The following is a 57,671-nucleotide window of genomic DNA, read 5'->3' as shown; positions in this document are numbered from 1 at the left end:
TCGCGCTCACGTCGACGCTGAACGCCGCGCAGCTCGAAAGCTGGGGCTGGCGCGTGCCGTTCATCATCGGCACGCTGTTCGTGCCGCTCGGCTACTGGCTGCGCCGCACCGTCGAGGAAGTGCCGGGCGACGCGCACGCGCACCCTCGCGCGCAGACGGAAAAGGTCGCGTCGCTGCCGCTCGCCGACGTGCTGCGCCACCACGGCAAGGCCGTGTTCGCGGGGCTCGGCGTGACGATCGGCGGCACGTCGATCCACTACATCATCGTGTTCTACATGGCGATCTACGGCGTGCAGGTGCTGCACCTGCCGACCTGGCTGTCGATGACGGCCGGCTGCGTCGCCGGCGCGATCCTGATGCTCGCGACGCCGATCGGCGGCTACCTGTCCGACGTGTACGGGCGCAACCGGATCGTCTGGTGGACGCGCATCGCGCTGATGGTTGCGATCTACCCCGCGTTCGTCGCCCTGAACCGCTGGCCGGGCGCCGCGTCGCTGCTGTCGATCATCGCGGCGCTGTCGATCGTGCATGCGATCAACATCGGCGCGACCGGCGCGATGCTCGGCGAACTGTTCCCGCGCGCCGTGCGCGCGACGGGCGGTGCGCTCGTGTACAGCATCGGCGTCGCGATCTTCGGCGGCTTCGCGCAGTTCTTCGTCACGTGGCTGATCGCGGCGACCGGCAATCCGAATGCGCCTGCGTGGTATGCGATCGGCTGCGGCGTGCTGACGCTGCTCGCGGTACGCTGCATGGACGAGAAAGCCGGGAAGTCGCTCGACTGAACGGCGCGCGCCGCACCAACGCAAAAGGCACGGGTTCCACCACCCGTGCCTTTTTTTGCATCCGGCGCGCCGCCCCGCTCAGAACGTATGCATCATCCCGACATACGCGCCCGTCTGCGACTCGCCCGTCATCGGGCTCGTGTTCGACGTCGCGTCGCGCGGCGTCGCGAGCAGCGAGAAATTCGAGTTGCCGCCGTTGCGCACGTAAGCGACGGTGCCGTACAGGAAGGTGCGCTTCGACAGGTTGTAGGTGGTGCCGAGCACGTACATGATCGCATGGCCCGACGGATCGTGCGACGCATCGCCGCCGCCGTCGCCGACCTTCACGTAATAGCCGCCGCCCGTCACCGCCCATTGCGGCGTCGCGGTGTAGGTCGCGCCGAGCCAGTAGTGATCGGCGCGATCGGCAACGCCGGCCGGGCTGTCGGGCGCCTGGTAGTGCGTGTACGCGCCCTGGATCTTGAACTTCGACACCTTCACGTTCGCACCGACGAAATATTCGCGCGACGCGGTGAAGATGTTGCTGAGCTTGCCGTTGTTGTCGCGCAGTTCGTCGTAGATGCCGCGCACGTCGAGCATCGGCGAATGGTACGAGATCATGATCCCGTCGGAGCGGCCGAAATCGTCCGCCGCACCGTAGTTGAAGCCGCGCGACTGATTGCCGAACGCGTATTGCGCCTGCACGTCGAAGCCGCCGAACACCGGGCTGTGATATTCGATGTTGTTGCTGGTCTGCTGCCAGTTGCGGCCGCGCACCAGCGATGCCGACGAAAACGCCTGCTGGACGAACGGATCGAATTCCCACACGCCGTCGCTGTCGATGAACAGGTTGCGGCCGGCCTGCAGCTGGCCCCACGTGTCGCTCTTCAGCCCGACATACGCGCGCCGCGACCACATGCGCCCGCCGCCCGTCTGGCCGTTCATCACCTGGAACGCGGTTTCGAGGTTGAAGACCGTCGACAGCCCGCCGCCGAGATCCTCGATGCCCTTCAGCCCGAACATGCTGGTGCCCCAGTCGCCGCTTTCGGCACTCCAGCGCGTCGCGCTGCCGTTCGGCGTCGCGATGTGGTTCAGGTATTCGACACCGCCGTCGACGCGGCCGTACAGCGTCACGCTCGTCTGTGCGACGGCGGCCGCCGGCGCGGCGGCCGCGATCAGCCATGCGAAATGTTTGAGTCGCAAAATGATGCCCCCTCGGAGTCTCGACCCTCCGGCGCGCGCCCCATGCGCGCGCCCAGGGTCCTATCAGCCGCGATCGACCGAAAAACGTCCGGGGCCGGCCGCGCAAAGCGCGAGCAGCCCGCCCGAGATCGCGATGTTCTTGTAGAAATGAATCATGTTGTTGACCTGCTCGCCACCGGTCATGTTCCAGTAGTGATGGCCGATGATGCCGGTGCCGATCGTATACAGCGCAAGCAGCAGCGCGAGCGGCCGCGTCTGGAAGCCGACGAGGATCGCGATCCCGACGAACAGCTCCATCACGACGGAAATCGCCGCGGAGACGATCGGCGCGGGCGCGCCCTCGGAGCCCATGAACGCGATCGTGCCGGGGAAGTCGACGATCTTCTTCCAGCCGAACATCACGAACAGGATCACGAGCAGAATGCGGGCAAGCAGCAGCAGCACATCGCGCTGGGACGCGAGAAACGATTGATTCGGTGTCATGGTGTCGATCAACGAAAACGATGCGCGCCCGGATCGAACGCGCAGCGGATTGCCAACGAACCGGGCCGGGCGGCCGCCTGCGCCGCCCGCCCCGCTCTGCAACAACCGGCATCGGGTACCGCCCGATGTGCTGCGTACCTCCCCTGGTCCGAGGTTGACCTGCGCCGCCGCGTCAGCGCAGCTTCGCGACGTCCTGGTCGCTCACCTTCGCGGCCGGATTGCCGAACTGCCCGGTCAGGTAGTTCGCCAGCGCGGCGATCTGCGCATCCGACAGCTCGTTGCGGAACGCCGGCATCCCGACGTCCTCGCTGCCGGCCTTGCGCTGCACGCCGTTCAGGATCACCTGCACGAGATTGGTCGGATTCGACGCGCCGACCGTCGAGTTGTGGAACAGCGACGGATAGTAGCCGTCCGGCGTGCCCTTGCCCTGCATCTGGTGACAGGTCGCGCAGTTGCCGAGATAGAGCCGCGCCGGATCGATGCCCGACGACGCGAGCGCGACGCCGCGCAGCTTCAGCCCGTCCTCGGCCGGCTTGCCCCACGACGCGCGCGACTGCTTCGCATCGCCGTTCGACACGGCCGGCACCGTACGGATGTACGTCGCGATCGCGCCGATGTCGGCATCCGTCATCTTCGAGAAGCTGTGCTCGATCGCCTCGGACATCGGGCCTGCCGCCTGCGCGAGCCCCGGCACGCTGCCGGTGCGCAGATACTGCACGAGCTGCTGCTGCGACCAGCCGCCGATCCCCGCATTCGGGTCGGACGTGATGTTGTAGCCGTCCCAGCCCGCGAGCACCGAACCCGACAGGAAGCTGCCGCCGGTTTCATCGAGCGACTTCTCCTGCATCGCAATGCCGCGCGGCGTGTGGCACGTGCTGCAGTGTGCGAGGCCCTGCACCAGGTACGCGCCGCGGTTCCACTCGGCGCTCTGCGCCGGCTTCGGCTGGTACGCGCCGTCCTTCAGGAACAGCCAGTTCCAGATCTTCAGCGGCCAGCGCATGCTCAGCAGCGCGGGGATCTCGTTCTTCGGCGGCGCCTGCTTGACCGGCTCGACGCCGTGCATGAAGTACGCGTACAGCGCCTGCACGTCGTCGTCGTTGATCTTCGCGTACGACACGTACGGCATCGCCGGATACAGGTTGCTGCCGTCCTTCGACACGCCGTGCCGCACCGCGCGCTCGAAGTCGTCGAACGTCCAGTTGCCGATACCGTTGTCGGGGTCTGGCGTGATGTTGCTCGAATAGATCTTGCCGAGCATCGGGATCGGCATGCCGAGACCGCCCGCGAACGGCTTGCCGCCCTTCGCGGTGTGGCAGGCCATGCAGTCGCCGGCGACCGCCAGGTATTCGCCGCGCTTGACCAGCGCGGGATCGGCCGGATCGGCCGCGCGCGCGAGGCCCGGCAGTGCGAGGCAGCCGGCGAGGAGGAAGGTGAAAGTAGATTTCCGCACGGTCAGACTTCCTTCTTCAGCGTGTCCGACATCCGCAGCGCAAGCGCCGCGATCGTCAGCGTCACGTTTACCGTACCGACGGTCGGCATCGTCGCGCTGCTCGAGATGAACAGGTTCGGATGGTCGAACGTGCGGCAGTCCTTGTCGACGACCGAGTCGCGTGCATCCGCGCCCATGATCGTCGACCCCGTGATGTGGTTGTTCGGCGCGAACTCGTCGTTGAACACGACCTCCGTGCCGCCCAGCACCTTCGCGGCCGTCGCATAGACCTCGCGCGTATGCACCGCGCCGCGCTTCACGTAGTCGTCGATCGCGTAGGTGATCTCGGGTCGCGGAATGCCGATCGCATCGGTCGCCGTCTTGCTCGGCACGATGCGGTTCTCGGGCTGCGGCAGGATCTCGTGGAAGCAGTCGAACTGCACGTAGCGCGCGGAACGATCGCGGATCTGCGCGTCGAGCTCCGCCGGCTTCATCAGTTTGCCGGCCTTGAAGATCTTCTGCGTCTCCTGGTTGATGCGCGACATGTTCGACAGGTGGATCTTCTTCGCGGCTTCGGTCGCGCGGAACGGGCCGTCGCGAAAGCCGATCAGCGAGGTCATCTCCTGCGGGCCGCGGCCCGGCCACAGCTTGTCGTTCGCGTAGAACGACACGCCCGTGCCCGGATGGTCCATCAGGTTGCGGCCGACCATGTCCGAGCTGTTCGCGACGCCGTTCGGGAAATCGCGGTTCGCGGACATCAGCAGGATCTTCGGCGTCTCGATGCCGTTCGCGGCGAGCACGAAGTACTTGCCCTCGACGCGATGGTCGGCGCCGGTCTTGTCCTTGTAGATCGCCGCGACGATGCGCTTGTCCGGCCCCGTCTCGAGCTTGTAGACGACCGCGCTGTCGATCAGCTTCGCGCCGGCCTGCTCGGCCTTCTCGACGTGCACGATGCCGTTGTACATCGCGCCGATCGGGCAGATCGGCATGCAATTGTTGTTCCCGCAACAAGTCGGCCGGCCGTCGTACGGACGGCTGTTGCGCGCAACCGGCTCGGTCACCACGTGGAACTTCGGATCGTAGCCGTTCAGCGCCGTCTTGATCGTCTGCTCGTTGAACGACAACGGCAGCGGCGGCATCGGGTACGGTTCCTTGCGCGGCGAGTACAGGTCTTCCTCGGGGCCCGGGCCCCACACGCCGAGTTCCTCTTCGGCGCGCTGGTAGTAATGCTCGAGATCGTCGTACTGGATCGGCCAGTCGCGACCGACGCCGTACACGCTCTTCATCTTGAAGTCGTTCGGGATGAAGCGCCACGCCGACGCGGCCCAGTGCCACGTCGTGCCGCCCACCGCGCGGATGTACTGCGAGTTGAACTTGTGCTCGCCCTTCAGGATCAGGTAGTCGTTCGGCGGGCCGTATTCCGGATGCGGCGCCCACGGGCTCGACGGATACGGCGCCATGAAATCGGTCTTGTCGGGCTGGTTGCGAAAGCGCTCGACGATTTCCCAGCGCGGCATGCGCGGGCCGGCTTCCAGCAGGATCACCGACTTGCCCGCCATCGCGAGCTGGTGTGCCACGATCGCGCCGGCGACACCCGACCCGACGACCACGACGTCGGCTTTTTGCGTATCGGTATCGGCCATCAGGCTTGCCTCTCGATCGGTTTTTCGGCCCAGAAGCCGGGTTTGTTGGGGCAATACGAAGGGATCACGAGCGTATCCGACACGACGCCGAACATTAACGCTTCTTCGTAGGTAATCACGACGTTGTCGACGATGCCGAGATACCACGCTTCGAGAATCGTCAGCGCGAGCGATTCCTGATCGGGCGTCAGCGAGCCGGACGCCAGTGCGCCGGCAAGTTGCGACAGGCCGTCGGTCGTCTTGAACGAGCCCTTCTGCAAGGCCTGCAGGAAGCGCTGGCCGGTCACGCGGCTCAGCCCTTTCTTGCCGGTCAATGCTTCGGAGAGCGTCATGAACGTATCGAGCGGCGCAGTGCCGGGATCGTCGGCCAGGGCCCGCAACGCCAGCGAACCGGTCAGGCCCGCCGCCGTCAGCGCCAGTGCGCCCTGCAGCCATTGACGCCGCGTGATGCCGCTTGCGGCTGCGTCGCTGTCGCGACGCGAGTGGGGAGTGTTGTCGTTGTGCATGTTTCCTTCTCTCGAACACCGGATTCGGGAAAACCACGCTTGATATTTCTCAAACTTTAGCGCGGACCTGCAATGTACGCGCTCAAACCGGATCGAACAATCTTTTTATAGTCCATTAAATGTTCCGCTATCCGTGACAATCGACATTTCGCTGCATTTTTGTGTCGCCGGCACGACAATTCTGCTTCCCGCCTGCGGATGTCGCAAGCCGGCGACACGCGTCGTGTTGCGATCCGCCTACATGCCGGTCGGTTAGAATCGCGTGCAATCAAACAGAAAGCTTCCCTCCGAGGGCATCGAGCGATGAAGCAGCACGACAAACACAACAAACCGAATCCAGTCCACCACACCACCCGGCTGCTCTGGCGCATCGGCGCCGTCGCCGCGCTCGGGGCCGCCGCGGCGCTATCGCTGCATGCGGGCGCGGCGCGCACCGTCAGCGTGTCGCCGCAGGGCACCGTCACCGAAGTCCGGCAGAGCGTCGTCAAGTTCGACGAACCGATGGTCGCGTTCGGCTCGGCCTCCGCGCCGAACCCCGCGCGCGTGACCTGCACCGACGCCAGCGCGGCGCGCGGCCAGGGTCGCTGGCTCGACGACAAGACCTGGGTTTACGATTTCGAAAACGACCTGCCGCCCGGCGTGCGCTGCTCGGTCGCGCTCAACGACACGCTGCGCTCGGTTGCCGGCAACGCGGCCAGCGGCCCGCGCCGCTTCACGTTCCAGACCGGCGGCCCGTTCCCGGTGACGGTGCGTCCCGGCTCGCGCGAGATCGAGGAACGGCAGGTGTTCGTCATGAAGCTGAACGGCCCGGCCGACGAACGCTCCGCGCTCGCGAACATCTGGTGCGAAGCGACCGGCATCGGCAACCGCATCCCCGTCGCGGCCGCCGACGGCGACACGCGCACCGCGCTGCTCGATCACTTCGGGCTCAAGCAGGACGCCGCGCGCGTACTGACGCTGTCGTGCGCGCAGGCGCTGCCGGCCGGCGCGAAGATGCAGCTCGTCTACGGCAAGGGTGTCACGAGTCCGAGCGGCATCGCGAACGAAACCGAGCGGCGCTTCGACTTCACGGTGCGCGCGCCGTTCGCCGCGAGCTTCTCGTGCGAGCGCGAGAACGCGAAGGCGCCGTGCACGCCGCTGCGCCCGCTCACGCTCTCCTTCAACGCGCCGGTGTCGCGCAAGAGCGCCGAGTCGATCAAGCTGCGCGGCCCCGACGGCACGCTGTCGCCGAACTTCGCGGCCGACGACAAGAGCGACGAAGTGACGACCGTCACCTTCAACCCGCCGCTGCCCGCGCAGGCCGACCTGACGCTCGAACTGCCGTCGGGCCTGCGCGACGTCACCGATCGCCCGCTCGCCAACGCCGACCTGTTCCCGCTCGCGACGCGCACCGCGCCGATGCCGCCGCTCGCGAAATTCTCGTCGGGCACGTTCGGCATCGTCGAGCGCTTCGCCGAACCCGATACGCCGGCGCTTGTGCCCGTCACGCTGCGCAACGTCGAAGCGGACCTCCATGTCGCCGGGCTCAACGCGGGCGGCGCGCAGTTCGCGAACCTGCGGGTCGAGAACGACACCGCGATCCGCCAGTGGATGCGCACCGTCGACCGCTTCGACAACTGGTCGATGACGGCCGGCTCGATCGACGAGCAGATCCCCGGCCTGCTGACGCGCAAGGGACAGCATCCGGTCTACGTGCCGCTCGCATCCGGCGAAAAAATGCCCGCGCCGAAGGATCGCCGCATCGACGTGCGCTCGCTGTCGCTGCTCGCCGGCGAACCCGGCGCGCAGGCGCTGACGCTGCCGAAGGCCGATCCGAAGACGCTGCGCCCGTTCGAGATCGTCGGCGTGCCGATCGAGAAGCCCGGCTTCTACGTGCTCGAGCTTGCGTCGCCGGCGCTCGGCCGCTCGCTGCTCGCGAAGCCGTCGAGCATGTACGTGCGCACCACGGTGCTCGTCACGAACCTCGGCGTGCACCTGAAACAGGGCCGCGACAACAACCTCGTGTGGGTCACGACGCTCGACAAGGGCAAGCCGGTGCCGAACGCGCAGATCCGCGTGTCCGACTGCAACGGCGACGAGATCGCGTCCGGCAGGACCGACGCGCAGGGCCTGCTGAAGATCGACGGGCCGTTCGAGCCGAAGCGTGAATGCAAGTCGTCTGAAATCTTCAGCGACTACTTCGTGTCGGCGCGCGTCGACGATCCGAAGACGGGCCCCGACATGGCGTTCGTCAGCTCGAACTGGAATCGCGGCATCGAGGCGTGGCGCTTCAACGTGCCGACCGATACCGACAGCGCGCCGACCGTGCGCGCGCACACCGTGTTCGACCGCACGCTGCTGCGCGCCGGCGAGACCGTGTCGATGAAGCATTTCATCCGCACCGAAACGCTGCAGAGCCTCGCGTTCCCGTCGCAGTACCCGACGCGCGCGACGATCCGCCATCTCGGCACCGGCCAGACCTACAAGCTGCCGCTCACGTGGACGGCCGACCATAGCGCGGACACGCAGTTCACGCTGCCGGCCGCCGCGAAGCTCGGCGAATACAGCGTCGAGCTCGAAGGCGGCCCGGACGATGCGCCGACCAGCAGCTACTACAGCGGCAGCTTCCGCGTCGAGGCGTTCCGGCTGCCGGTGCTGAAAGGGTCGATCGGCGCGCGCGACGCGCAGAAGAGCCCGCTCGTCGCGGTGAAGGAAGCGCCGCTCGCGGTGCAGATCGACTACGTGTCGGGCGGCGGCGCATCGAACCTGCCCGTGCAGGTGTCGGCGCTGATGAAATGGGCGTCGCCGCCGTTCGCGGATCGCTACGAGGATTTCAGCTTCACGCCGTATCGCCCCGACACGAGCGACGGCAACGCGGACGACGATTCGCAGGACGGCGACAACGCGTCGTCCGCGAGCAGCGATCCCGACGCGACGAAGCTGATCGCCGACAAGCTGCCGCTGACGCTCGACCGCAACGGCGCGGGCTCGGTCACGCTGAAGGGCCTGCCCGACGTCGATGCGCCGAAGCGCCTCGCGCTCGAAGCGACCTTCGCGGACCCGAACGGCGAAGTGCAGACGATCCGCGGCGACACGATCCTGTGGCCGGCCGCGGTGGCGACCGGCATCAAGGCCGGCCACTGGGTCTCGGTCGGCCAGCGCGTGCCGGTGCAGGCGCTGGCAGTCGACCTGCAGGGCCAGCCGCGCGCGTCGGTGCCGATCGAAATCAAGGGCGTCGCGCATGTCACGACGTCGTCGCGCAAGCGGATGGTCGGCGGCTTCTACGCATACGACAACAAGAGCGACACGCGCGACCTCGGCGTGCTGTGCTCGGGCAAGACCGACGACAAGGGCCGCATGGCCTGCGACGCGACGCTCGAACAGGCCGGCAACGTGCAGCTGATCGCGGTCGCGAAGGACGGCGACGGCCGCACGTCGAACGCATCGACGTCGGTATGGGTCACGCGCGAGGACGAACTCTGGTTCGGCGGCGACAACACCGACCGCATCGACGTGATTCCGGAGAAGACCGCGTACGAACCGGGCGAAACCGCCCGCTTCCAGGTGCGCATGCCGTTCCGCTACGCGACCGCGCTGGTCGCGGTCGAACGCGGCGGCGTAATGGAAACGCACGTCGTCGAGCTGAACGGCAAGAATCCGACCGTCGATCTGAAGGTCGGCGACACGTGGGGGCCGAACGTCTACGTGTCGGTGCTCGCGCTGCGCGGCCGGATCCGCGAGGTGCCGTGGTATTCGTTCTTCACGTGGGGCTGGAAGGCGCCGGTCGAATGGGCGCGCGCGTTCTGGCGCGAAGGCCGTCACTATGAAGCGCCGACCGCGTTCGTCGACTTGTCGAAGCCCGCGTTCCGCTACGGCCTCGGCGAGATCAAGGTCGGCACGGGCGTCCACCGCCTCGGCGTGACCGTGACGACCGACGCGACACGCTACACGGTACGCAGCAAGGCGCAGGCGCACGTGAAGGTCACGCTGCCGAACGGGCAGCCCGCACCGGCCGGCACGCAGATCGCGGTCGCGGCCGTCGACGAGGCGCTGCTCGAACTGATGCCGAACAACAGCTGGGACCTGCTCGACGCGATGCTGCGGCGGCGCGCGTACGGCGTCGAGACCGCCACCGCGCAGATGGAAATCGTCGGCCGTCGCCACTTCGGCCGCAAGGCCGTGCCCGCGGGCGGCGGCGGCGGCAGCGCGCCGACGCGCGAGCTGTTCGACACGCTGCTGCTGTGGAATCCGCGCGTGACGCTGGATGCGAACGGCAGCGCGACCGTCGACGTGCCGCTCAACGACGCGCTGACGCGCTTCCGGATCGTTGCGATCGCGGCGGTCGGCCCCGACCGCTTCGGCACCGGCAGCACGTCGATCCGCAGCACGCAGGATCTGCAGCTGATCTCCGGGCTGCCGCCGCTGGTGCGCGAAGGCGATGCGTTCCGCGCGCAGGTCACGCTGCGCAACACCACCGACCGCGCGATGCAGGTCGTCGTGACGCCGCACGCGAGCGGCCTCGACGTCGCGCCGCAAACCGTGTCGCTCGCGGCCAATGCGGCGAGCGAGGTCGCGTGGACGATCACCGTGCCCGAGCAGGCGCTCGACGGCGCCGGCGCGCTGAACTGGCGCATCGACGCGGCCGAGCAAGGCGGCAAGCGCGCGTCCGATGCGCTGGCCGTCGCGCAGAAGGTCGTGCCGGCGCTGCCGGTCACGGTCCAGCAAGCGACGCTCGCGCAGGTCGACGGCACGCTGACGGTACCCGTGTCGGCGCCGGCCGGCGCCGCGAACAACGCGCACGGCGCGCCGCGCGGCGGCATCGCCGTGTCGCTGCAATCGAAGCTCGCCGACGGGCTGCCCGGCGTGAAGCGCTGGTTCGAGCGCTATCCGTACCGCTGCCTCGAACAGCAGACGTCGCGCGCGATCGGCCTGCGCGACCCCGCGCAATGGCAGGCGCTGGTTGCCCGCATGCCCGTCTATCTCGACGGCGACGGGCTCGCGAGCTACTTCCCGCCGTCGTCCGACGATTCGCACTACGGCAGCCCGACGCTGTCGTCGTACCTGCTCGTCGTGTCCGACGAGGCGAGCCGCCTCGACCCGCGCTTCGCGCTGCCGGAAGACCTGCGCACGCAGCTCGAAGCCGGGCTCGCGCGCTTCGTCGAGGGCCGCGTCGAGCGCAACGCGTGGGCGCCGCGCCAGGACCGCGACCTGCGCAAGCTCGCCGCGATCGAGGCGCTGTCGCGCTACGGCGCCGCGCAGGGCCGCATGCTCGGCTCGCTCGAGATCGCGCCGAACCAGTGGCCGACCTCGGCGGTGATCGACTATCACGCGATCCTCACGCGCGTGAAGGACATTCCGCAGCGCGACGAGAAACGTGCGCAGGTCGAGCAGATCCTGCGCGCGCGGCTCACCTACCAGGGCACGCAGCTCGTGTTCTCGACCGCGCGCGACGACGACCTGTGGTGGCTGATGACGAGCAACGAGACCAACGCCGCACGGCTCGCGCTCGAATTCGCCGGCGACCCGGCGTGGAAGGACGAGATGCCGCGCATCACGGCCGGCCTGCTTGCGCTGCAGCGCCAGGGCGCGTGGCAGACGACCACGTCGAATGCGCTCGGCCTGCTCGCGGTCGAGCGCTTCTCGCGCACCTACGAGAGCACGCCCGTCGCCGGCACGACGAAAGTCGCGCTCGGCGGCGACGAGCGCACGGTCTCGTGGTCGCAGGCGAGCGCGCCGGCCGCCGCCGACACGGCCGCCTCGGCGACGCCGGCCACCCGCGCGGCCGCCGCCCGCAGCGTGATGCTGCCGTGGCCGCGCGCCGCGCAGGCGCCGGCAACGCTTGCCGTCACGCAGGACGGCACGGGCCATCCGTGGGCGACCGTCGAGAGCCTCGCGGCCGTGCCGCTGCGCGCGCCGTTCGCGGCCGGCTACCGGATCACGAAGACCGTCACGCCTGTGTCGCCAGCCGTCAGCGGCGTGCTGACGCGCGGCGACGTGATCCGCGTGCATCTCGACATCGACGCGCAGAGCGACATGACGTGGGTCGTGGTCAACGATCCGATCCCGGCCGGCGCAACGATCCTCGGCTCGGGCCTCGGCCGCGATTCCGAGGCCGCGACGCAGGACGAGAAGCGGCCCGACGGCGCGTGGCCGGCGTTCGTCGAGCGCGATTTCGACGGCTATCGCGCGTATTACGACTATCTGCCGAAGGGCAAATTCTCGGTCGAGTACACGGTCCGGCTGAACAACGTCGGCACCTTCGGGCTGCCGCCGACGCGCGTCGAGGCGCTGTATGCACCGTCCGTGTACGGCCTGTGGCCGAATCCGCCGATGACGGTGAAGCCGGCCGCCGCGGGCGGGAAGTCGTGAGCATGCGATGAAAGACCGTGCTTTGCCGCGGCCGGCGCGGTGCGTCGGCCGCCTGGTGGCAGCCGTCGTGTTCGCCATGCCGCTCGTCGCGCATGCGCTGCCCGGCTACGACGACGTGCGCCGCAACTGGCGCAGCTCCGACTGGGTGCTGCTCGCGCGCGACGGCACGCCGCTGCAGCGCACGCGCGTCGACCTCACCGAGCGGCGTGGCGACTGGATCGCGCTGGCCGACGTGTCGCCCGCGTTTCGCGAGGCGATCGTCATGTCCGAGGACAGGCGTTTCTACGAACACAGCGGCGTCGACTGGCGCGGCATCGCAGGCGCCGCGTGGGGCAATCTGTGGAACGAGCGCACGCGCGGCGCGTCGACCGTAACGATGCAGCTCGCGGGGCTGCTCAGCGATTCGCCGCGCCGTTCCGGCCAGCGCTCGCTGCCGCAGAAGGCCGCGCAGGCGATGAATGCACTGCTGCTCGAACGCGGCTGGCGCAAGGACCAGATCCTCGAGGCCTATCTGAATCTCGTGCCGTTCCGCGGCGAGACGGTCGGGCTCGCGGCGCTGTCGCAGGTGCTGTTCGGCAAGGCGCCGTCGGGACTCGACGCGCGCGAGGCCGCGATCGCCGCCGCGCTGGTGCGCGCGCCCAACGCGGCGCCCTCGAAAATCGCCGAGCGCGCCTGCCGGATCCTGCGCGACATGCATGCGGAAACGGCCTGCGCATCGCTTGACGGCTACGTGCAGCTCGTTACCGCGCGCCCCGCGAACGCAGTGCGCGACGACGGCGCCGCGCTCGCGCCGCACTTCGCGCGGCGCATTGCCGCCGAGGTGCGGCCGACGGCCGGCATGCAAGTCCGCACCACGCTCGACGCGCCGCTGCAGCGCTTCGCGCGCGATACGCTGACGCGCGCGCTGACCGAACTGAACGCGCCCGCGCATCGGCGCAACGTGCAGGACGGCGCGGTCGTCGTGATCGACAATGCGACCGGCGAGATTCGCGCGTGGGTCGGCTCGTCGGGCGCGCTGTCGAGCGCGCGCGATGTCGACGCGGTGCTCGCGCCGCGCCAGGCCGGCTCGACACTCAAGCCGTTCCTGTATGCGCAGGCGATCGACGAGAAACGGCTGACCGCCGCGTCGCTGCTCGACGATGCGCCGATCAACCTCGCCGCCGGCTGCGGCCTGTACATTCCGCAGAACTACGACAAGGACTTCAAGGGCTGGGTGAGCGTGCGCAGCGCGCTCGGCGGCTCGCTGAACGTGCCGGCCGTGCGCACGCTGGTGCTCGTCACGCCGCACCGCTTCGCGCGCACGCTGACCGCGCTCGGCTTGCCGCTCGCGCAGGAAGGCGACTACTACGGCTTCAGCCTCGCGCTCGGCAGCGCCGACGTCACGCTGCTGTCGCTGACCAATGCGTATCGCGCGCTCGCGAACGGCGGCGTCGCGCGCAAGGTCGTCGACCTGCCCGCGCCGGCGCCGGCGCGCGCGGACGGCGGCACGCGCCTGTTCAGCGAAGCGGCCAGCTTCATCGTCACCGACATCCTGTCCGACAACAATGCGCGCGTGCGCACCTTCGGCTTCGACAATCCGCTCGCGACGCGCTTCTTCTCGGCCGTCAAGACCGGCACGAGCAAGGACATGCGCGACAACTGGACCGTCGGCTTCACGTCGCGCTATACGGTCGGCGTGTGGGTCGGCAACGCGGACGGCTCGCCGATGTGGGACGTGTCGGGCGTCACCGGCGCGTCGCCGGTATGGTCGGCCGTCGTCGGCTACCTGCACCGCGACCTGCCGAGCCGCGCGCCGCGCGCGCCGGCCGGCGTCGAAGCGCGCCGCATCGCGTTCGAGCGCGACGTCGAGCCGTCGCGCAACGAGTGGTTCCTCGCCGGCACGGCCGTCGACACGGTGCGCCTCGCCGCCCCCGTCACGCCCGACAAGAACGGCACGCGCGCGCCGCTGACGATCGGCGCGCCGACCGACGGCACGATCTTCGCGATCGATCCGGACATCCCGCCGAACAACCAGCGGATCTGGTTCGAGCGCAGCGCCGGACGCGCCGCGCGCTTCGCGTGGCGGCTCGACGACAAGGTGATCGGGCACGCCGACCGCATCGCGTGGATGCCGTGGCCGGGCCGGCACCGGCTCGAACTCGTCGATGCGCGCGGCAACGTCGCCGATGCGATCGGCTTCGAGGTGCGCGGCGCGTTCGCGAAGATGCCCGCGCGCAAGCCGTGAGCGGGTTGTTTACTGGCCGGCCGCGTTCGCGTTGGGCGGCTGGGCGGAAAAGTCGAGCGTCGGCGCGGTCGAGATCGCGGCCTCGTTCGCGACGCTGAAGTTCGGGCGCGGCTGGTAGCCGAAGATCCGCGCGATCACGACGCCGGGGAACTGGCGGATCTGCACGTTGTAGTGCTGCACGGTCTTGATGTAACGGCCGCGCGCGACGGCGATGCGATTCTCGGTGCCTTCGAGCTGCGTCCGCAGGTCGCGGAATCCTTCGTTCGCCTTCAGTTCCGGATAGCGCTCGGATACCACCATCAGCCGGCTCAGCGCGCTCGACAACTCGCCCTGCCGCCGATCGAACGCCGCGAGCGCGGCCGGATCCTTTGCCGTCTCCGGCGTCACCTGGACGCTGCCGACGCGCGCGCGGGCCGACGCAACCTCGGTCAGCACGCGTTCCTCGTGCGCCGCATAGCCCTTCACGGTCGCGGCGAGGTTCGGCACGAGATCGGCGCGACGCTGGTACTGGTTCAGCACCTCGGACCACGCCGCGTTGACGTCCTCGTCGGACGACTGGATCGCGTTATACCCGCAGCCGGCAAGCGGCGCCAGCATGCAGCACATGAACAGGACTCGAAACCATTTCATCGTGGATTGCTTCCGGTTGAATGCTCCGGACGGAGCGAAGGGTAAAAAGAAGCGGTCGCGCGCGTGCGCTGTGGCGCTCTACCAGCGGCCCGATGCACCGCCGCCGCCGCTGGAGCCGCCGCCGCCGCGAAAATTCGAGTCCGAGCTCGACGACGATCGCGAGCGGGACGACGAGGACGAGGAACCGCCGCCGGTCAGTTTCGCCCAGATCGCCGCGAGCACGAACAGCACGCTGAAGATCCCGGACAGGATCTCCTTGATCGAATATTCCATCTGACGCCCGATCGCGATCACCATGAACAGCACACCGCCGACGATCGCCGTGTATTTGCGCACGCGCGCGGACCGGACCAGTTCCATGCCCAGCAGGCTGGTGGCCGCGCCCGCCGCCGTCGGGACGAACAGCGCGGCGCCCAGGATCGCCTCGAAATTGCCGTTGAAAATCTCGCCGATCGGCAGCATCAGGCCCGGCACGATCGCTGCAACGAGGTAGCCGGCCGGGAGCACCATCCGTCGACGCAACCCGCGCCACGCACCGACGACGCCGAGCGCGACGTTCGCGAGTCCGAGCAGGAACCAGAACCGCACGCTGCCGGTATCGGGGGATTTCCGTTCGGGCAGGCCGTTGTCGCGCCGCGGCGCGACATTCGCCTGCGGGACAAGTTGCGCCGTGTCCTGTTCCGCGATGTCATCGCGCCCGCGCGACAGCGCGTCCGGCGTCGTGCTGTCCGCTGCGGCCGTCTGCGGCGGCATCAGTTCGCGAGCGAGCGCATCGACCGCGTCGCTCACGCCGGCTTCGATGCGCTGCGCCCGAAACGCCGGCACGATGCGCTCGCGGATGATGCGCCCCGCGACGATGTCCGGTATCGCGCCTTCTAGCCCGTAGCCGACCTCGATCCGCACGGTGCGGTCGTTGAGCGCGGCGACGAGCAGCAGGCCGTTGTCGACCTTCTTCCGGCCGAGCTGCCATGTGTCGAACACGTCGGTCGCGAATTGCTCGATCGTCGAATGGCCGGTCGAGCCGACCAGCAGGATCGCCATCTGCACGCCGAGCCGGCTTTCGAGATCGGCCAGACGCGCGGTCAGTTCGGACGCGCACGCGGCGCCCAGCACGCCGGTCGCATCCGTCACGCGCCCTTTCAGCGGCGGCGGCGCTTCCGGTTTGGCGGCAACGGGATAGGCGGTCGCGGCGGCCACGTGCGTACACGCCGACGATGTCGTGTCGAACGCGGTGCTGGCTGCCGGTGCAGTGGCGGCATCGTCTTCGGCGGGCGGCGCCGCGCATGCCGCGCCGTAGCACAACGTCACGCCCGCGAGCACGGAGGCGGTCAATTTCGTCAGGCCGATCGCGCGCGTCGCGCGCATGGGCCGCATGTCGTTGCGGATCGTGCGTGCCGTCGATGCCGGCTCGCCGCCGTCACTCATCACGCTGGGTTGGCCCGTCAGTCGTTTCTGGTTCATGTCGGAAACGGCGCGCCGCCCTCGTCGGGCACGGCGCGTTCTCTCGTCGTTTTTTAATCGTTCCGCAGCATAACCAATCGCGAAGGAAATCGAAAGGTTCGCCGTCGCGAGTCCGGCGTATCGCGGCCGGCAAAAGCGATCCCGTTGTGAGCGCGATCGATTCGATCGACAATACGGGCGAGTTTGTCCCGATCGCAGGCGACCATGAACATTCCCTCCGCGCGCTTCATTCGTCCCGCGCTGCTCACGGCCTGCGTCGCCGCGCTTGCCGCGCTGCAGGCCTGCAACGGCGACGCGTGCTTCGGCGTCGACGTCTGCTTCAACGACAACACGCAAACCGTCGCGCTGTCGGGCACGGCCGCCACGGGCGCCGCGCTGGCGAGCGCGCCGGTGACGGTCAGTTGCGCGCAGGGCTCCGCCACCACGCTGACGGACGGCGGCGGCAACTATCGTGTGACGGTCAATGCGGCGCTGCCGTGCGTGCTGACCGTGACGTCGGGCGGCACGAGCCTGCATTCGCTGGCCTACGCGGGCGGCACCTTCAACACGACACCCGAGACCGAGTTGATGCTCGTCTATCTCGCGGCGCGGCTCGGCACGAATACCGCCGGACTGATCGGCAACTTCCAGGGTAGCGCGCGCTTCCAGCGCGCGATGAACGATCCAGGTATCGTGCAGGCCGCGCAATCGGCCGTCGTGACGAATCTGCAACAACGCTATGCGGTCGCGTTCGCGACGCCGGCGTTCCTGACGACGCCGTTTACGGTCGGGCAACCGGGCGTCGACGGCGATCTCGACGCACTCGCGAAAGCCGGCGCGATCGATGCGAACGGGATGCCTGATGCGGCGGCCGTTTCGCTATTGACGCAGGCGGGGGCGGCGCAGCCGTTGTGAGGCGGCCGGTTGGCCGCCCGCGCCTACGCCGCCTCCCCACTCCCGCACGCAACCCTCGCCGCCTGCTGCGCCGTCAGATAACGCAGCAGCTTGGTCACCATCCACACGACGACCAACGACAGCGCGACGAAGAACACCGCGAGCGGCGTCAGCACCTGCACCGATACGAACCCCGCGAGCCCCATCATCGCCGACGACACGAGCAGCAGCGCACACCCGAGGATCGCGCTGGTCAGGCCCGCGATATGCGGAAACAGCGAATTGCCCTTCGCCATCAGCGTCGGATACATCGCGCCGGCGCAGAAGCCCATCACGAGCACCGGCGTCGCGAGCGTCCACACGCGCAGGCCGACCGTCAGTCCGAGCACCAGCATCGCGACCGACGCGCCCGCCATCACGCGCGCGCCGATGCGCAGCCGCTGTTCGGCGCTCGGCAGCCGCGGCCCGTGGATCCGGTTCGACAGACCGCCGAGGAAATACATCAGCCCGATCCCGAGCGCGAGATAGCCGAAGAAAGTCGGCGGCCGATGCAGTGTGTTCTGCACCATGAACGGCCCGACGATGTTGAACACCAGCAGGATGCTGTAGCACAGCCCCTGCGCGAGGAAGCAGCTCTGGAACACCGGGCTCGACAGCACCTTGCCCGCGTTCGCCATCAGCGTGCGCGGTTCGAGATGCACGGGCTGGCGCAGCGTCTCCTTGTAGTGCCACAGCAGCGCCCACATCGCCAGCGAATACACGAGCAGAAACACGAGACAGGACCGCCAGCCGAACCAGGTCTGCAGGTGCGCGCCGATCACCGGCGCGACGATCGGCGCGAGGCCCCACGCGATCGACATGTACGTGAACGCATGCATCAGCGCCTGCCCGGAGAACGAGTCGGTGATGATCGCCTTCGCCAGCAGGTTGGTGGTCGCGATGCCGAAGCCCTGCAGCGCGCGCGCAAGCACGAAGGTCTCGAGGTTCGGCGCGCCGAGCGACAACAGGCAGCCGATCGTGTAGATCACGAGGCCGAACGCGAGCACGCGCTTGCGTCCGTACGCGTCGGCGATCGGGCCGAAGATCAGCTGGCCGAGCGCGTAGGCCGCCATGTAGCCCGACACGCTCGACTGGATCGCCTGCGGCGTCGTCGCGAACGAGCGCGCCATGTCGGGCAGCGCGGGCACGTAGATGTCGATCGCGAGCTGGCCGGCGGACGAGAACAGGCAGATCAGGAACAGCAGGAAGCGCGGCGAGTTCGACCCGCGCGCGGAAGCGGATGTGGGATTCATGACGACCGGGAAAAAGGCAGGCGGCGTCGCGACCGCGCGCTGTTCGAATGGCGAACGCGCGTGCGCAACGCGTCGAATGGCGTATTGTGCCTGCTGTTGCGCGGTTCGACGCGATTTACCCTGGCGTGGACGAGGTTGAGTGCCGATTCCATCCAGTGGCGCAGCGCGCCTGAGAAGCGGCGCGGCCGGCCGCCGTTTTTTTAATCCTGCTTTAAGCCTGCGGTTGCATAGTCGGCAGTGGCTCATTCCGTGAGCCGCACGATGGCTTCAATGTCGATTCGATCAGTATCGTTTGATGGAGATACCAAGATGCGATTCCGTTCGTCCATGGCGGCGGGCGCACTGGCGCTGATGCCGGTGTTCGCGATAGCCGGGCAGGCCGACGCCGCCCCCGCCGCACAGCCGATGTTCGTCAATGTCAACGGGCAGGCCGTGCCCGTGAAAGCCGAGACCCGCACGGTGCAGACCGCCGTCGGTCCGATGAAGGTCAGCACGTGGAGCTGGCGCAGCCCGCACGGTGGCGCGAGCTTCGAGATGCAGACCGCCACGTCGTCGGGCGGCATGCCGCCGGAGGCCGCGATGCGGCAGATGCAGGCCGCCCGGTATCAGATGCAGGCCGCCCAGGCGCAGATGATCGCGATGCAGCAGCAGATGATCGCGCTCCAGCACATCGCGCTCGCCAACGCATTCGCGATGCCGATGTCGCAGCCGGTCGGGTTCGCGGTGCCGGCGTGGGCGATGCCCGAACCGGTCGTCGTGATCGTGCCGGCCCGGCCGGCAGCACGATCGGCCGCACCCACCGTACCGAACGCACCGGCCGTTCCGGCCACACGCGGGCCGGAAATCAAGGCCTGACGCGTTTCGCGTCGCCCGGGCCGCGAGGCTCGCATCGCAACCGCCGGCACATGCCGGCGGTTTTTTATTGCGCGTCACGCGCCGCGCACCCGCCCTCCGTACTTTCCACCGATTGACACGGCTCCCCGCCTTCGCCCTATACTCCCCGCAGCGCCACAAATTGTTGAACAATCCAACATCGAAATTGACGCCTGACCGGCCACCACAAAGGAATTCGGCCGGATATCCGCATCTGCCAACCCCGTCCGAGAGCACCGTGCCATGTCGAACTATCCCGCCGCCTACCAGGTCACCAAAGGCTCCGTCCTGAACGTCGACAAATCCTTTTATTCCGCGATCGCGCAGCGCCAGGACGCGCGCCGGCGCATCGAGTCGCATGTCGTGCCGATCCGCAGCGGATTCGCGTGGACGGTGCCGGCCGGCCACGTGTTTCGCATCGTCACGCTGGAAGGCCCGCAGGTCGCCGACTTCAACATGTGGAACCTCCACAATCCGCGCGAACGCATGTGGGCGTCGCGCACGCGCCAGCTGCAGGCCGCGCACGTGACGACCTTCGACCGCCTGTGGTCGACGCTGCCGTATCTGCGGCCGATGGCGACGATCACCGACGATACGCTCGCCGACTACGGCGTCGACAGCGACGGCGGCCGCGTGCACGACCTGCTCGGCACGCGCTGCGACCCGTACGTGAACAAGCTGCTGACCGGCGAGGATTTCCACTTCCACTGCCATTCGAACCTCGTGCGCGCGGTCGCGCCGTACGGGCTGACCGAATTCGACGTGCACGACGTGCTCAACGTGTTCCAGTGCACGGGCCTGAACGACGACGACAAGTACTTCATGAAAGCCTGCCCCGCGAAACCGGGCGACTATCTCGAGTTCTTCGCGGAAATCGACCTGCTGTGCGCGATGTCGACGTGCCCGGGCGGCGACCTGTCGGTGCCGATGTGGGGCCCCGACGCGCGCGATCCGATCGACGTGTGCCGGCCGCTCGGCGTCGAGATCTACCAGCTCGACGCGACGCTGCTCGAAGGCTGGTCGTCGCCGCCCGTCGCGCCGTATCGCGGCCAGCACGGGATGCAGCCGCCGCGCGCCGACTGGCAGCACGACGGAAACGCATGACAAAGCCCGTAGAATGACGCAACGCCGCCGGCCGGCCACGCCGGCGGCGCACGATCAGGACAGGAGCGAACGAACAGCATGGCAAGCGAAAAAGCGAGAGGACAATCGGTCGCCGACCGGATCAGCCATCAACTGCGCGAGCACATCATCAGCGGCAAGCTGCCGCCCGGCACCGCGCTGATCGAAATGGACCTCGCGGCCGAATACGACACGTCACGCAACTCGCTTCGCGAAGTCCTGCATCAGCTCGGCCGCGAAGGGCTCGTCACGTTCGTGCGGCACAAGGGCGTCGTCGTGCGCACGCTTAATCGCCAGGACGTGCGCGATCTTTATGTCGCGCGCCGCACGCTCGAACTGCATGCGCTGAACACGGCCGAACTCGCGCAGCCGCCGCTGCTCGAGAAAATGCAGTCGGCGATCCGCGCGGCCGAGCGCGAACTCGCGAAGGAGAACTGGCAGGCGGTCGGCACGCACAGCCTGCGCTTTCACCAGCATATCGTCGCGCTGCAGAAGTCCGCGCTGCTCGACGAATTCTTCCGCACGATCTCCGCGCAGCTGCGTCTCGTGTTCGCGTCCGATCCCGACGAGAAACGCGTGCAGACGCCCGACTGGATCCAGCGCGAATACCAGATCTACGATCTGCTCACGCAAAATCGCCGCAGCGAGGCCGTCACCACGCTCGCACGCTATCTCGACGATTCCGAGCGGATGCTCGTCGAAGCGATCAAGCGCAGCCACCGCGACGCGGCCTGAACGCCGCGTTGGCTGCCGCCCGCATGCCGCCCGCCGCATGGGCACGGCGCGCGGGCCGAGGGTCGCCGTTCGTCAGGCATCCTCGCCGGCCGGCAGCGCATAGCTGCCGTCTTCGCGGTGCGTCTCGCGCCCGGTCAGCGGCGGGTTGAACACGCAGACGAGGTGCAGGTCGCCGCGCGTCGCGCGCAGGATGTGCGGATCGTTCAGGTTCAGCGCGTAGATCGTGCCGGGCGCGATGCGATGCACGGTGCCGGTCGCCGTGTCGACGACTTCCCCTTCGCCCGCCACGCAGTAGTTGGTCTCGAAATGGTTCTTGTAGTGCAGATGCAGTTCCGCACCTTCATGCACGCGCGTCTCGTGAACCGAGTAGCCGACGCCGTCCTGCTTGACGATCATCCGCTTGCTGTCCCAGCCGGGGCCGTGCGCGTGGCGTTCGGTATGGGCGATATCGGCCGATCTTACGACAATCATGAGTACCTCTGAGTAATCAAGATGAAAAATGGCAAGGCCGTCCTTGCCGCCGGAAAACGGATCATTCGGCATCGGCGAGCGCGCGTTCGACGAGCGCCGCCGCGTCGAGCAACCGCGTGTCGCCGCCGCGACGCCCCGTCATCAGCAGCCCGATCGGCCGCTTGCGCCGCCGGTCGCCCGGCACGCTGATGCTCGGCAGGTCGAGCCGGTTCGCGAATTCGGTCAGCCGGAACGCACGCGCATTCTGCGCGAGATACACGGCTTCGTCGGCGAGATCGGCGATGCGCGGCGGCAACATCGGCACCGTCGGCGTCAGCACCGCGTCCGCGTCGCCAAGCGCCGCGTCGTATGCGCGGGCCAGCTCGTTCAGCCGCAGCAAGGCCGCCGCATAGTCGTGCGCGCGCACCTGCTCGCCCGCCGCGATGCGCGGGCCGACGAGCGGATCGTAGCGATCCGCGTCCGTGGCGAGCCGCGCGCGATGCAGCATGAACGCCTCGGCCGCGATGATGCCGCCCGCGCGCGCCACCGCGCCGGCCTCGGCCGCGCAGTCGAGCCGCTTGCGCTCGATTCGTGCGCCGTGCGCGGACAGCCGCGACAGCCACGCGTCGAACGCCTGCGCGACCTCCGGATCGACGTCGTCGGTCGCGAATCGCTCGGGAACGATGAAATGCAGGTCCTTCACGACAGCCGGCGCCGGCCGACGCTCCGTTCGACCGTGCAGCGCCGCGTCGACCTGCCGGCACAGATCGGCGGTCGCGGCCAGCAGGCCGGGCACGTCGAAGCTGGTCGACAGGAAACGCATGCCTGCGTCCGCATAGCGTCCGCGCGACGGCTTGAAACCAGCCACGCCGCAGAACGCCGCCGGAATGCGCGCCGACCCGCTCGTATCCGAGCCGAGCGACAGGTCGGCCGCGCCGAGCGCCACCGACACCGCCGCGCCCGAACTCGAACCGCCTGCCACGCGCTCGCGCCGCGCATCGAGCGGCGTCGCGGGCGTGCCGTATGCGCGGTTCACGCCGAGCGCGCCGTACGCGAACTCGGTCATCGCGGTCTGCGCGACCAGCACCGCGCCCGCGCGGCGCAGCGCCGCCACCAGCGCTGAATCGGCCGACGCGGGCGGCGCATCGGCCAGCACGCGCGAGCCGGCGTGCGTGACCCAGCCTTCGCAGTCGAAGCAGGCCTTGACGGTCAGCGCGAGGCCGGCCAGCGGTGCCGGGCGGCCCGTCGCGGCATCCGATGCGCGCGCGTCGGCCAGTGCCGCCGCGTCGCGGCGTGCGAGCCACGCGAGGCCGATGTCGTCGGGATGCGCATCGGCGCGCGCGAGACAGGCACGCATATGGTCGACGCACGTCTGTTCGTCCGCCTCGTGCGGCGAGAAATCGGTCGCGTTCATTCGTCTTCCCCGTCGCGCGTCATGCGAAGTGAACATGGCGCAGGAAATCCTTCACGCGTGCATCGGCACTACCGCGAATCCGCTCGGGCGGCACGTCGTAGAGGATTCGGCCGTTTTCCATGAAGACGATCCGGTCCGACACCTTGAACGCGAAGTTCATCTCGTGCGTGACGATGATCATCGTCATGCCCTCCTTCGCCAGCGTCTCGACCACCTTCAGCACTTCGCCGACGAGTTCCGGATCGAGCGCCGACGTCGGTTCGTCGAACAGCATGATCGACGGCCGCGTCGCGAGCGCACGCGCAATCGCGACGCGCTGCTGCTGGCCGCCCGACAACTGGTGCGGATACTTGTTCGCATGCTCGAGCATCCCGACCTTCGACAGCAGCGACAGCGCCTGCAGCCGGATCGCATCGGTATCGGCCTGCCGGTGATAGCACGGCGCCATCATCACGTTCTGCAGCGCGGTGCGATGCGGGAACAGGTTGAAGCTCTGGAACACCATGCCGATGTCGAGGATGCGGTCGTGCGGCACGCGCGGCGGATGCGAGCCCGCCGCCCGAATGAACGGCGCGCCGTACAGGTCGATCTCGCCCGCGTTCACCGGCGCGAGGCCGTTGATGGTGCGGATCAGCGAGGTCTTGCCGGACCCCGACGGGCCGATGATCGACACGACCTGGCCGGGCGCGACGTCGAGATGGATGTCCTTCAGCACTTCGTGACGGCCGTAGCGCTGCTGCACGCCCTTGATCCGCAGCGCGAATTCGGCGTTCGTGCGCGGGCGCGGCGCAACGGCCGGCGCCGACAACGGCAGCGTCAAGTTCGCGGGGCTGGCCTGCGCTGGCGTGCGGCGGCTGACGTCGAGATGTCGTTCGAGATAGGCGAGCAGGCGGCTGAACACCGTGACGATCAGCACGTAATAGAACGCGACGGCCAGCATCGTTTCGAACACGAGGAAATTCTGCGTGTACAGCCGCTGCCCGACGAGCAGGATCTCGGCGAGCGAGATCACCGACACCAGCGAGGTCAGCTTCACGATCGTGATGAACTCGTTCGCGAGCGCCGGCAGCGCGATGCGGATCGCCTGCGGCATCACGATCATCCGCTGGATCCCGGTGAAGCGGATGCCGAGCGCGCGGCCGGCTTCGAGCTGTCCGCGCGGCACCGACAGGATTCCGCCGCGATGGATTTCCGCGAAATACGCGGTCTCGCTCAGCACCATCGCGATCAGGCCGGCCGTGAACGGGTCGGACAGCACCGCACTGGTCGCCGGAAACACCTGCGGCAGGTTGTAGATGAACACGAGCAGCACGAGCAGCGGCAGGCTGCGAAAGAACCAGATGTAGACGGCCGCGACCCGTTTCAGCGCTGCGTGATGCGACTGCCTCGCCAGCGCAACCGGAAAGCCGAGCAACACGCCGAGCAGCCACGCAGACACGCTGAGCTTGACCACGACGACGCAGGCGCGCCAGAAATCCTTGTCCCACAACAGCTGCAACGCGTAGTGCCAATCGAACTGCATCGAAGACTCCTCAACCGGAATGATGAAGCGGCCGCGCGGCGCGCATTGGGGCGGACCCTTGCGCCGGCGCGGCGCAGTCGTCACGTCGCTGCGATTACTTCGCGGTACCGAGCGCAGTCGCAACGTCGGCCGGCGTCGGCTCCTGCAACCCGTATTTCTTCACGAGGCTGCCGTACTCGCCGCTGCGCTTCGCATCGTCGAGCGCGCCTTCCAGCGCGTGCTGCAAGCCGCCGTCGCCCTTCGTCACGCCCAGGCCGATCACGATCGGATACAGCAGCGCGGTCGAGCTGAGCTCGATGCGTCCGTTCGTCTGCTTCGGAATGCCCTGCGCGACGGCCGCGTCCTCGATCTGCACGTCGACCGCCTTCGACATCAGCGCGGACGTCGCTTCCGGCGAGGTCGGAAACTCGAGGATCGCGATCTCGCCGCGCCCGGCCGCCTTGCACGCGTCGTCCGACACCGCGCGCAGCTTCGGCGTCCACGATGCGCCCTTGATCGTGCCGACCCGCTTGCCGCACAGGTCCTGCGGCGTTTTCGGCCGATACGCGCTGCCCTTCGCGACCAGCAGCGACGCGCCCGTCTTCAGGTACGGCACGAAGTCGACCTGCTTCACGCGGTCGGGCGTCACGTACAGCGCCGACGCGACGACGTCGAAGCGGCGCGCCTTCATCCCGAGGATCAGGTCGGGAAAGCGCGTGTCGAGAAACACCGGCTCGAGCTTCAGATGACTCGCCAGCATGCGCGAGAACTCGGCGTCGAAGCCGGCCGGCTTGCCGCCGTCGAGATACGCGTACGGCGGATACGTGAGATCGGAGCCGATCAGCAGCGTGCCCGGCTTCACCGTCTGCAGCGGCGCCGCCGCCGCGAGCGAGCATGCACAAGCCAGCGGCACGAGCGCGCCGCGGAGGAAACGTCGAAACGAAGACTGACCGGACATGGCGTGGCTCCTGAGGTTTTTCGGCACTCGCGCGGAAAAACCGCACCGCCTCCCGCGCACCGCCACATGCGGCTTCACGGGATTTTCGACCGAAAATTGTTGAACAATTTCGGCCGATTCTGACCAGTTCAAATTGAAATCTGAATCCGGGTTTACGCGGGAATTCGCGCGAACGGCTGGGCGCGGTCGCGCGCAGGACGCGGTTTTCGGGAGACAAAAAAAACGGCGATCCGGGCGGATCGCCGATGCGATGCGGTGCGGGTGCGCCGTCTACCGGCGCGATGCGGCCAACACGAAGGGACAGCCGGTGAATGGCGTTCTTCGTCAGTACTGCGCCTGGTCGGTCGGATTCCTGAACAGCTGCTTCATCTCCGGCGACAGCGGATAGTTGAGGCTCACGCCCTTCGGCGGGATCGGCTGCATGAACCAGCGGTCGTACAGCTTCTCGGAGTCGCCCGACGTCTGCAGCTTCGCGATCACGCCGTCGACGACGCGCTTGAACGCCGGGTCGTCCCTGCGCATCATGCAGGCATAGTTTTCGTGGACGAGCGGCGTGCCCGTCACCGTGTAGGCGCCCGGATTGCGGTCCTTCGCGATCTCGCCGTACAGCAGCGGCTCGTCCATCACGAACGCGACCGCGCGTCCCGTCGTGACGTTCATGAACGCTTCGGCATGGTCCTTCGCGCTGATGATCGTCATGTTCATCCCCTTCTCCTCGTTGAGCTTGCGCAGCAGGCGCTCGTCCGACGTGCCGGCCGTCGTCGCGACGGTCTTGCCCGCGAGATCCGCGAAATCCTTCACGCCCGAATCCTTGCGCGTGCTGAAACGAATGCCGTACAGGAAGATGCTGTTCGAGAACGCGGCCTGCTTCTGCCGTTCGAGCGTGTTCGTCGTCGATCCGCATTCGAAGTCGATCGTGCCGTTCTGCAGCAGCGGAATGCGGTTCTGCGACGTGATCGGAATCTCCTTCACCGCGAGCCCCGGCTGGTTCAGCTCGGTCTTCAGCTGCTCGATGATGCGCGCCGCGATGTCGCGCGAGTAGCCGATGTTCTTCTGCTGATTGTCCGAATACGAGAACGGCACCGACGATTCGCGGATGCCCAGCGACACGACGCCCGTGTCCTTGATCTTCTTCAGCGTGCCGGTGAGCGCCTGCGCGTGCGCGGCGCCCGCCAGCGCGCAGGACAGTGCGACTGCCAGCCAGCGAAAGCGGCGATCCATGCTTTTCTCCTGAAGAAACGTTGATCGAATCGCGATCCTACGCCCGACAAAATTCGCGTCGCATCAGGGAAAGCGTAAGGAACCTTCCAGCGCCGCTGCCCGCGCGCCGCGCTTTTCCGTGCCGCGAAACGCGTTCGCGCCACGCGTTTTGCCCGGCCGGTCGCGTGCGTCCATGGCCGCGCGTCTCTGCCATTCGTTCCAAACATGCGTTCGTGCTGCGGCGCGGCAACGTAATCGTTTGCGCGGCCCGGTCTATTTCTCCGCCAATCCCCTCAAGAAGGCGTCGCGGCGGCCGTTACCCACAGCATGGCGCGTCGCAGCAACCTCGCCGCTACCGTCAGACAAAACGACAGGTCCGGTTTCGGCCGGACCCACGCCCATCGCCGGCACGACGACTATCCACGAGGATCGAACTCCACCATGAGCGCCAAACGTTTCAACTTCGCCTCGGCCCGCGCCCGCCATGCGCACATGCTCGCCGGCGTGCTGTCCGCCGCCGTCCTGCTGCCGCTCTCCGGTTGCGGCGGCGGAGGCGGCGACGGCAGCAGCCCGTCTTCGTCCAACGCCTCGCCCGCGCCGACGCCGGCGCCGACGACCCCGACGACACCGCCCGCCTCGTCCGGCAGCAATGCGTGCGCGACACAGCAGGCGGCCGTGCAGATGGCGGCGCAGACCGTCGCGCCGACCGAGCCGCCGATCGATCATCTGATCGTCAGGCTGAAGACGTCGACCGCCACGCACGCGATGGCGGCCGTCGACACCGCATCGCGATTCGACGCGGTGATCCAGCGCTCGATGACGCGCTGGAGCGCGCCGACCGCGACCGCGCGCGCATACGCGAGCGGCGTCGCGCCCGCGGCGCTGAACGTGCAGGTCGAGCGCACCGTGTCGAACGGCGCGGCCGTGCTGTCGCTCGGCCAGCGCATTGCGGCCACCGACGCGACCGCGCTCGCGCAGGCGTTCGCGGCCGACGCCGACGTCGACTACGCGGAACCGGATCATCCGATGAAGGTGCGCGACACGCCGAGCGATCCGGACTACAGCCAGCAGTGGTACCTGTCCGACCCGACCGCCGGCATCGACATGCCGCCCGCGTGGAACGTCACCAAGGGTTCGCCGGCCGTCGTCACGGCCGTGCTCGACACCGGTTATCGCCCGCACGCCGACCTCAAGGACAATCTGCTGCCCGGCTACAGCTTCATCTCCAGCGCGAGCACCAGCAACAACGGCCTGACGCGCGGCCCCGACGCGAGCGACCCGGGCGACTGGGTCACGCAGCAGGAAATCGACAATGCGAGCGGACCGTTCTATCACTGCGCGGCCGAGCCGAACGCGAGCACCTGGCACGGCACGCGCGTGATGGGCGTGGTCGGCGCCAACGCCAACAACGGCATCGGCATCGCCGGCGTATCGTGGCTCGGCCGGATCCTGCCGGTGCGCGTGCTCGGCAAGTGCGGCGGCACCACCAGCGACATCGCCGACGCGATGCGCTGGGCGGCCGGCATTCCCGTCAACGGTGTGCCGAACAATCCGACGCCCGCGAAGGTCATCAACCTGAGTCTCGGCGGCGTCGGCGCATGCAGCACGACGTTCCAGCAGGCGATCGACGACGTGACCGCGAAAGGCGTGACCGTGGTCGTCGCAGCCGGCAACGACGGCCTGTCGACCGGACAGGACCAGCCCGCGAACTGCCGCGGCGTGATCAGCGTCGGCGCCACCGACGCGACCGGCCGTCGCGCATCGTTCAGCAACTTCGGCACCGACGTGTCGCTCAGCGCGCCGGGCGTCAATATTCTGTCGACGTCGAACGCGGGCACGACGACGCCCGGCGCCGACACCTACGACACCGACAACGGCACGAGCTTCGCGACGCCGCAGGTGGCCGGTGTCGCCGCGCTGATGCTCACGGTGAACGGCAACCTCACGCCCGCGCAAATCCAGCAGAAGCTGCAAGGCGGCACGCGTGCGGCGAAACTGGCAGCCGGCACCGCATGCACCGCGCTGCCGGCAGGCTCGGGCATTCTCGACGCAGGCTCGGCGGTCGCATCGGCGTCGCAGTAACGCGAAGCGCAATACTGCCGCGCGCACGTCGACCGGCGTGCGTGCGGCGGCTCGCACCACGCCGAGCGCATGAAGCGCATCTGCACCGACAAAAGGCTTGACGCTTCGCACGACGACCCCTTACCATCGCCCCCGTCTGATTATCTGGAGTGTTCTGTGAACACCGATGCGAGTTGTAGTTGGTGCTCGACCAACTTGACTGCTGCCTGAGGAAAACGCGCAGAGCCTCGTCTTCTGCCGCATCCCGGGAAGCAGGATGCGGCGTCCTTTCGGCCTGAACAGGCCGGATTCCCGCCGAATTTTCGATATTGCCGAACGACACGCGATGGCCTTCGCACGCGTGCGTTCGTGCTGCGCGCAGCGCCAGCTGCGTGCATGTTCCGTTCGCGTGCCGTCCGGCCGCGCGCCGCGTTGCGCGCGCGCCGTCTGCCCGCGCCGTCGATCCGCAACCGACAGGAGTACCGATGAACCCAGACGACAGTAGTCGATTACCGCTCGCCGGTGCGACGCTGCGCATCGATCGTCCGACCGCACGGCGCGCGCCGGCGAGCCCGCCCAACTTCACCGATCCACAGCCGACCGCGCGCGACGCGACGCGGCGGGGAGCGTGCGTGCGTCGATAACGTCGCGGCCGCTCCCGCTCGCCGACTCGCGTGCCAGGAGCGACCCATGACACAACGCAATACTTCGCACAAGAAACAACGCGGCTTCATCAAGACCGGCGCCGGGCAGCAGCACGAACCGCGCCTGATGCGCGCCGCGCAGGAAGCGGCCCGCCCGCTCGACGACACGCTGAAATCGCTGCACACCAGCACGCGCGGCCTCACCTGCGAGCAGGCCGCCGACCGCCTGCTGCGCGACGGCCCGAACGAGATCGCACACGACAAGCCGCCGCACTGGTCGCGCCAGTTGCTGATGTCGTTCCACAACCCGTTCGTCTACGTGCTGCTGGTGCTTGCCGCGATCAGCTTCTGCACCGACGTCTACTTTGCGGCGCCCGACGATCGCGACTATGTCGGCATCACGATCCTGCTGACGATGGTCACGATCAGCGCACTGCTGCGCTTCGTGCAGGAATTCCGTTCGCTGCGCGCGGCCGAGAAGCTGAAGGCGATGGTCCGCACCACGGCCACCGTGCAGCGCGCGGCGACCGACACGGCCGAGCCGGCGCGCCGCGAAGTGCCGATGCGCGAGGTCGTGGCCGGCGACATCGTGCATCTGTCGGCCGGCGACATGATCCCCGCCGACGTGCGCCTGCTGTCGTCGCGCGACCTGTTCATCAGCCAGGCCGTGCTGACCGGCGAAGCGCTGCCCGTCGAGAAGTACGACACGCTCGGTGCGGTCGCCGGCAAATCCGCGAACACGCGCGCGGCCGGCGCGGCGAACGACGCATCGGCTTCGCTGCTCGATCTCGAGAACGTGTGCTTCATGGGCACCAACGTCGTCAGCGGCACTGCGACGGCCGTCGTCGTCGCGACGGGCGAGGACACCTACTTCGGCTCGCTCGCGCGCAACGTCGTGAGCCACAAGCGCGTCGAGACGAGTTTCGACCGCGGCGTGTCGAGCGTGAGCTGGCTGCTGATCCGGTTCATGTTCGTGATGGTGCCGGTCGTGTTCCTGATCAACGGCCTGACCAAGGGCGACTGGCTGAGCGCGCTCACGTTCGCGCTCGCGGTGGCCGTCGGCCTCACGCCGGAGATGCTGCCGATGATCGTCAGCGCGAACCTCGCGCGCGGCGCGGTCGCGATGGCGCGCCGCAAGGTCGTCGTCAAGCGCCTGAACTCGGTGCAGAACTTCGGCGCGATGGACGTGCTCTGCACCGACAAGACCGGCACGCTGACGCAGGACCGGATCATCCTCGAACACCATCTCGACCTGTCCGGTCACCGCAACGAGGAGATACTGCGCCTCGGCTGGCTGAACAGCTTCCACCAGAGCGGCCAGAAGAACCTGATCGACATCGCGATCGTCGCGCGCGCCGACGAAATCGGCGAGCGTGCGAAGCCGCACGGCTACCGAAAGATCGACGAACTGCCGTTCGACTTCGTACGGCGCCGCCTGTCGGTCGTCGTCGAGGATGCGCGCGGCGCGCACCTGCTGATCTGCAAGGGCGCGGTCGAGGAAATGCTCGCGGTGTCCACGCACGTGCAGGACCAGGACGGCGTGCACCCGCTCGACTTCGTCGCGCGCAAGCGGCTGCTCGAACAGGCGAACGCGTACAACGAGGACGGTTTCCGCGTGCTCGTGCTCGCGACGCGCACGATCGCGCGCGGCGACGAACGCGAGCAGTACCGCACCGCCGACGAGCGCGACCTCGTCGTGCGCGGCTTCCTGACCTTCCTCGATCCGCCGAAGGAGTCGGCCGCGCCGGCGCTCGCCGCGCTGCGCGAGAACGGTGTCGCCGTGAAGGTGCTGACCGGCGACAACCCGACCGTCACGCTCAAGGTCTGCCGCCAGGTCGGCCTCGAACCGGGCAAGCCGATGCTCGGCACGGACATCGAAGCGCTCGACGACGCGACGCTCGCGCGGGTCGTCGAGCGCACGACCGTGTTCGCGAAACTCACGCCGCTGCAGAAGGCGCGCATCGTCAAGGCGCTGCAGGCGAACGGCCACACGGTCGGCTTCCTCGGCGACGGCATCAACGACGCGCCCGCGCTGCGCGACGCCGACGTCGGCATCTCGGTCGACAGCGGCGCCGACATCGCGAAGGAAACCGCCGACATCATCCTGCTCGAAAAGAGCCTGATGGTGCTCGAGGAAGGCGTGATCAAGGGCCGCGAGACGTTCGGCAACATCCTCAAGTACCTGAACATGACCGCCAGCTCGAACTTCGGCAACGTGTTCTCGGTGCTGGTCGCCAGCGCGTTCCTGCCGTGGGAGCCGATGCTCGCGACGCAGCTGCTGGTGCTGAACCTGATCTACGACACGTCGCAGATGCTGCTGCCGTGGGACCGGATGGACCCCGAGTTCCTGAAGCAGCCGCGCAAGTGGGAAGCCGGCAACATCGGTCGCTTCATGCTGTGGGTCGGGCCGACGTCGTCGGTGTTCGACATCACGACCTACCTGCTGATGTGGTCGGTGTTCGGCGCGGGCGCGCTGTATCACCTGCACGGCGGCTCGGGCGGCCAGGTCGTGATGAATTCGGGCTGGTTCATCGAGAGCCTCGTGTCGCAGACGCTCGTCGTGCATCTGCTGCGCACGCAGAAAATCCCGTTCCTGCAGAGCACGGCATCGCTGCCGGTGCTGCTGTCGACGTTCACGGCGATCGCGATCGGCTGCTGGCTGCCGTTCTCGCCGTTCGCGGACGCGCTCGGCTTCATGCACCTGCCGGGCAGCTATTGGCTGTGGCTCGCTGCGACGATGGTCGGCTACATCCTGCTCGCGCAGATCGTCAAGACGATCTACGTGCGACGCTACCGGCAGTGGTTCTGAGCGCCTGCGCCGAACCCGCGCTCGTTCGGCGATGGCCGGCGTGACCGCGCGGCAGTGACGCGCCGGCATCGCGGATCGGAACATCGCAGCGTCGACACGACGACGGGCCGCCTCGGCGGCCCGTTTTCTTCAGCGTGCGTCGTTCGCGCCGAACAGCTGCGCGCACACCGCGCGCCCTTCGTCGGTCAGCGCGGCGCTGCCGGTGCCGTCCTCGTTCAGCGTCGTCGCGGTAAGGCCGGCCGCATCGAGCTGCGTCAGCACGCGGCGCAGCGTGCTCATCGGCAACTGCGTGCGCTTCGCGATCTTCGGCAGCGACCACGGCTTGCCGGCCGGATCGGCCGCGGCGTCGTTCAGGGTCGCGAGCGTCGCAACGAGTGCGGGGTCGAGCGGGGATTCGTCGGATTCGGGAGTCGTCATGGCTTCGGGTTTCGGCAGGACCGGGACATCGTCCGGCGGGCGGCTGCGCACCGTGCGCCGGTCGCGGACACTATACCGTGTCGTTCACGCGCGAGCGCCCTGCGTTTTCAGTGCGGCGCGCATGAAGGTCACGAAACGCGCCGTGACCGGATCGTCGCGGCCGGACAGCCACGCAAGCCCGACGCGCCACTTCGCATCCTTGCCGCCGAGCGGCAGCACCGTCGCATCGCGCAGCAGGTATTGCGCGCGCGACGGAATGAACGCGACGCCAACGCCGGCCGCGACCGACGTCAGCACCGACTGCACGTCCTCCGCCTGCTGCGTCACGTGCGGCACGAACCGGCGTTCGACGCACCAGCGGTCGATCTGCGCGGCGAGGCCCGGGCCGCGTGCGCGCTGCAGCGCGATGAAGCCGAGCGCGTTGAGCGCGTCGAGATCGGCCGGCACGCGCGTGAGGCCGAGATGCGGCGGCACCGCCAGCGCCAGCCCTTCGTCGATCACCTTGAACGACGACAGTCCTTGGTCGGACGGCAGGCGCAGGAAGCCGGCGTCGAGCTTGCCTGCGCGCAGCCGGCGCGTCTGCTCGGCAGACGACAGGTCGCTCAGCGTGACCGCGATGCCCGGATTCAGCCGGCGAAACTCCGCGACGAGCCGCGGCACCAGTGTCAGCACCGACAGGCAGATGCCGAGCCGCAGATGCCCGCGCTGGCCGCTGGTCGCTTCGCGTGCGCGCGCGAGGATCTCGTCCGCGTCGCGCACCAGCGCCTGCGCGTCGGGCAGGAAGCGCTCGCCGAACGGCGTCAGCTCCGCGCCATGCCGCCCGCGCTCGAACAGCTTGCCGCCGAGGCTGGCCTCGAGCGCGCCGATCTGCTTGCTCAGCGCCGGCTGGCTCATGTGCAGCGCATCGGCCGCCCGGCTGAAATGGCACAGCTCGGTGACGGTCAGAAACGTTCTCAGCAGCTTCAGTTCCATTCTCGAAGGGAATCGAAACGATCAAAATATTCATTTTACTGATTGAATTGCGTGACGTTCAATACGGGCATGCCCTTTCCGGAACTACCCGCCATGTCGCTGGATCCCGTATGTGAATGCCCGGCCGAGACGTCGTGCGCCGCCGTCGCGGCGACCGATACGCCTGCGCCAAAACGCCGCACCGCACGCGCAGGGCGTGCCGACGGCCGCCCCCGCTTCCGCTTCGGCGACGCGATCGACGCGATGAACGACGCGCCGCCACGCCCCGTCACCGGTTCGATCGCGATCAGCTTCGCGGTCGTGTCGCGGCGAAACTGGCCACGCTGAAGCGGGCCGCGCGATCGCCCCACGATCGCGTCGCACTCCTCCGCATCGCGCGGGCGTTGGCCCGCATTGAGCCGCCCTCCTGATCCGCACGACAGTAAAAACGCCCGAAATCCGCGAAATATCGCATCTTTTCCCGCTTTTCATCGTCATCGCCGCGCGATCGACCGTATAATTTTCCGCACCCCTGACCGCTCAACCATGCCACGCTGCCTCGTCGCGCGTGAAAAGGAGACTTTCGCTTGACCGGCCTCATCGCGCGCCTGCCTCTCGCCCGGACCACCCTGCTCGTCGCGCTGTCGATCGTGATGCTTGCGTTCGCAACGAACGCATCGTCCGCGCAGCGCCACCCGCCCCAGCGCGCCGCGCATGCCGAGCCGCACGCGAAGGCTGCCAAGAAAACCGTCAAGAAGAAACCTGCCCAGCGCAGGAAAAAAGCCGTCAAGCATCGCCGCCCGCGCGTGAAGCACCATGCGGTCAAGCGCCACGCGGCACCGGCGCCGCAGCAGCGTCGCGCGAAGCGCACCACGGCGGCCCGCCCGCATCCCGCCGCGAAACCGCGCCTGCTCGCGAGCTGCGGCTACAACCCGCGTGCGGTCAGGTCGCTCCATTCGCGCGCCGCTTACGTACTCGACGTCGATTCCGGCACGCCGCTGCTGGCCCGGAACTCGCGCACGGTGCGGCCGATCGCGTCGATCTCGAAACTGATGACGGCGGTCGTCGCGCGCGATGCCGATCGGCCGCTGAACGGCGTGCTGCGCGTCACCGCGCACGATCGCGACACGATCAAGTTCACCGGTTCGCGCTTGCAGGTCGGCTCGGAACTGTCGCGCCGCGACATGTTCCATATCGCGCTGATGTCGTCGGAGAACCGCGCGGCCGCCGCGCTGAGCCGCGACTATCCGGGCGGCCGTACCGCGTTCGTCAAGGCGATGAATCGCGAGGCACGCCGGCTTGGCATGCGCCACACGCATTTCAGGGAGCCGACCGGGCTGTCGCCGCACAACGTGTCGACGGCCGAGGATCTCGCGCGGCTCGTCGGCGCGGCCGCCCAGGATCCGCTGATCCGCTACTTCTCGACCGACACGTCCACCACCGTGCGCCCCGGCGACGGCGAGCTGCTGTATGTGAATTCCGATCCGCTGGTCCGCTATCGCCGCCTGCCGATCCGCCTGCAGAAAACCGGCTTCATCAACGAATCGGGGCACGGCGTCGTGATGCGCATGCGCGTGAAGGGTCGCCGCACGACCGTCGTGCTGCTCGGTGCGCCGACGCGCGCCGGCGTATCGAGCGATGCGATCAAGATCCATCGCTGGCTGGCCTGCTCGATCCAGTAGACGCGCAGGCGGCCGGCGCATTTGCCGTAGGGAGCAATGCGATGCCGGACGAATACCGCTTCAACGCATTCGGACGCCGTCTCGCCGTCGTCCGCCGAAACGACGGCTGGGCCGTGTTCGATCTCGGCGTCGAAGGCAAGCGACGGCCGGCCGACCTGCATATTCCGCCTGCGCTCGCCGCCGACGAACTCGCGCAGTATCTCGGCGATCTGCTGCACGAAGCCGCAACACCGAGAAACAGCGAGGTCGTGCCGCTCGCGCCACCCGGTCGCGGCGGCGAATCCTGCTGAACGCGTCGCGCGGCTTACACCCTGCCGCTGCAATCGTCAGCAGATCGGCGTCTGCCCGCCGCCCGACCGCTCCGATCCCTGAACCCACCCGTCCACCACACGCTTTCGTCGCGACGCGCATCCGTCTCCACTACCCAAATCGACAGCTAAACTTGCAAGTTTAACTGTCTTGCCCTAAGATCCGCCCCATGAATGCCGCCCGCAAACCGAACCTCGCCGCCGACGCCAACGCCGTCGCCACCGACCTGACCCTCGCCGTCGGCCAACTGATCCGCCGGCTGCGCTCCGAAGTCGCATCCGACGGGCTCGGCATGTCGCAGACGAGTGCGCTGGCGCGGCTCGAATCGAACGGCCCGATGACAACCGCCGATCTCGCCCGCGCCGAGTCGATGAAGCCGCAATCGATGAAGGCGATCCTTGCGAGCCTCGAAGAGGAAGGCCTCGTCGAACGCGAGCCGCACCCGACCGACGGTCGCCAGATCCTGTTCCTGCCGACCGCGGCCGGCCTCGACGCGCGCCGCAAGCGCAGCGCCGCGAAGCACCGCTGGCTCGGCGCCGCGATCGAGCAACTCGATCCCGAAGAAATCCGCACGCTCGCCGCCGCAATCCCGCTGATCCGGCGGATCGGCGACAAGTGAGCCCCGCGCGCAGCAACGCCGCCTCGTCCGTCCGCGCGCCCGTCCCGTCCACCGTCCGTTCCATGGAGTCCCCATCATGAGCGCAACCCGTCTCGACACAAACACGGCGCTGGTCGTCATCGACCTGCAGAAAGGCATCGTCGCACTGCCCACCGCGCATCCGGTCGGCGGCGTGATCGAGCGCACCCGCGAACTGCTCGACGCATTCCGCAGCCGCGGCCTGCCGGTCGTGCTCGTCAACGTCGCGGGCGGCGCACCGGGCCGCACGCAGCAGCAGGTTCGCCTCGACGCGCTGCCGGCCGACTGGACCGAACTCGTCGCCGAGCTGGACCGGCAGCCCGGCGACCATCTGGTCACGAAAAAGACCTGGGGCGCGTTCACCGGCACCGATCTCGACGCGCACCTGAAAACGGCCGGCGTCACGCAGATCGTGCTGGCCGGCGTCGCGACCAGCATCGGCGTCGAATCGACCGCGCGGCAGGCATACGAACTCGGCTACAACGTGACGCTCGCCGTCGATGCGATGACCGACCTGAACGCGGACGCCCACGCGAACAGCGTCGAGCGCCTGTTCCCGCGCCTCGGCGAGACCGGTTCGGCGCAGGACATCGTCGCGCTGCTCGACCGGCGCGGCGCGTGAGCGACGAACGGCCGCAACCGGTGCCGGCCCGCGCGGCCGGCGGGCTCGATCCGTCGATCTGGAAGGTCAGCGCGGTCGCGATGCTCGGCTCGCTGCTGTCGCAGCTCGACGCGACGATCGTCAACGTGTCGCTGTCGAGCCTCGCGACGGACTTGCACACCAGCCTGTCGACGATCCAGTGGGTGACGAGCGGCTACCTGCTCGCGCTGACGCTGGTGCTGCCGCTGAACGGCTGGCTCGTCGACCGGATCGGCGCGAAGGCGCTGTACCTGTGGTGCTTCTCAGCATTCACGCTGAGTTCCGCGCTGTGCGGGCTCGCGTGGTCCGCGCCGTCGCTGATCGCGTTTCGCGTGCTGCAAGGCATGAGCGGCGGACTGCTCGCGCCCATGGCGCAGATGATGATCGCGCGCGTCGCGGGCCAGCAGATGGCGCGCGTGATCGGCTATGCAGCCGTGCCCGTGCTGCTCGCGCCGATCCTCGGCCCGGTCGTCGCCGGCGCGATCCTGCAGCACACGTCGTGGCGCTGGCTGTTTCTGGTGAACCTGCCGGTCGGCGTGCTGGCGCTCGCGCTGGCCGCCTGGTTCCTGCCCGGCGATCGCGAAGAGACGCAGCGGCGGGAACTCGACTGGGTCGGGCTTTCGCTGTTGTCGCCGGGGCTCGTGCTGTTCCTGTACGGCGTCGAGCGCATCGGCGAAGTGCTCGGCATCGCGGCGCTCGCCGGCGCGGCGCTGCTGCTGGCTGCCTTCCTGCGGGTCGAAACGCGCAAGGGCGATCGGGCGCTGCTCGATCTCGCGCTGTTTCGCGGCAAGGTGTTCGGCGCGGCGGCCTCGACGCAGTTCCTGTCGAACGGCGCGCTGTTCGCCGGCCAGATGCTGATCCCGGTGTTCCTGATCCAGGCGTGCGGCCGCTCGCCCGGCGAGATGGGCTGGCTGCTCGCGCCGATGGGCCTCGGCATGCTCGTCACCTATCCGTCGATGGGTGCGCTGACCGGCCGGTTCGGCGTACGGCGGCTGGCCGCGGCCGGTGCGATGCTCGCGCTGCTCGCGACGCTGCCGTTCGTGTATCTCGCGCTGCACGGCTACGATCCCGTCGTGCTGGTGCCCGCGCTGTTCCTGCGCGGGATGGGCCAGAGCGCGATCGGCGCGCCGTCGATTACGGCCGCTTATGCATCGGTCGAACGCCGCGACCTGCCGATGGCGACCACCTCGCTCAATATCGTGCAACGCCTCGGCGGCCCGACGTTTACGACGCTCTGCACGCTGTTTCTCGCGTGGCGGCTGCAGGCCGATCACGCAGCGGGCGGCAGCGCGCACGGGACCGCTTATGCCTGGGCGTTCGGCCTGCTGTGCATGCTGCACGCGTCGAGTTTCGTTACCGCGCTTCGCTTGCCGTTGTGGTCGGCCGGCGCGGGCGGGCGTCGCGCGGCACCGGCGTCAAGCGGCTCGCGCTGAACGCGCCGGCCGCGCCGCAACCGAACTGGCCCGTCACCTGCGCAACGGCTTCGCGCGCCTGCGCGCGGCCGCCTAGCGCCGCTACGCGCTACACGACGCCCGGCTCCTGCGGCGCGGACTTCACGCCGGCAGCCTCCAGCGCCTGGTGCAGCGTCGGGAAGATGCATGATTCGCCGACCACGTCGGTGATGCGGTGACGATCCATGTCCGCATGCAGGTAGCGGTTGACGCGCCCGAACAGCACGCCGATGCGCCGCGCATGCAGGCCGCGGACGAGATCGGTCAGCGTCCGCGCGGCCGAATAGTCGAGATCGGTGATTGCGCCCGCGTCGACGACGAACCAGCGCAGCGGCACCGGCGCCGCGTCGACGAGTTCGCTCACCTCGGCCGCAAACCGGTGGTCGTTCGCGAAGAACAGGTCGGAGCCGAACCGGTAGACGATCAGCCCGGGCGCGGTCATCGCGCCGGGCCGCGCGGGCACCGGCAGCCAGCGTCCGTTGCCGGCGACGGGCTCGAGCACCATCGTATGCGGCTGATAGCTGTGGCGCACATGCCGCATCAGCGACAGCGCGACCGCAAGCAGGATGCCGTGTTCGACGCCGACCGTCACGACGGCCGCGGCCGTCACCAGTGCGAGCGTGAATTCGCCGGGGCTTTCGCTGCGGATCGCGGCGAGGCTGCGCACGTTGATCAGCCCCAGCGCGATCGTCAACACGATGCCGGCCAGCACCGCGTGCGGCAGATACTGCAGCATCGGGCTCAGGAACAGCAGCACGATCGCCACGACGGCCGCGAACGCGAGATGTCCGACCTGGCTGCGCACGCCCGCGCCGTCGGCCATCGCGGTCTGTGTCGGGCTGCCGTTGACGACGAACGCGCCGCCGACCGCAGCCGCCGCATTCGCGGCCGCGAGCCCGAGGATGTCGGCGTTGGTGTCGACCTCCTCGCCGTACTGCTGCGCGAACACGCGCGCCGCCGCCGCGCTCTGCGCGATGATCATCACGAAGCACGACGCGGCGACCGGCACGAGATCGAGAAACTGCTGCCATGTGACGGACGGCCAGCGCAGCGGCGGCAGCCCGCCGGCGACGGGGCCGAGCACCGCGATGCCGCGCGCGGAAAAGCCGAACGCATGGCTCGCCGCGATGCTGCCCGCGACCGCGATCATCGGCATCGGGAAGCGCGGCGCGAAGCGCTTGCAGACCAGGATCGCGACGACCACCAGCGCGGCGAGCGCGAACGTCGGCCGATGCAGCTGCGCGAGATGCGTGACGACATAGTCGAACTGCGCGACGCTGCGCGAAGCCGGATACGGCACGGCCAGCCCGAGCATGTCGCCGAGCATCGCGATCGACACCTGCACGCCGACGCCCGCGAGAAACCCCACCAGCACCGTACGCGACAGGAAATCGGCGAGAAAGCCGAGCTTGAAGATGCGCGCGAGCAGCAGCATCGCGGCAGTCAGCAGCGCGACCATGCCGGCCAGCGCCGCATAGTCGGCGCTGCCGGCCGGCGCCATCGACGACAGGCGACTCGCGAAAATGGTCGCGGTCGCCGAATCGGCGGCGACCACCAGGTGACGCGACGCGCCGAAGATCGCGAACGCGACGAGCGGCAGGAACACCGTGTAAAGGCCCGTGACGGCCGGCATCCCGGCGATGCGCGCGTAGCCGAGCACTTGCGGAATATCCATCGAGGCGAGCGAGCAGCCTGCGAAGATGTCGCGAATCGCCGCCGTGCGGCGGACCGGAAGAACCCCTTTCAGCAGGCGTACGCCCGGCGACGGGTTTGCATTGGTATCTGGCATGCGTGGTGAAGATGGGCGAAGTCGTTCGCGCATCGTGCCCCGTGCAGGCATCGGATGGCAAGTGCGGCGGTGCATCGCGCGCTGACTCGCCGTCACTGCATGTGCGCGGAACCCGATGGCACAATCGCTGTCCCTTTCAGGTGCCCTTCATCGGGCACGCGCCGCATCGCGGCGCCGATTCAACGCACAAGAAGGATCCCGCCTGCCCTTATGACCCTGCACGAAACCTGGTTTGCGCCGCTCGTCGGCACCCTCGTCCTGCTCGCCGCCGCCGGCGCCATCACCGCGGCCGTCCACTTCCTGCTGTTTCGCGTCGTTGCGCGGCTCGCGCGGCTGTCGGCCACGCGCGTCGACGACGCGCTGTTCGAGTTCGGCGCGTTCAAATGGCTGAACCGCATCGTCCCGTTCGTCGTGATCAAGCTCGGGCTCGGCGCGGTGCCCGGCATTCCGGACGCCGCCGCGCTGGCTGCCGACAAGGTGCTGTTCGCGCTGATCGTGTTCCTCGTCACGATGACGATCAGCGCGACGCTGTCCGCGCTGGAGCACACCTACCGCTCGAGCCGGCGCGACCAGCCGCGCCTGTCGCTGAAAGGCGCGATGCAGCTCGTCAAGCTCGTGATGTTCATCACCGCCGCGCTGGTCGTGATCGGCGATGCGACCGGCAAGCAGATCGGCCTGCTGCTGTCGGGCATCGGCGCGATGTCGGCGGTGCTGATGCTGATCTTCAAGGACACGCTGCTCGGCCTCGTCGCGGGCGTGCAGCTGTCGTCGAACGACATGCTGCGGATCGGCGACTGGATTACGATGCCGTCGGCCGGCGCGGACGGTACCGTGATCGACATCACGCTGAACACCGTCAAGGTCGCGAACTTCGATCACACGATCATCACCGTGCCGACCTGGAAGCTGATCACCGAGAGCTACCAGAACTGGCGCGGGATGACCGAAGCGGGCGGCCGCCGCATCAAGCGCGCGCTGTTCATCGACGCGACCAGCGTGCGCTTTCTCGGCAACGACGAAATCGAACGGCTCGAACGCCTGACGTTGCTGAAGGATTACCTCGAGGACAAGGTCGACGCGATCGCGCAGTGGAACGGCGCGCTCGGCAGCGCCGGCGATTGCCCGGCCAATCGCCGCCAGCTGACGAACCTCGGCACGTTCCGCGCATACGTCGCGAACTATCTGCAGTGGCATCCGCGGATCCGCCGCGACATGACCTGCATGGCCCGGCAACTGCCGCTCACCGCCGAGGGCATTCCGCTCGAACTGTACTGCTTCACCGACACGACGACGTGGGTCGACTACGAGACCATCCAGGCCGACCTGTTCGACCATCTGATTGCGGTGCTGCCGGAGTTCGGGCTGCGCGTGTACCAGCATCCGTCGGGATTCGACATGCGGCAGATGACGGCGGCGGTGCCGCGTGCGGATGCAGCGCCGCTCGGGGCGGAAGGCATGCACGCGAAGTGATTCGTGGCGGGGGTGCGGAAGGCGTTGCATCGACGCTCCGCATCGAGCGCGTGTACGCAGCCGATCGCGTTGACGCGGGGAGGCATGACTCATCGGCAACGGCCGGCCGCACCGCTCACCCGGCCGCGCACTCCGCCGCGAGCCGCCCCACCACTTTCAGCGCGTCCTCGATCTGCCGCGACCACGGATAGCTGTAGTTGAGCCGGATGAAGTGCCGGTAATCGCCGCTCGCCGAGAACATGTGCCCGGGCCCGACCGTGATCCGCTGCGCGAGCGCGAGCCCGTACAGCTTCATCGCATCGACCTGCCGCGGCAGCTCGACCCACAGCACGTAGCCGCCCTGCGGCTGCGACAGCCGCGTGCCCTCCGGAAAGAACCGCCGCACCATCGCGCTCATCAGGCTCGCCTGCTGCGCATACTGCTTGCGCATCCGCCGCAGATGGAAATCGTAGCCGTCGTGTTTCAGGTATTCGGCGATCGCCAGTTGCTCGATCGCGGGCGTCGCGAGCGTGTTCAGGAATTTCAGCTTCTCGACCTGGTCGCGATAGCGGCCCGGCATCGCCCAGCCGATCCGGTAGCGCGGCGACAGGCTCTTCGTGAACGACGCGCAGTGCAGCACGAGCCCGTCGCGGTCGAACGACTTCAGCGCGCTCGGTGTCGCGTCGCCGTAGTGCAGCTCGTGATAGACGTCGCTCTCGATCGCCGGCACGCGGTGCTTCGCGAGCAGTTCGACGAGCGCATGCTTGCGCGCATCGGACATCTGGAAGCCGAGCGGATTCTGGAAGTTCGGCATCACCATGCACGCGGCGATGCGCTCGCGTTCGAGGATCCGTTCGAGCGCGTCGAGATCGATGCCGTCGACCGGATGCGTCGCGACTTCGAGCGCGCGCATGCCCAGCCGCTCGATCGCGTGCAGCATCGCGTAGAACGTCGGCGATTCGACCGCGATCGTGTCGCCCGGCTTCGCGACCGCCTGCAGGCACAGGTTGATCGCCTCGGTCGCGCCGATCGTCATCACGATCTCGCCGGGCTCGACCGCGATCCCGCGCTCGGCATAGCGGCGCGCGATCTGGCGAATCAGTTCGAGGTTGCCGGGCGGCAGGTCGTCGATCACGCCCCAGCGCGTGCGGCGGCGCCCGATCGTCTGCGCGTAGCGCGCGAGCTTCTGCACCGGAAACTGCGACGCGTCGGGATACGGCGAGCCGAGCGGCACCGCGTCGTCGCGCGCGATCGAGCGCAGCGTCGACAGCACGAGCCGGCTCACATCCACCGCCGACGGCTCGGCGGCCGGCGCCGACACGTGCAGTTCGGCGCCGGCCGGCGCCGCCGTCCGCGCGCGCACGAAATAGCCGGACTGCGGCCGGCTTTCGATCAGGCCGCGACTTTCCAGCACGAGATACGCGCGCAGCACGGTCGTCACGCTGAGCTGCTGCTGCCGGCTCGCCTGACGCACCGACGGAATCCGCTCGCCGGGCCGGTACACGCCGCGCTCGATCTGCGCGTGAAGCTCGTCGGCCAGTTGTTCGTAACGCTTCACGCGCCTCCCCTTCAAATTCCTTTCAGCAACACAGTTGCGATCCGCACTGTGCGAGTTCGCGAAACTGTACTCTTTTTTGAAGTGAACAGGTGTACACACAGCCACCGGGGCGCCCCGCGTACTCTGCACCCATCGACCCCGACTCACGCAGCATCATGAAAAAGAAATCCGCCACCGCGCGCATCGAGCCCTATACCCATCCCGCCGCCGGCTGGGGCGCGCTGAAAGCCGTCACGATCAACCTGATCAAGGAAAAGGTCGCGGGCGGCAACTACCGCACGCTGCTGCGCCAGAACCAGCCGGACGGCTTCGACTGCCCCGGCTGCGCGTGGCCCGATCGCCAGCACGCGTCGACCTTCGAATTCTGCGAGAACGGCGTGAAGGCCGTCGCGGCCGAAGCGACCAGCAAGCGCGTGACGCCCGCGTTCTTCGCCGCGCACACGGTGACCGAACTGCTCGAACAGTCCGACTTCGAACTCGAGCAGCACGGCCGGCTCACCGATCCGATGGTGTACGACGCGCAGACCGACCGCTACGTGCCGATCGCGTGGGACGACGCGTTCGCACTGATCGCGCGCCATCTGCGCGCGCTGCCGGATCCGAACCAGGCCGCGTTCTACACGTCGGGCCGCGCGAGCAACGAAGCGGCGTTCCTGTATCAGCTGCTGGTGCGGCGGTACGGCACGAACAATTTCCCCGACTGTTCGAACATGTGCCACGAGGCGACCAGCCGCGGGCTGCCGGCGTCGGTCGGGGTCGGCAAGGGCACCGTCACGCTCGACGATTTCGAGCACGCGGACACGCTGCTGATCTTCGGCCAGAACCCGGCCACCAACCATCCGCGGATGCTCGGCGAGCTGCGCGAATGCGCGAAGCGCGGCGCGACGATCGTGTCGATCAACCCGCTGAAGGAACGCGGGCTCGAGCGCTTCGCGGATCCGCAAAGCCCGCTCGAAATGCTGACGATGTCGGGCACGCGGATCGCATCGACGTTCATCCAGCCGACGATCGGCGGCGATTTCGCGCTGATCAAGGGCATCGCGAAACGCGTGCTCGAACTCGACGACGCCGCGCGCGCCGCCGGCGCATCGCGCGTGCTCGACACCGCGTTCATCGACGAACACACGGCCGGCTTCGACGCATTCGCCGACGACCTGCGCCGCGAGAGCTGGGCCGCGCTGACCGCCGAAAGCGGCGTGCCGTACGAGCAGATCGACGGCCTCGCGCAGCTCTATGCCCGCAGCGAACGCGTAATCGCGACCTGGGGGATGGGCATCACGCAGCACAAGCATTCGGTCGCAACCGTGCAGATGCTGACCAACCTGATGCTGATGCGCGGCAACATCGGCCGCCCGGGCGCGGGCCTGTGCCCGGTGCGCGGCCACTCGAACGTGCAGGGCAACCGCACGGTCGGTATCGAGGAAAAGCCGACGCAGGCCTTCCTCGACCGGCTCGGCCGCGTGTTCGATTTCGAACCGCCGCGCCATCACGGCTACGACGTCGTCGAGACGATCGAGGCGATGCTCGAAGGCCGCGTGAAGGTGCTGATCGGCCTGGGCGGCAACTTCGCGATGGCGACGCCCGACACGCCGCGCACGTGGGAGGGCATGCGCCGCTGCGACCTCACCGTGCACATCACGACCAAGCTGAACCGCAGCCACCTCGTGCACGGCCGCGACGCGCTGATCCTGCCGACGCTCGGCCGCACCGAGATCGACCTGCAGGACAACGTGCCGCAGGGCGTGACGGTCGAGGACTCGATGAGCATGGTCCACGTGTCGTACGGGATGAACAAGCCGGCCTCGCCGAACCTGATGTCGGAGCCGGCGATCGTCGCGCATCTCGGCCACGCGCTGTTCGGCAGCGACAGGATCGACTGGCTCGCGTACAAGGACGACTACGCGAAGATCCGCGACGCGATCGAGGCGACCCTCGACGGCTTCTACGACTACAACGCGCGCATCGCGCGGCCGGGCGGCTTCCACCTGCGGGTCGCGTCGCGCGACCGCGAATGGCTGACGCCGACCGGCAAGGCGAACTTCATCGCGCATGCGCTGCCGACCGACACACCGATCCAGCGCGCCCGCGCGCTGCACGGCGAGCGCCTGATGACGCTGATGACGACGCGCTCGCACGACCAGTACAACACGACCGTCTACGGGCTCGACGACCGCTATCGCGGCGTGTTCGGCCAGCGCCGCGTGGTGTTCGCGAACCGCGACGATCTCGCGATGCTGGGCCTGAAGGCCGGCGAATGGGTCGACATGGAAACCGTGTGGCACGACGGCATCGAGCGGCGCGCGGACGGCTTCCTGCTGGTCGAATACGACATCCCGCGCGGCTGCATCGGCGCGTACTACCCGGAAACGAACCCGCTGGTGCCGCTCGACAGCGTCGGCGACGTGTGCAACACGCCGACCTCGAAGTCGATCCCGGTGCTGCTGCATCGCGCGGCCGCGCCGGCCTCGATCGCCGCCTGACGGAGCGCCGCGATGATCGTTCGCCCGCGCGAGCACTGGCTGCGCATGCTGCTGGTGTGGAACGGGTCGGTACTGCCGACGATCCTGCCGCAGCTCGTGCTGACGCTCGTCATCAGCCTGGTCGCGGTCTGGGGCGGCGGCCGCGTGCTCGGCGAGAAGGTGCCGCTGAACCCGACGCCGTTCACGCTGATCGGCCTGACGCTCGCGATCTTCGCGGGATTCCGCAACAACGCGAGCTACGACCGCTACCGCGAGGCGCGGCAGCTGTGGGGCGGCGTGCTGACCGCCGCGCGCACGCTGACGTCGCAGGCGCTCTGCTACGGCGCGGTTTCGTCCGATGCGCGCGAGCGGCGCGCGTTCGTGCGCACGGTCATCGCGTTCGTCCATGCGCTCAAGCACCAGTTGCGCGGCACCGATCCGGCCGACGACCTGCGCCCGCTGCTCGACGACGCGACCCACGCGCGCATCGCCGCTGCGCAGTTTCGTCCGATCGCGATCGTGCACGAACTGCGCGCCGCCTTCGCGGCGCGCGCCGACGCGTGCCGGCTCGCCGACACGCGGCTGTGGATGCTCGATGCGCGCCTCGACGATCTCGTGTCGATGGTCAGCGGCTGCGAGCGCATCGCGTCGACGCCGATCCCGTTCTCGTACGACGTGCTGCTGCACCGGACCATCTATGCGTACTGCGTGCTGCTGCCGTTCGGCCTCGTCGATTCGATCGGCGCGGCGACGCCGTTCGTCACCGTGTTCGTCGCTTACACGCTGATCGCGCTCGACGCGATCGCACATGCGATCGCCGAGCCGTTCGGCGACGGGCCGAACCATCTCGCGCTCGATGCGATCACGCGGCAGATCGAGCGCACGCTGCTCGAACTGAACCGCGAGCCGCTGCCGGCGGAAGTGATGCCCGGCAGAACGTATCGGCTCAGCTAACGCGCCTGGATCGCCTCGATCGCGTCAATCGCGTCGATCGCACAGGAAGTCGCCGTGCGCGGCGGCCGCGTCTGCGATCGTCCGCAGCAGCACGACGCCGGACAGCAGCGCGCGCCCGTCGTCGCCGTCGAGATCGGCCACACGCCGGCGCAGCGCGCGGGCCGCTGCGTCGCAGGCCCGTTCGATCCGGGCGAACTCCTCCCGCCCGATGCGCCCCCGCACCACCGCCACAGCCCGGCGCGCCGCCGGTTCGCGCGCCGCCAGTGCGGCCAGCGCCAGCAGGCTGTCGCCGATCGTCCAGGTCGCGAGCAGGTCGCGCAGATCGCGCTCGATCACGGCCTGCGGCAAGCTGCCCGCGAAGCCGAGCTCGCGCGCGAGACGGTCGGCCGTGCGGCTCAGCCATGCGCTCTCGAGCCACTTGCGCGGATCGCGAGCGAGGCTCGCGAGATCGCAGCGCACCGCGCGATGCATGCGACGCCGGCTCCCGCCGGGGTCGCCGGGAAACACCAGCGCGAACACCAGCGCGCCGAACGCGATGCCGAGCAGCGTCGCGAGCGCCGAGTTCAGGAATGCGGCATCGCCGATGTGCGCGGTATTGTCCGGCGACGTGAAATTCCAGAAGAAGATCGAGAAGCCGCTGCCGATACCGGCCGTGCGCGGATTGCGCATCGCGATCCCGGTGCCGATCATGAACACGCCGAGGATGTACGCGAGCATCTCGAAACCGGACACCGCCGGCAGCAGCACGAAATTGCAGAGCGCGCCCGCGACCGCCGCGCAGGCTGCCCCTTTCAGGAAGCCGACGGTGGCGCGCACCGAATTCGGGCGCGTCGAGAACAGCGCGCAGACCACGCCCGTGATCGCGACGAAACCGCCGCCCGACGGCCACGCGCTGACGATCCACAGCGCCGCCGCGGCCAGCACCGCGATGAATGCACGAATGCCGTTGTGCCACGCGAGTACCGCGTCCCGATGGTACGCATAGCGGACGCGCGACGTCGGCCGCTGTTCCCGGTCGATCAGCCGCTTGCCCGCAAACGCGCGCTCGAACCCGGCAAGCACCGCCGCGAGCCGGTCGAGCGTGAGCAGGCGCGACGGGTCCGAACCGACCGGCTCGGCGGCTTCGGCACGCAACGCGTCGTTCACGCGCGTGCGCAGCGCCGCCATCTCCGGCCCCGCTTCAGCCGACGCAGCCGCGCCGTCGAGCACGCGCGCGGCATCGGCGACCAGCGGCTCCGGCACGCCGCCGCTGCGCGCCGCATGCTCGTGCAGCGCCTGCCCCGCGGCCTGCGCGGACAGCACGCCCAGCACCGCGGTGCGCAGATGGCCGATCGCGTTGCGCACCGGCGGCGCGCCCGCGGCCGCATACTCGGCCGCCGTGTCGAGCTCGAGTGCGTCGGCGAACAGCCGGTGCACGGCCGCGCCGTTTGGCTCGCGGCGCAGCGCGCCCGCGCCGACGGCGGCCGCGTGCCGCAGATAGTTCGCGAACCGCTTGCGCACGTCGTGCAGCGGCGAACCCGGAGCGAACACCGTCTCGAACGCCGCGCCGCACAGGATGCCGACCACCACGTACAGGAACCGCGCGGTGGCGATGTCGAACGCGTGCAGCGGCGCGGACACCGCGTCCATCGCGACGATTGCCGCCGTGTAGCCCGCCAGCACCGCTGCGTACGCGCGAAAATTCCGCAGAAAGGTCGCGACGCCCGCGCACAGACCGATCCATCCCGCGAGCGCCGGCACGAACAATTCGGGCGTCTGCGCGAACGCGCCGGTCAGCACGAGCGCGACCGCCGCACCGACCGCGGTGCCGAGAATCCGATACTGACTCTTCGACAGCCCCATCCCGCGGCTGCCCTGCGCAACGATCCAGACGGTCGACGCGGCCCATTTCGGGTCGTCGAGATTCATCCGGAACGCGATATAGAGGGCGAGCAGCGATGCGGCCGTATTGCGCAGCGCGAAGCCGAGCGCGCCGGGCGGCAGCGTCGGGCATGCGTCGCGCAGCGCGGTACGGAAGGCCGCGAACAGCGGCAGGTCGGGGAGCGCGAATTTCATGCGGCGAGCATACGACTGCGCGGCTCGGCCACTAAGACGCCCGGGCGGGATGCGTTATTGCACCTGGCAGGATAATCGGAGCGACCGACAGGAATCGCCGCGGCAACGCTAAGATGCGCGAAGGCCGACCCTTCAGGCATTTTTCATGGACTTCGACAGTATCCGGATCTTCCTGCGCGTGGTGGAACGCGGCAGCTTCACCGCCGCCGCCACGCTCCTCGACATGCCGCTCAGCCGCGTGAGCCGCAAGGTCAAGCAGCTCGAAGACGAACTCGGCGTGCAGCTGCTGTACCGCACCACGCGCCGCGTGTCCGTCACCGAGGCCGGGCGCGACTACTACGAGCGCTGCCTGCGCGCCGAGGAGATCCTGCTCGACGCCGATCGCCAGGCCCGCGCGCTGCGCACCGCGCCGGAAGGCACGCTGCGCGTGCTGGTGCCCTACTCGATCGGCCTGTTCGAACTGGAGCCGGCGCTCGCCGAGTTTCGCCGGCGCTACCCGCTGGTCCAGCTCGTGCTGATCTACGACAACAACCCGCTCGACCTCGTCGAACACGGCTTCGACGTCGCGCTGCGTGCGGGCGTGCTGACCGATTCCAGCTACGTCGCGCGCTCGCTCGGCTGGTCGCAGGCGAAGCTCGCGGCGAACCCCGCCTATCTCGATCGCGTCGGCCGGCCGCGCACGCCGCACGACCTCGCGCAGCACGACCTGCTGCTGGTCGGCCGCGATGCGCCGGGCCTGACGCTGCGGCTCACCAACGTGGCCGGGGAAGTGGCCGACGTGCCGGTGCGGCCGGTACTGATCACGAACGAATCGGTGACGGTGTTACGCCAGGCCGCGAGCGGCGGCGGTATCGCGTTGATCTCGACTCACTACACGGGCCGCCGGCTCGAACGGAACGAACTCGAAATCGTGCTGCCCGACTGGCACCGCAGCGACGACGTCGAGCTGCACGTGCTCTACCCGCGGCGCGCGACGCTCGACAGCAAGGTGCGCGCATTCGTCGATTTCCTTGCGGAGGTGTTTACCGGATGGCGGGCCGCGCCGTGAGCGTCCGGTCCGCGGGTCGATTATTGCGTCCGACGCAATCGATTAATGAGCCGGTGCCGGTTGATGGCCGCGCGCCGCATCATTAGCCTGTGTCGATGCAAAACGACCACGACCGCGGCCGCCTGACCGCTGCCCGCCGACGCGTCACGCGCGTCCCGCCTTCCTGACCTGCGCCCTCCCGCCGTTCCGAGGCCGGTCACGGCTTCGTGCATCCGATCCAGCCGCCTGCTGCACGCGATGTCCCCACCGACGGGGCGCACATCGCGCGCGGCGTGTTTCCGTCCGTTTCGCGGCACGTCCGCGCCGGCGTCGCGCGCACGCGCCTATGCGCCCCTTCTTCACGCAGGAACCTCATGTCCTCTCCGTCCTCCCCAGGCCCGTTGTCGGGCGGCCGGCTCGCGATCGGCACGATTGCGGTGTCGCTCGCGATGTTCATGAACGTGCTCGACTCGTCGATCGCGAACGTCGCAATCCCGACGATCTCGGGCGATCTCGGCGTGTCGGTCGACGAAGGCACGTGGGTGATCACGATCTTCGCAGCGGCGAACGCGGTGTCGATTCCGCTGACGGGCTGGCTCACGCAGCGCTTCGGCCAGGTCCGGCTGTTCGTCACGTCGATCCTGCTGTTCGTGTTCGCATCGTGGCTGTGCGGGATCGCGCCGAACCTGCCGATGCTGCTCGCCGCCCGGATCCTGCAGGGCGCGGTTGCGGGCCCGCTCGCGCCGCTGTCGCAAGCGCTGCTGCTCGGCGCCTGGCCGCGGCAGAAATCGTCGACCGCGCTCGCGCTATGGTCGATGACGGCGCTGGTCGGCCCGATCGCAGGCCCGTCGCTGGGTGGCTGGATCACGTACGACTACAACTGGTCGTGGATCTTCTACATCAACATTCCGGTCGGCTTCTTCGCGGCGGCGGTCACGTGGCTCGTGTTCCGCGATCGCGAATCGGCCTCGCGCCGGCTGCCGATCGACACCGTCGGACTCGTGCTACTGATCATCTGGGTCGCATCGCTGCAGATCATGCTCGACAAGGGCAAGGACCTCGACTGGTTCAACTCGCCCGTCGTCGTCGCGCTCGGCATCGTCGCGCTGATCGGCTTCGCATTCTTCCTCGTATGGGAGCTGACGGAGAAGAATCCGATCGTCGACCTGCGCCTCTTCACGCAGCGCAATTTCGCGGGCGGCACGATCGCGATCTCGGTCGCGTACGGGATGTTCTTCGGCACGCTCGTGCTGCTGCCGCAATGGATGCAGGGCTACCTCGGCTACCGCGCGATCGACTCGGGGCTCGCGACCGCCCCGCTCGGGATCTTCGCGATCGTGCTCACGCCGGTCATGGGGCGCATCCTGCCGCGCACCGATCCGCGCTATATCGCGACGCTCGCCTTCGTCGGCTTCGCCGCCGTGTTCATGATGCGCACCACGTTCTATGCCGACGTGTCGCACTGGGACCTGGTGCTGCCCACGCTGCTGCAGGGCATCCCGATGGCGATGTTCTTCGTGCCGCTGACGTCGATCATCCTGTCGGGGCTGCCGCCGGAAAAAATCCCGGCCGCGGCGGGCCTGTCGAATTTCGGTCGCACGTTCTGCGGCGCGGTCGGCACGTCGCTGATCGGCAATGCGTGGAACGACCGCACGATCCTGCACCACACGCGGCTCACCGAACAGGCGAGCGTCGACAACCCGGTGTTCTCGCAACAGGTCGACGCGCTGCGCACGCTGCTGCACCTGAGCCCCGATTCCGCGTTCGCGTTCTTCAATGCGTCGGTCGATTCGCAAGCAGCCGTGATGGGGCTGAACGACATCTTCTACGTGTCGGCGATCATCTTCATCGCGATCATTCCGCTGATCTGGATCACGAAGCCGGCGCGCTCGGGCGGCGGCGACGCGAATGCCGCGGCGGCGGGCGCGCACTGATCCGGCGCGTAACGGCGCCGCTCCCGCCGGCGCCCGCCCGGCAATCGCCGGACGTGCCGGACGTAATAAACGCTTGCAATCGATACAGAGCGAGCGTCAACAAGCGGCTTCCGCAGCGCGTTTTTTCGTCAAGCGCCCACGATCCGGACGCGCAACGACAGGAGAAACATCATGCGAGCCCTTACCCGCCATCTCGCGATCGCCGCCACCCTGATGTCGGTGCTGACCGGCACCGCCTTCGCCGACACGCCGTGGCAGCAAGCGCATCCGCGCCGCGAAGAGGTCAACCAGCGCCTCGCGAACCAGAATCGCCGCATCCATCACGAAGTGACGGAGGGCGAGATGTCGCACGCGCAGGCCGCGCGCCTGCACCGTGACGACCGCAGGATCCGCCAGGAAGAGCGGGACATGGCCGCGCAGGATCGCGGCCACATCACCAAGAGCGAACAGCACGTGCTGAACCGGCAGGAAAACGCGGTCGGCAACCGGATCGGTCAATAAGCGTTCACGACAAACCCGCCGATACCCGCGCCCAGTCGCCATCGCCTGAACACCCGCTGCCCGGTGCGGCAGCGGGTGCTTGTTGTATCGAATCGTTTCAGCCCGCAATCCGTGTCGGATGCTGCGGGTATACTTCGTCGTCAACCGCCCGCGTCGCCCGTCAAAAACGGCGCGATTCGCCGCGGTTTCGTCGCGAAGCTTCGCGTTTCGCCTACCCCGCGCCCCAGCCTCGACACGAGAGACACGACGATCCGATCATGAAACGATTCCTGCTGCTCCTTCCCGCCGCCCTGCTCGCCGCCTGCGGTTCGGCCCCTTCGTCCGACTCCGCCGCATCCGGCGCGGCGCCGATGATCTACGTGTCGTCCCAGCGTCCGGCCCATGCGATCGCCAACTGCCTCGACAGCCGGCTGTCGGGCACCGAGCAGTCGCAGCACAACGGCGTGACTGACATCACCGTCGGCTCGCGCTCGTATTTCGTCACGCTCACGCCGTCCGGCAACGGCTCGGTCGTCAAGGTCGTGCGCGGCTCGGGCAGCGAGCCGGCCGAGGAAGCAATGCGCTTCGCGATCGCGCGCTGCGTGATCTGACGCCCGCCCGAGGGCGCCTGCCCTGCGCCGACCGGTGCGCCGCAGCCCGCGCGCGCCGGTTATTTTCATCCGGACGGCAGTCGATGAGAGAATCGCACCCACGATTCCCTTTCGATGGAGCTCCCGCATGAAGCAACTGCTGTCCCGGCTGTTCGTCAGCGCCGCGCTCGTCACGCTCGTTCCGGCGCTGCCGGCACAGGCCGCGACGCCGCCCGGCATCTTCGTCGTCGCCACCCAGCTCGGCGAATTCACGACGCTCGACCCGAGCGGCATCTACGAACTGGTGCCGTCCGAGTATGTCGCGAACACCTACGAACGGCTCGTGCGCGTCGACCTGAAGGATCCGACGCGCTTCAACGGACAGATCGCGCAGTCGTGGACGGTCGACGCGGACGGCGTCACCTACACGTTCAAGCTGCGCCCCGGCCTCGCGTTCCACTCCGGCAACCCGGTGACCGCCGACGACGTCGCGTGGTCGTTGCAGCGCACCATCCTGCTCGACAAGGGTCCGGCCGGCGTGCTCGCCGATCTCGGGCTCACGAAGGCCAACGTGATGCAGAAGGTCCGCGCGCTCGATCCGCAGACCGTCGTGCTCGAAACCGACCGCAAGTACGCACCGAGCTTCGTGCTCAACGTGCTGAGCGCATGCCCGGCGTCGGTGTTCGACAAGAAGCTGCTGCTGTCGCACCAGCAGGGCAACGATTTCGGCAGCGGCTGGCTGAAGACCAACGACGCGGGCTCGGGTCCGTACCAGCTCGTCAAGTGGACGCCGAACGAGAGCATCGTGCTGCAGCGTTTCGACAAATACCGCACGCCGTACCCGATGAAGCGCGTCGTGCTGCGCCACGTGCCCGAAGCGTCCGCGCAGCGGCTGCTGCTGGAGAACGGCGACGTCGACGCCGCGCGCAACCTGAGCCCGGACAGCCTCGCCGCGCTGACCAAGGCCGGCAAGGTCAAGGTCGCCGCATGGCCGGTGTCCGCGCTGCTGTACCTGAGCCTGAACACGAAGAACCCGAATCTCGCGAAGCCCGAGGTGCAGCAGGCGATGAAGTGGCTCGTCGACTACGACGGCATCCAGCGCAACATCGTCAGTACCACGTACAAGGTGCACCAGACCTTCCTGCCCGAGGGTTTCCTCGGCACGCTGAACGCGCGGCCCTACAAACAGGACGTCGCAAAGGCGAAAGCGCTGCTCGCGAAGGCCGGCCTGCCGAACGGCTTCGACGTGACGATGGACATGCCGAACGACTATCCGTACATCGAGATCGCGCAAGCGCTGCAGGCGAATTTCGCGCAGGGCGGCATCCGCGTGAAGCTGATCCCCGGCGACGCGAAGCAGGCGATCGGCAAGTACCGCGCGCGCCAGCACGACATCTTCATCGGCGAATGGTCGCCCGACTACATGGACCCGAACAGCAATGCGCGCGGCTTCGCATGGAATCCGGACAACTCGGACCAGTCGACGACGAAGATGCTCGCGTGGCGCAACAGCTGGGACATCCCGCAGCTGACGAAGGACACCGAGGCCGCGCTGGTCGAACCGTCGCCGGCGAAGCGCGCGCAGCGCTACGAGGCGCTGCAGAAGGCCGTGCTCGCGAACTCGCCGTTCATCATCATGTTCGAGAAAGTCGTGCAGGTCGCGACGCGGCCGGGCACGACGGGGCCGGAGATCGGGCCGATCAACGATCTGGTTTCGTATCGGACCTTGAGCAAGTAACGCGCAACCGGCTCAATTGAACGCGGCCCACACCAGGTACGCGTTCAATCCGACGATCAGGATCGTTGCCGCACCGGCGACGATCCGCAGCGGCATCCGCATCGCATAGGCGCCCATCACGTCGCGGCGCGCCGACAGCATCAGCAGCGCGATCATCGGCATCGGCAGCACGAAGCTCAGCACGACCTGGCTCGCGACCATCGCGCGCGTGACGTCGCAGCCGAGCGCGACCACCGCGAACGCGGGCACGATGGTCACCGCGCGCCGCACCCACACCGACAGGCGGCGCCGGATGAAGCCCTGCATCACGACCTGCCCGGCCATCGTGCCGACCACCGAGCTCGACACGCCCGACGTCAGCAGCGCGACGAGAAACAGCACGCCGGCCGCCGGCCCGAACACCGGGATCAGCGTGTGATACGCGTCGCCGATGTCGGTCATGCCCGGCGCGCTCAGGTGGAACGCCGACGACGCCATCATCACCATCGCGATGTTCACGAACCCGGCCAGCCCGAGCGCGACGACGACCTCGCGGTTCGAGAAGCGCACGAGCCGCCGCCGCTCCAGGTCGTCGCGCGGCGCGGTGCGGTCCTGCGTGAGACCCGAATGCAGGTACAGCGTGTGCGGCATGATCGTCGCGCCGATGATGCCGACCGCGATCGCGAGCGCCGCGTGATCCGGGATCTGCGGGACCACCAGGTGGAACGCGGCCGCCTGCCAGTCCTGCGGCGCGATCAGCAGCTCGCCGAGGTAGCACGCGCCGATCACGCCGACCAGCGCCGCGATCGCGGCTTCGAGCGGCCGGAAGCCGCGCTTCTCGAGCGCGAGGATCGCGCAGGTCGCGAGCGCCGTCGCAATCATGCCCGCGAACAGCGACAGGTGGCACAGCAGCCCGAACGCGAGCGCGCCGCCGAGGAATTCGGCGAGATCGGTCGCCATCGCGGCGATCTCGGACGCGATCCACATGCCCCATACCACCGGCGCGGGGAAATGGTCGCGGCACAGCTCGGCCAGGTTGCGGCCGGTGACGATGCCGAGCTTGGCCGACATCGCCTGGAACAGCATCGCGATCGCGTTCGCGGCGAACACGACCCACAGCAACCGGTAGCCGTATGCGGCGCCGGCCTGGATGTTGGTCGCGAAATTGCCGGGATCCATATAGCCGATCGACGCGATCACGGCCGGGCCGACGAACGGCAGCAGCGCGGCAAGGCCGCTGTGCCGCCCTTCCAGCGCGGCGCGCGCCGCGCCGCTGACGTGCTCGGTGGACAGGCCCGGCAGCGTGAAGCCGCCGGCGGTTTTGCTCGTGACGGGAAGCATGGTCGGGTTCCTTTCAGATGGGAACGGCTTGCGCGGAAACGGGCGCCGCGGCCGGCATGCCGCCAGCCGGCCGCGGCGGTGGCGGCGTTACAGCGGCACGACGTCGGGACGGTTGCGCGGAAACTGCGCGATCACCTCCGGCGCGACCTTCAGGTGCGCTTCGACGAGCTTCGGCGGCGTATGCGCGAGCCAGTCGGACAGCGACACTTCCGCATAGCGGTCGGTCTTGAAGATCTCGAGGAACACCAGGTCGGTCTTGCCGGTGTTCTGCACGTAGTGTCCGAGGCTCTTCTTCACGTAGCCGACATCGCCCGCGCGGAAGTCGGCGGTCTGCGCCTTCGGCCCGGTGTCGAACACGGTCATCCGCGCTTCGCCCTGCAGGTAGTACTGCCATTCGTCCGCGTTCGGATGCCAGTGCAGCTCGCGCATGCCGCCCGGATGCACGGTGACGAGCGCCGCCGCGACGGTCTTCGACACGTTGAAGTTGGTGCTGTCTGCGATCCGCACTTCGCCGCCGCGTGTCTTGCGGACCGGCTTCATGTCGCCGAGCGAGAAGGTGAACGGATGCGGCGGCGTCCCGGCCGACGCAGCCGACGCCCGCTGCGCCTCCGCAAGCGGCCCCGGTTCGTCGCCCTGGAAGATCCACAGGTTGTCGAGCGGGATGTTCCTGAACGCGTCGGCCGGCACGCCGAAGTTGAGCGCGAGCACGTCGGGCGGCGTATGCGCGACCCAGTCGGTCAGCAGCAGCGTGTTGAATTCCGACGCGCGGCCGTTATCGAAGGCGAGCAGGAATTCGGCGCCGTCGGCGCCGAGGCCCTGCAGCGAATGCGGCAGGCCGGGCGGGAAATACCAGAGATCGCCCGTCTTCACGTCCTGCACCGACGGCCGCCCTAGTTCGTCGAGCACCGTGACCCGGCAGCGGCCGTCGAGCATGATGGCCCACTCGGCCTGCTGGTGCCAGTGCAATTCGCGAATCCCGCCGCGCGTCAGGCGCATGTTCACGCCTGAAATCGTTTCGGAAATCGCAAAATCGTCCTGCGTGACTTCGCGCGCCCATCCGCCATTTTGAATTCGTTTATGGGCATTATTGAATGACGCCCAGAATAACGGCATTCCGTTGATATCGGTGGCCGGCGGATCCTGAAAGGACGGAAATTGATTCGCCAATGCCGGGTTTTTCGGCCCCGGCTCGGTCAGGCTCTGGCGGTTGAGCGCATTGACCGCGCCTTCCGGCGGGCTGTCGGGGTTGCCGAACGACGCGGCCTTGGCCGATACCGCAATACCGGCCGCCGCGATCGCGCCGGCCGTATTCGCGAGCATCTTGCGACGAGACAGATTGGTCATGGTTTTTCTCCATTCTTGCAATTGATCGAATTCCCGTGACGGAACACATGTCTTTTTTCGAATAATCGAAAATCGAACATCCCGTTACGCAAGTAAAAGTCAAATTGCCGGAAAAATTAAATGAATTATTAACCTGACTTAATGATTTAATCTGATCGCCTTTAAATTTGTAATTGTTGCGGTGCCGCGCGACGGCGCCGCGGCGGCGATGCCGGAGGATCGATGCGGAAGCGCGACGACACGCAGTCGCGATGTCGCGAACTTGGC

43 protein-coding genes (1 of these 43 only partly in view) are annotated in these 57,671 nt (G+C 68.2%); 23 read left to right on the top strand and 20 right to left on the bottom strand.

Translation table 11 applies throughout. The features are described 5' to 3' along the window. Positions 1–782 carry the 3' portion of an MFS transporter gene (locus tag BST28156_RS09410; protein WP_174902043.1) on the top strand. It extends 544 nt beyond the left edge of the window, so 782 of the gene's 1,326 nt are visible here — the last part of the coding sequence; the start codon falls outside the window, past its left edge; the stop codon is at positions 780–782. Between the two features lie 78 nt (positions 783–860). Here the strand turns inward: BST28156_RS09410 and BST28156_RS09405 are convergent, their stop codons facing one another. The 5 genes from BST28156_RS09405 to BST28156_RS09385 all read right to left on the bottom strand — a co-directional run bounded on the left by BST28156_RS09405 (position 861) and on the right by BST28156_RS09385 (position 6,025). Then, positions 861–1,964: a porin gene (locus BST28156_RS09405; protein WP_009690559.1), complete on the bottom strand. Its 1,104-nt coding sequence runs from the start codon at positions 1,962–1,964 to the stop codon at positions 861–863. Between the two features lie 63 nt (positions 1,965–2,027). Further along, complete coding sequence (locus tag BST28156_RS09400; protein ID WP_174902042.1) at positions 2,028–2,447, bottom strand: DoxX family protein; 420 nt, start codon at positions 2,445–2,447, stop codon at positions 2,028–2,030. Positions 2,448–2,619: 172 nt separating this feature from the next. Beyond that, complete coding sequence (locus tag BST28156_RS09395; protein ID WP_174902041.1) at positions 2,620–3,897, bottom strand: c-type cytochrome; 1,278 nt, start codon at positions 3,895–3,897, stop codon at positions 2,620–2,622. A 2-nt stretch (positions 3,898–3,899) separates the two neighbouring features. Further along, positions 3,900–5,519, bottom strand: coding sequence for a GMC family oxidoreductase (locus BST28156_RS09390; RefSeq protein WP_060237335.1), 1,620 nt, complete (start codon positions 5,517–5,519; stop codon positions 3,900–3,902). Beyond that, positions 5,519–6,025 carry a sugar dehydrogenase complex small subunit gene (locus BST28156_RS09385; protein ID WP_009690563.1) on the bottom strand — a complete coding sequence of 169 codons (507 nt, stop codon included), beginning with the start codon at positions 6,023–6,025 and terminating at the stop codon, positions 5,519–5,521. The genes BST28156_RS09390 and BST28156_RS09385 overlap by 1 nt, the downstream gene beginning before the upstream one ends. A 303-nt stretch (positions 6,026–6,328) precedes the next feature. On the opposite strand from BST28156_RS09385, the gene BST28156_RS09380 reads away from it, so the two are divergent. Both BST28156_RS09380 and pbpC read left to right on the top strand, forming a co-directional pair. Beyond that, entirely contained in the window at positions 6,329–12,373 is a 6,045-nt protein-coding gene (locus BST28156_RS09380) for an alpha-2-macroglobulin family protein (protein WP_174902040.1), read from the top strand. Positions 12,374–12,380: 7 nt separating this feature from the next. Then, positions 12,381–14,597 (top strand): penicillin-binding protein 1C, encoded by a 2,217-nt coding sequence (pbpC, locus tag BST28156_RS09375; RefSeq protein WP_174902039.1) that lies wholly within the window; start codon positions 12,381–12,383, stop codon positions 14,595–14,597. A gap of 9 nt (positions 14,598–14,606) precedes the next feature. Here the strand turns inward: pbpC and BST28156_RS09370 are convergent, their stop codons facing one another. Beyond that, positions 14,607–15,227, bottom strand: a complete 621-nt coding sequence (locus tag BST28156_RS09370) for a LemA family protein (protein ID WP_174902038.1) — start codon at positions 15,225–15,227, stop codon at positions 14,607–14,609. A 78-nt stretch (positions 15,228–15,305) separates the two neighbouring features. Then, positions 15,306–16,688 carry a TPM domain-containing protein gene (locus tag BST28156_RS09365; RefSeq protein WP_254596363.1) on the bottom strand — a complete coding sequence of 461 codons (1,383 nt, stop codon included), beginning with the start codon at positions 16,686–16,688 and terminating at the stop codon, positions 15,306–15,308. 204 nt (positions 16,689–16,892) lie between these two features. On the opposite strand from BST28156_RS09365, the gene BST28156_RS09360 reads away from it, so the two are divergent. After that, positions 16,893–17,582: a hypothetical protein gene (locus tag BST28156_RS09360; RefSeq protein WP_174902037.1), complete on the top strand. Its 690-nt coding sequence runs from the start codon at positions 16,893–16,895 to the stop codon at positions 17,580–17,582. Between the two features lie 23 nt (positions 17,583–17,605). Here the strand turns inward: BST28156_RS09360 and BST28156_RS09355 are convergent, their stop codons facing one another. After that, positions 17,606–18,853 carry a multidrug effflux MFS transporter gene (locus tag BST28156_RS09355; protein ID WP_174902036.1) on the bottom strand — a complete coding sequence of 416 codons (1,248 nt, stop codon included), beginning with the start codon at positions 18,851–18,853 and terminating at the stop codon, positions 17,606–17,608. Between the two features lie 309 nt (positions 18,854–19,162). Here BST28156_RS09355 and BST28156_RS09350 point away from each other — a divergent pair, with 309 nt between their 5' ends. From BST28156_RS09350 to BST28156_RS09340, 3 genes are all read left to right on the top strand, one after another. Then, on the top strand, positions 19,163–19,708 hold the full coding sequence (locus tag BST28156_RS09350; RefSeq protein ID WP_060237308.1) for a hypothetical protein: 546 nt from the start codon (positions 19,163–19,165) through the stop codon (positions 19,706–19,708). A gap of 261 nt (positions 19,709–19,969) precedes the next feature. Further along, a complete protein-coding gene (locus BST28156_RS09345) occupies positions 19,970–20,830 on the top strand; it encodes an urea carboxylase-associated family protein (RefSeq protein WP_060237305.1) in 861 nt (286 codons plus the stop codon). Between the two features lie 78 nt (positions 20,831–20,908). Continuing rightward, on the top strand, positions 20,909–21,583 hold the full coding sequence (locus BST28156_RS09340) for a GntR family transcriptional regulator (RefSeq protein WP_060237301.1): 675 nt from the start codon (positions 20,909–20,911) through the stop codon (positions 21,581–21,583). Between the two features lie 72 nt (positions 21,584–21,655). Here BST28156_RS09340 and BST28156_RS09335 read toward each other — a convergent pair whose 3' ends face one another. The 5 genes from BST28156_RS09335 to BST28156_RS09315 form a co-directional block, all read right to left on the bottom strand. After that, the gene (locus BST28156_RS09335; RefSeq protein WP_060237298.1) at positions 21,656–22,054 is read right to left on the bottom strand and encodes an ectoine synthase; all 399 of its coding nucleotides are present in this window, start codon (positions 22,052–22,054) and stop codon (positions 21,656–21,658) included. A 61-nt stretch (positions 22,055–22,115) separates the two neighbouring features. Further along, entirely contained in the window at positions 22,116–23,447 is a 1,332-nt protein-coding gene (locus BST28156_RS09330; protein WP_174902035.1) for an amidase family protein, read from the bottom strand. Positions 23,448–23,466: 19 nt separating this feature from the next. After that, positions 23,467–24,969 carry an amino acid ABC transporter permease/ATP-binding protein gene (locus tag BST28156_RS09325; RefSeq protein WP_174902034.1) on the bottom strand — a complete coding sequence of 501 codons (1,503 nt, stop codon included), beginning with the start codon at positions 24,967–24,969 and terminating at the stop codon, positions 23,467–23,469. A gap of 94 nt (positions 24,970–25,063) precedes the next feature. Beyond that, positions 25,064–25,906, bottom strand: a complete 843-nt coding sequence (locus BST28156_RS09320) for an ABC transporter substrate-binding protein (protein ID WP_060237291.1) — start codon at positions 25,904–25,906, stop codon at positions 25,064–25,066. A 324-nt stretch (positions 25,907–26,230) separates the two neighbouring features. Beyond that, positions 26,231–27,127: a glutamate/aspartate ABC transporter substrate-binding protein gene (locus BST28156_RS09315; protein ID WP_174902033.1), complete on the bottom strand. Its 897-nt coding sequence runs from the start codon at positions 27,125–27,127 to the stop codon at positions 26,231–26,233. Between the two features lie 420 nt (positions 27,128–27,547). On the opposite strand from BST28156_RS09315, the gene BST28156_RS09310 reads away from it, so the two are divergent. Next, positions 27,548–29,188 carry a S8 family peptidase gene (locus BST28156_RS09310; protein ID WP_174902032.1) on the top strand — a complete coding sequence of 547 codons (1,641 nt, stop codon included), beginning with the start codon at positions 27,548–27,550 and terminating at the stop codon, positions 29,186–29,188. A 669-nt stretch (positions 29,189–29,857) separates the two neighbouring features. Next, positions 29,858–32,620 (top strand): magnesium-translocating P-type ATPase, encoded by a 2,763-nt coding sequence (gene mgtA, locus BST28156_RS09305; RefSeq protein WP_174902031.1) that lies wholly within the window; start codon positions 29,858–29,860, stop codon positions 32,618–32,620. A 129-nt stretch (positions 32,621–32,749) separates the two neighbouring features. On the opposite strand, the gene BST28156_RS09300 is transcribed toward mgtA, so the two are convergent. Both BST28156_RS09300 and BST28156_RS09295 read right to left on the bottom strand, forming a co-directional pair. Beyond that, on the bottom strand, positions 32,750–33,037 hold the full coding sequence (locus BST28156_RS09300; RefSeq protein WP_174902030.1) for an Rrf2 family transcriptional regulator: 288 nt from the start codon (positions 33,035–33,037) through the stop codon (positions 32,750–32,752). Positions 33,038–33,121: 84 nt separating this feature from the next. Continuing rightward, positions 33,122–34,009, bottom strand: coding sequence for a LysR family transcriptional regulator (locus tag BST28156_RS09295; RefSeq protein ID WP_174902029.1), 888 nt, complete (start codon positions 34,007–34,009; stop codon positions 33,122–33,124). Between the two features lie 51 nt (positions 34,010–34,060). Here BST28156_RS09295 and BST28156_RS09290 point away from each other — a divergent pair, with 51 nt between their 5' ends. From BST28156_RS09290 to BST28156_RS09265, 6 genes are all read left to right on the top strand, one after another. Then, on the top strand, positions 34,061–34,336 hold the full coding sequence (locus BST28156_RS09290) for a hypothetical protein (protein WP_174902028.1): 276 nt from the start codon (positions 34,061–34,063) through the stop codon (positions 34,334–34,336). A gap of 239 nt (positions 34,337–34,575) precedes the next feature. Then, positions 34,576–35,670 (top strand): serine hydrolase family protein, encoded by a 1,095-nt coding sequence (locus tag BST28156_RS09285; protein ID WP_174902027.1) that lies wholly within the window; start codon positions 34,576–34,578, stop codon positions 35,668–35,670. 41 nt (positions 35,671–35,711) lie between these two features. Next, complete coding sequence (locus BST28156_RS09280) at positions 35,712–35,960, top strand: DUF7661 family protein (RefSeq protein ID WP_060237264.1); 249 nt, start codon at positions 35,712–35,714, stop codon at positions 35,958–35,960. 188 nt (positions 35,961–36,148) lie between these two features. After that, the gene (locus BST28156_RS09275; protein ID WP_174902026.1) at positions 36,149–36,598 is read left to right on the top strand and encodes a MarR family winged helix-turn-helix transcriptional regulator; all 450 of its coding nucleotides are present in this window, start codon (positions 36,149–36,151) and stop codon (positions 36,596–36,598) included. Positions 36,599–36,674: 76 nt separating this feature from the next. Beyond that, positions 36,675–37,238: an isochorismatase family protein gene (locus BST28156_RS09270; protein WP_174902025.1), complete on the top strand. Its 564-nt coding sequence runs from the start codon at positions 36,675–36,677 to the stop codon at positions 37,236–37,238. Then, a complete protein-coding gene (locus BST28156_RS09265) occupies positions 37,235–38,689 on the top strand; it encodes a DHA2 family efflux MFS transporter permease subunit (protein ID WP_174902024.1) in 1,455 nt (484 codons plus the stop codon). The genes BST28156_RS09270 and BST28156_RS09265 overlap by 4 nt, the downstream gene beginning before the upstream one ends. An 88-nt stretch (positions 38,690–38,777) precedes the next feature. Here BST28156_RS09265 and BST28156_RS09260 read toward each other — a convergent pair whose 3' ends face one another. After that, the gene (locus BST28156_RS09260; RefSeq protein ID WP_174902023.1) at positions 38,778–40,496 is read right to left on the bottom strand and encodes a SulP family inorganic anion transporter; all 1,719 of its coding nucleotides are present in this window, start codon (positions 40,494–40,496) and stop codon (positions 38,778–38,780) included. 210 nt (positions 40,497–40,706) lie between these two features. On the opposite strand from BST28156_RS09260, the gene BST28156_RS09255 reads away from it, so the two are divergent. Further along, positions 40,707–41,966 (top strand): mechanosensitive ion channel family protein, encoded by a 1,260-nt coding sequence (locus BST28156_RS09255; protein WP_174902022.1) that lies wholly within the window; start codon positions 40,707–40,709, stop codon positions 41,964–41,966. Positions 41,967–42,081: 115 nt separating this feature from the next. On the opposite strand, the gene BST28156_RS09250 is transcribed toward BST28156_RS09255, so the two are convergent. Then, the gene (locus BST28156_RS09250; protein WP_060237246.1) at positions 42,082–43,503 is read right to left on the bottom strand and encodes an aminotransferase-like domain-containing protein; all 1,422 of its coding nucleotides are present in this window, start codon (positions 43,501–43,503) and stop codon (positions 42,082–42,084) included. 155 nt (positions 43,504–43,658) lie between these two features. Here BST28156_RS09250 and BST28156_RS09245 point away from each other — a divergent pair, with 155 nt between their 5' ends. Together BST28156_RS09245 and BST28156_RS09240 are read left to right on the top strand one after the other, a co-directional pair. Next, entirely contained in the window at positions 43,659–45,983 is a 2,325-nt protein-coding gene (locus tag BST28156_RS09245; RefSeq protein ID WP_174902021.1) for an FdhF/YdeP family oxidoreductase, read from the top strand. Positions 45,984–45,995: 12 nt separating this feature from the next. Continuing rightward, positions 45,996–46,916, top strand: coding sequence for a bestrophin family protein (locus BST28156_RS09240; RefSeq protein WP_174902020.1), 921 nt, complete (start codon positions 45,996–45,998; stop codon positions 46,914–46,916). A 24-nt stretch (positions 46,917–46,940) separates the two neighbouring features. Here the strand turns inward: BST28156_RS09240 and BST28156_RS09235 are convergent, their stop codons facing one another. Beyond that, complete coding sequence (locus BST28156_RS09235; protein WP_174902019.1) at positions 46,941–48,971, bottom strand: FUSC family protein; 2,031 nt, start codon at positions 48,969–48,971, stop codon at positions 46,941–46,943. A gap of 145 nt (positions 48,972–49,116) precedes the next feature. Between BST28156_RS09235 and BST28156_RS09230 the strand changes: the two genes are divergently transcribed. The 5 genes from BST28156_RS09230 (at position 49,117) to BST28156_RS09210 (ending at position 54,740) form a co-directional block, all read left to right on the top strand. Continuing rightward, positions 49,117–50,019: a LysR family transcriptional regulator gene (locus BST28156_RS09230; protein WP_174902018.1), complete on the top strand. Its 903-nt coding sequence runs from the start codon at positions 49,117–49,119 to the stop codon at positions 50,017–50,019. Positions 50,020–50,372: 353 nt separating this feature from the next. Beyond that, complete coding sequence (locus BST28156_RS09225; RefSeq protein ID WP_174902017.1) at positions 50,373–51,932, top strand: DHA2 family efflux MFS transporter permease subunit; 1,560 nt, start codon at positions 50,373–50,375, stop codon at positions 51,930–51,932. Between the two features lie 171 nt (positions 51,933–52,103). After that, complete coding sequence (locus BST28156_RS09220; protein ID WP_174902016.1) at positions 52,104–52,433, top strand: hypothetical protein; 330 nt, start codon at positions 52,104–52,106, stop codon at positions 52,431–52,433. Positions 52,434–52,690: 257 nt separating this feature from the next. After that, a complete protein-coding gene (locus tag BST28156_RS09215; protein WP_060237226.1) occupies positions 52,691–53,023 on the top strand; it encodes a hypothetical protein in 333 nt (110 codons plus the stop codon). 127 nt (positions 53,024–53,150) lie between these two features. Continuing rightward, positions 53,151–54,740, top strand: coding sequence for an ABC transporter substrate-binding protein (locus BST28156_RS09210; protein WP_174902015.1), 1,590 nt, complete (start codon positions 53,151–53,153; stop codon positions 54,738–54,740). A 12-nt stretch (positions 54,741–54,752) separates the two neighbouring features. Here BST28156_RS09210 and BST28156_RS09205 read toward each other — a convergent pair whose 3' ends face one another. Continuing rightward, positions 54,753–56,060: an Nramp family divalent metal transporter gene (locus tag BST28156_RS09205; RefSeq protein WP_174902014.1), complete on the bottom strand. Its 1,308-nt coding sequence runs from the start codon at positions 56,058–56,060 to the stop codon at positions 54,753–54,755. A gap of 87 nt (positions 56,061–56,147) precedes the next feature. Beyond that, entirely contained in the window at positions 56,148–57,404 is a 1,257-nt protein-coding gene (locus BST28156_RS09200; RefSeq protein WP_060237218.1) for an oxalate decarboxylase family bicupin, read from the bottom strand. Between the last annotated feature and the right edge of the window lie 267 nt (positions 57,405–57,671).

This window comes from Burkholderia pseudomultivorans (genome assembly GCF_902499075.1).
In the GTDB taxonomy this organism is placed as follows: Bacteria; Pseudomonadota; Gammaproteobacteria; order Burkholderiales; family Burkholderiaceae; genus Burkholderia; species Burkholderia pseudomultivorans.
The sequence above is the reverse complement of the archived record's forward strand: the minus strand, read 5'-3'. Positions and strand labels throughout refer to the sequence as shown.

Coding starts and splice junctions, on each gene's coding strand:
- BST28156_RS09400 (WP_174902042.1), bottom strand. CDS start 2,447: ATGACACCGAATCAATCGTTTCTCGCGTCCCAGCGCGATGTGCTGCTG.
- BST28156_RS09390 (WP_060237335.1), bottom strand. CDS start 5,519: ATGGCCGATACCGATACGCAAAAAGCCGACGTCGTGGTCGTCGGGTCG.
- BST28156_RS09385 (WP_009690563.1), bottom strand. CDS start 6,025: ATGCACAACGACAACACTCCCCACTCGCGTCGCGACAGCGACGCAGCC.
- BST28156_RS09380 (WP_174902040.1), top strand. CDS start 6,329: ATGAAGCAGCACGACAAACACAACAAACCGAATCCAGTCCACCACACC.
- pbpC (WP_174902039.1), top strand. CDS start 12,381: ATGAAAGACCGTGCTTTGCCGCGGCCGGCGCGGTGCGTCGGCCGCCTG.
- BST28156_RS09370 (WP_174902038.1), bottom strand. CDS start 15,227: ATGAAATGGTTTCGAGTCCTGTTCATGTGCTGCATGCTGGCGCCGCTT.
- BST28156_RS09365 (WP_254596363.1), bottom strand. CDS start 16,688: ATGAACCAGAAACGACTGACGGGCCAACCCAGCGTGATGAGTGACGGC.
- BST28156_RS09360 (WP_174902037.1), top strand. CDS start 16,893: ATGAACATTCCCTCCGCGCGCTTCATTCGTCCCGCGCTGCTCACGGCC.
- BST28156_RS09355 (WP_174902036.1), bottom strand. CDS start 18,853: ATGAATCCCACATCCGCTTCCGCGCGCGGGTCGAACTCGCCGCGCTTC.
- BST28156_RS09350 (WP_060237308.1), top strand. CDS start 19,163: ATGCGATTCCGTTCGTCCATGGCGGCGGGCGCACTGGCGCTGATGCCG.
- BST28156_RS09345 (WP_060237305.1), top strand. CDS start 19,970: ATGTCGAACTATCCCGCCGCCTACCAGGTCACCAAAGGCTCCGTCCTG.
- BST28156_RS09340 (WP_060237301.1), top strand. CDS start 20,909: ATGGCAAGCGAAAAAGCGAGAGGACAATCGGTCGCCGACCGGATCAGC.
- BST28156_RS09335 (WP_060237298.1), bottom strand. CDS start 22,054: ATGATTGTCGTAAGATCGGCCGATATCGCCCATACCGAACGCCACGCG.
- BST28156_RS09330 (WP_174902035.1), bottom strand. CDS start 23,447: ATGAACGCGACCGATTTCTCGCCGCACGAGGCGGACGAACAGACGTGC.
- BST28156_RS09325 (WP_174902034.1), bottom strand. CDS start 24,969: ATGCAGTTCGATTGGCACTACGCGTTGCAGCTGTTGTGGGACAAGGAT.
- BST28156_RS09320 (WP_060237291.1), bottom strand. CDS start 25,906: ATGTCCGGTCAGTCTTCGTTTCGACGTTTCCTCCGCGGCGCGCTCGTG.
- BST28156_RS09315 (WP_174902033.1), bottom strand. CDS start 27,127: ATGGATCGCCGCTTTCGCTGGCTGGCAGTCGCACTGTCCTGCGCGCTG.
- BST28156_RS09310 (WP_174902032.1), top strand. CDS start 27,548: ATGAGCGCCAAACGTTTCAACTTCGCCTCGGCCCGCGCCCGCCATGCG.
- mgtA (WP_174902031.1), top strand. CDS start 29,858: ATGACACAACGCAATACTTCGCACAAGAAACAACGCGGCTTCATCAAG.
- BST28156_RS09300 (WP_174902030.1), bottom strand. CDS start 33,037: ATGACGACTCCCGAATCCGACGAATCCCCGCTCGACCCCGCACTCGTT.
- BST28156_RS09295 (WP_174902029.1), bottom strand. CDS start 34,009: ATGGAACTGAAGCTGCTGAGAACGTTTCTGACCGTCACCGAGCTGTGC.
- BST28156_RS09280 (WP_060237264.1), top strand. CDS start 35,712: ATGCCGGACGAATACCGCTTCAACGCATTCGGACGCCGTCTCGCCGTC.
- BST28156_RS09275 (WP_174902026.1), top strand. CDS start 36,149: ATGAATGCCGCCCGCAAACCGAACCTCGCCGCCGACGCCAACGCCGTC.
- BST28156_RS09270 (WP_174902025.1), top strand. CDS start 36,675: ATGAGCGCAACCCGTCTCGACACAAACACGGCGCTGGTCGTCATCGAC.
- BST28156_RS09260 (WP_174902023.1), bottom strand. CDS start 40,496: ATGCCAGATACCAATGCAAACCCGTCGCCGGGCGTACGCCTGCTGAAA.
- BST28156_RS09255 (WP_174902022.1), top strand. CDS start 40,707: ATGACCCTGCACGAAACCTGGTTTGCGCCGCTCGTCGGCACCCTCGTC.
- BST28156_RS09245 (WP_174902021.1), top strand. CDS start 43,659: ATGAAAAAGAAATCCGCCACCGCGCGCATCGAGCCCTATACCCATCCC.
- BST28156_RS09240 (WP_174902020.1), top strand. CDS start 45,996: ATGATCGTTCGCCCGCGCGAGCACTGGCTGCGCATGCTGCTGGTGTGG.
- BST28156_RS09235 (WP_174902019.1), bottom strand. CDS start 48,971: ATGAAATTCGCGCTCCCCGACCTGCCGCTGTTCGCGGCCTTCCGTACC.
- BST28156_RS09230 (WP_174902018.1), top strand. CDS start 49,117: ATGGACTTCGACAGTATCCGGATCTTCCTGCGCGTGGTGGAACGCGGC.
- BST28156_RS09225 (WP_174902017.1), top strand. CDS start 50,373: ATGTCCTCTCCGTCCTCCCCAGGCCCGTTGTCGGGCGGCCGGCTCGCG.
- BST28156_RS09220 (WP_174902016.1), top strand. CDS start 52,104: ATGCGAGCCCTTACCCGCCATCTCGCGATCGCCGCCACCCTGATGTCG.
- BST28156_RS09215 (WP_060237226.1), top strand. CDS start 52,691: ATGAAACGATTCCTGCTGCTCCTTCCCGCCGCCCTGCTCGCCGCCTGC.
- BST28156_RS09210 (WP_174902015.1), top strand. CDS start 53,151: ATGAAGCAACTGCTGTCCCGGCTGTTCGTCAGCGCCGCGCTCGTCACG.
- BST28156_RS09205 (WP_174902014.1), bottom strand. CDS start 56,060: ATGCTTCCCGTCACGAGCAAAACCGCCGGCGGCTTCACGCTGCCGGGC.
- BST28156_RS09200 (WP_060237218.1), bottom strand. CDS start 57,404: ATGACCAATCTGTCTCGTCGCAAGATGCTCGCGAATACGGCCGGCGCG.